Here is a 56012-nt window from a genome sequence, read left to right as displayed (position 1 = left end):
CAGGTTGAAGAAGGTGGTCTTGCCCGCGCCATTGGGCCCGATCAGCGCGTGGATGTCTCCGCGGCGGACCTTCAGGTCCACGTTGTTGACGGCGACGAAGCCCTTGAACTCCTTCGTCAGGCCCCGCGTTTCGAGGATGGTCTCGGCGGACAAAAGCACTCCTTGTTCTTTGTTCGTGGCACGGCACGGCGCGGGGTCTTCTCAGCCCCGTCGAGGTCGCCCATGGTGGTGGGCATGCTGCAGCGCAGTAAGGGGGGAAGCCCCTAGGTAGTTTTGCGGAGCGCGGCTTCCGGCGCTGCCGGCTTGCAGAAGGCTGACTCGCGGCGCGGGCGCGCCACAATGCGGTGCACGCGACAGGAGCACGCAATGGACGAACAACGGGTCACGGTCGAAGTGGGAGCCGACGGGGTGGGCGAGGTCACGATGGTTCGCGCCGACAAGATGAATGCGCTGGACCCTGCGATGTTCCGGGCGCTCATCGATGCGATTGCCCGGCTGCGCGGCGAACCCCGCCTGCGGGCCGTGGTGGTGCATGGCGATGGAAAGGCGTTCTGCGCCGGGCTGGACAAGAGCAGCCTGCAGGGTCTGGGCGAGGGCGGCGATGGCGTCGGCGACATCGTGCCGCGCACCCATGGGCTGGCCAATGCGTGGCAGCAGGTGGCCTGGGGCTGGCGCGAGTTGCCGGTGCCCGTGATCGCGGCCGTGCACGGCGTGGCCTTCGGCGGTGGCCTGCAGATCGCGCTGGGCGCGGACGTGCGCTGCGTGCATCCGGACGCGAAGTTGTCGGTGATGGAGGTGAAGTGGGGACTGGTGCCCGACATGGCGGGTTGCGTGCTGCTGACGGAACTCGTCCGTGGGGACGTTGCGCGTGAACTCACCTTCACCGGCCGTGTCGTGTCCGGCACCGAGGCGGTTGCGATCGGCCTGGCCACGCGGGCCAGCGACGACCCCTTGGCAGACGCGCGCCGCATGGCGCGGCAGATCGCCGGCAGCAGCCCGGATGCGATCCGCGCGGCCAAGCGCCTGTTCAACGGGGCGAGTCCGGTGGACGCCGGCCGGGTGTTGCTGGCGGAGGCGTTCGAGCAGCAACGCCTGATCGGCGCCGCGAATCAGCGGGAGGCGGTGATGGCAGCGCTGGAAAACCGGGCGGCGGTGTTTTCGCAGGTCGGTTCGGGTTCGCAGGTCGGTTCGGGTTCGTAGGTCGGGTTGCGCGCGAAGCCGCACCCCGACAACGCGCGCTACGCCGGGGTTCGCTGCGCGAAACCCGGCCTACCCATCGCGGTGATCAACCGACCGACAACGGCTTGCCGCCGGCCGCGCGGGCTTCGCCGATCACCGCGGCCTGACCGAATCCATGCCGGCGAAACACCGCCATCACTTCCTCCACGCTGCCCGGCGTGCACGACACCAGCAAGCCACCGCTGGTCTGCGGATCGGTCAGCAGGGCGCGATCGATGGCGTCGACGCCTGAGCCGACCTCGACGTCGTGCCCATAGCCGCCCCAGTTGCGCTCCGAAGCGCCGGTCACGAAGCCGGCCTGTGCCAGCGCGCGCACGCCTTCCAGCAGCGGCACCTTCTTCCAGTCGATGTGCACCGACAGCCTGGCGCCGCGCGCAAGCTCCAGCGCGTGGCCGGCCAGGCCGAAGCCGGTGACGTCGGTGAGCGCATGCACGCCTTCAAGCGCCGCCAGCTCGGGGCCGGGCGTGTTCAGCTTGGTCGTCGTCGCGATCATGCGTTCGTAGCCGGCCGCGTCGAGCTTTTCCTTCTTCAGCGCCGCCGACAGCACGCCGACGCCCAGCGGCTTGCCCAGCACCAGCACGTCGCCGGCGCGCGCATCGGCATTGCGCTTCACGCGCCTGGGATGCACGAGGCCCAGTGCGACCAGCCCGTAGATCGGCTCGACCGAATCGATGGTGTGGCCGCCGGCGATCGGGATGCCGGCCGCCTTGCACACCGCCTGGCCGCCTTCGAGGATGCGCCCGATCGTGGCCGTGCTCAGCACGCTGATCGGCATGCCCACCAGCGCCAGCGCCATGATCGGCTTGCCGCCCATGGCGTACACGTCGGAGATGGCGTTGGTGGCGGCGATGCGGCCGAAGTCGTAGGGGTCGTCGACGATCGGCATGAAGAAATCGGTGGTCGCGATCAGCGCCTGCTCGTCGTTCAACTGGTAGACGGCGGCGTCGTCGGCGGTCTCGATGCCCACCAGCAATTCGGGCGGCACCGGCAGGCCGCCGGTGGTCTTGAGGATTTCGGACAGCACGCCGGGCGCGATCTTGCAGCCGCAACCGCCGCCGTGCGACAGCGAGGTGAGGCGAGGCTCGGCAGTGTGGGCCGGAAGGGCGGCGTTCATCGGTCGGATTCCAGTTCTTGCAGCAGGGAGAGGAGGGCGGCGCGCTCGTGCTCCGGGTCGAACAGCAGCGCGCGCACGGCGCATTGTGCGCGCAGGCGTGCCAGCAGGCCGCCCGCGGGGTCTTCCTGCTGGCGCTGCCGGCAGGCCATCAATTGCCGAGCCAGCGCCGCGCCGTCACCGGCCGGAAAGTAGCCTTCGTAGGACGCGCCGAGCATGCCGACATTGCCCGGCACGCGGCTGGCCAGCACGGGTGTGCCGCAACGCACGGCTTCCATGATGACGTGGGCGCCGCCTTCGAGGGTGCTGGTGTGCACCAGCACATGCGCCGCGCGGATCGCTTGCAGGGTTTCCTGGTGGGGCAGGGCGCCCAGCCAGCGGTAGCCCGGACAGTCGTGCTGGGTGGCCAGCGCTTGCGCCGCGAGACCGGGCTCTGCCGTGCCGTCGCCGACGTGCGTGATGCGGATGCCGGCGCTGCCTGGCACGCGGCGTGCCGCATCGAACAGGGTGTGCGGCGCCTTCACCGCGCGCAGGTGGCCCACCATCACCGCGTCCAGCGTCCCGGGGGACTTCGGCAGCGCGGGCCATGCCGCCGTGGACGGGTAGATGACGCGCGTCTTGTCGCGATGCGCGCGTGGCAGCGCTTCGGCGCCGCATTCCTGCAGCACCACGAGCCGTTGCGCCAGCACCAGCGAGCGCTGCGCCGCGGCATCGTCGGCGATGTCCTGGTAAAGGTCCGTTCCGGTCAGCACCACGGCGAGTCCCCGGCCCGGATGCGCCGCCGCCCACGCCGCGATGGCGGCGGCCGAACGGCGCGCATGCAGCGCCAGCATCAAGGTGTCGGACGCCGGCGCGGCGGCCGGCCACTCGCGCGCAATCCGGGTGGCGTAGCGCGGCGCGAGCAACTCCGCCCAGCGTTGCGCCGTGCGCCAGTTGCCGTTGTTGGCGTCGGCCAGCGCCGGGCTTACGATGACCACCAATGGACGGGACATCACGCGGTTATAGCGCGCCGGCGACGGCCCAGGCGCTGGCCTTGCGCCAAGGCGCGCCTGCGGACGTTCGGGCAGCGCTGCTGGCGGCTCGAGCGCGGACGCTCAGGCTGGCCGAAGACTTTCGTGCCGCGCTCGGGGCATCGCCGCAACTGCCGTATGCCCAGGAGATCAATCCGCCGCTCTGGGAGCTCGGACACGTCGGCTGGTTCCAGGAATGGTGGACGGCGCGCAATCCCGAGCGGCACCTTGGCGTGCGCGCGAACCCGGAGGCGACCCGGCGACCCTCCCTGCTGCCGCAGGCGGACGCCTGGTACGACTCCAGCCACGTCGAGCATCGCCTGCGCTGGCAGCTGCCGCTGCCGGACCGCGATGCCACGCTGCGCTATCTCGCGAACTCCTTCGCACAGACGCTGCAGTTGCTGGACGAACTGCCGGCCGATGCCGGCGACGATGCGCTGTACTTCTTCCGCCTGGTGGCGCTGCACGAGGAGATGCATTCGGAGGCTGCCGTCTACATGGGACATGGCCTGGGCATTCCGCTGTCGGAGAACGACGCGCCACCGTCAGCGGGCAGCACGGCCGAAATCCCGATCGGGGCAGCCTCCTTCGAGATGGGCTGCAACACCCGCGGCTTCGCGTTCGACAACGAGCTCGGCGCGCACACCGTGGCGCTGGCGCCTGGCGCGATCGATGCGGAGCCGGTCACGTGGGGCGCCTACCTGCCGTTTGTGCAATCCGGCGGATACGAGGACCCGCGCTGGTGGTCACCGCAAGGCCGCGCCTGGCTGAACGGCGTGGGCCAGCGCGGGCCCGCCGGCCTGAAGCGCGACGGCGCCCGCTGGCAGCAGGCCCGCGCCGGGCAGTGGCACGCGGTGCAGGACGACGAAGTCGCCGTGCACCTCAGCGCCCACGAAGCCGACGCCTGGTGCCGGTGGGCCGGGCGGCGGCTGCCGACCGAGGCCGAATGGGAGTGGGCGGCAACCACGCAACCCGGTTTTCGCTGGGGCCAGGTGTGGGAATGGACGGCCAGCCGGTTCGAGCCGTTCCCCGGCTTCGCGCCGCATCCGTACCGGGACTATTCCGTCCCCTGGTTCGGCACCCGGCGCGTGCTGCGCGGCGCTTCCCGCGCCACGTCGCCGGCGCTGGCCCATGCCCGCTATCGCAATTTCTACGAGCCCCACCGCCGGGACATCTTCGCCGGCTTCCGCAGTGCCCGGGCGCCGGACGCTCCCTTGCGTTCTGGGGTGTAATCGCGCCTCCTCCCCCGACCCATCGAACCGCCATGCACACTCTCGCCCGACGCCTGTTCCTCACCGTTGCACTGCTTGCGGCCGCCGCCGGCGTGCACGCGCAGCAGCAGGTGTTCCGCATCACCGCCATCCCCGACGAATCTCCGACCGAGCTGGCGCGCAAGGCCGCGCCGCTGGTGAAATACCTGGAGCGCAAGCTCGGCGCCAAGGTCGAGTTCACCCCGGTGACCGACTACGCCGCCGCCGTCGAGGCGCTGGTGAACAAGCAAGTGGACCTGGCCTGGTTCGGCGGCTTCACTTTCGTGCAGGCCAACCAGCGCTCCGGCGGCAAGATCATCCCGCTGGTGCAGCGCGAAGAGGACGAGAAGTTCCGCTCCGTCTTCATCACGACGAATCCCGCCATCAAGTCGCTGGCCGACCTGAAGGGCCACGACTTCAGCTTCGGGTCGCAGTCCAGCACTTCGGGCCACCTCATGCCGCGCAGCTACCTGCTGGCCGGCGGTATCGACCCCGACAAGAACCTCAAGCGCGTGGCGTACTCCGGCGCGCACGACGCCACCGTGGCGGCCGTCGCTTCCGGCAAGGTCGCGGCCGGCGTGCTGAACATCTCGGTGTGGGACAAGCTGGTCGCCGACAAGAAAGTGGACCCGGCCACGGTGCGCGTGTTCTACACGACGCCTGCCTATTACGACTACAACTGGAGCGTGCATGCCGACATGCCCGCCGCCCGGCGCGAGGCCCTGGCCCGCGCGTTCACCGAGCTGACGCCGGCCAGCGCCGAAGGCAAGGAGATCCTGGAGCTGCAACGCGCCACCCGCTTCCTGCCCACCTCGGTCGACAACTACAAGGGCATCGAAAGCGCGGCGCGCAACGCGGGACTGTTGAAGTGACGCTGGCCGAGTGTTGTCGGGGCGCGCTGCGCGCACCCCGGCCTGCGAAGGTCGAGTGTCGGAAGGCATGAAAGTCGCATTGCATGCGGTGTCGGGCCGGCATCCGGCCGCGGCGGCGTCTGCCGCGCCGGCGCTGGACGGCGTCGACCTGGAGATCGGGTCGGGCGAGCAGCTGGCGGTGATCGGCCCCTCGGGCGCCGGCAAGACCACGCTGCTCCACCTGGTCGCCTGCGCATTGCGGCCCTCGTCCGGAACGGTGTTGCTGGAGGATCGGGATCCCTGGACGCTCGGCGGTGGGGCCTTGCGGCGCGTGCGCGGCAGCCTGTTCCTGGCGCCGCAGGTGCCGCCGCTGCCGCCGCGCCAGCGCGTCGTGACGGCGGTGCTGGCGGGGCGCCTGCCCCAGGTGTCGCTGTGGCACAGCCTGCGCAGCCTGGTGTATCCGACCGGCATCGCGCAAGCCGACGCCGCGCTGTCGCGCTTCGACCTCTCCGACAAGTTGTTCGCGCGGGTGGACCGGCTCTCGGGCGGTGAACGCCAGCGCGTCGGGCTCGCGCGTGCACTGCTGTCGCAGGCCCGCCTGCTGCTGGTGGACGAGCCGCTGTCGGCGCTGGACCCGGCGCGCGGTGCGCAAGCGGTGGCGACGTTGACGCAGGCCGCGCGCGAGTCGGGCGCCACGCTGGTGGCCACGTTGCACGACGTGCCGATGGCGCTGCAGAGTTTTCCGCGCATCGTCGGCATGCGCGCCGGCCGGGTGGTGTTCGACCTGCCGGCCGCCGACGTGACGGCGCAGTTGCTGCAGGACCTGTATGCGCAGGAGGCACAGTCCGAGCCCGTGCTGCCCGTCGACGCGCTGGACGCTGCGCGGCTGCCCGTGGCGATGACCTGCCGCTGAAGCGATGGCCGCCGTCCTGCCGCCGCGCCCCGCCACGCGCGACCCCGCCTGGATCGGTCGCGTGGGGTGGGTCCTGGCGGCGTGCGTGCTGCTGTGGCCCCTGCTGGAGTGGACCGAGTTCAAGCCCTGGACGCTGCTGGCGCCGGAGAGCCTGAAGCCGACGCTGGGCTTCCTGGCAGGCTTCGTGCCGCCGCGCATGGATGCCGCTTTCCTGTGGCTCGTGGCGCGCGAGACCTGGCGGACCATCGCCATCGCCACCGCCGGCCTGGCCCTCGCGCTGGTGCTGGCCTTGCCGTTGACGCTGCTGTCGGTGCGGGCGCTGTCACTGTCGGGGCTGGCCGGACGCATGGGACTGCTGCCGGCGGCGCTGCGCTTCGCGGTGCGCGCGCTGATGGTGGTGCTGCGCAGCGTGCCGGAACTGGTGTGGGCGCTGGTGTTCGTGCGCGTCGTCGGCCTCGGTCCCACCGCTGGCGTGCTGGCCATCGCACTGACCTATGGCGGCATGCTGGGCAAGGTGTACGGCGAAATCCTGGAAAGCGGTGATGCGCACGCGGCCAGCTCGCTGCTGCGCAACGGCGCGGGGCGGCTGCAGGCTTTCTTCTACGGGCTGCTGCCGCAGAACGCGGCGGAGCTCACCAGCTATACGGTGTACCGCTGGGAATGCGCGATCCGCTCGTCCGCCGTGCTCGGGTTCGTCGGCGCCGGCGGACTGGGGCAGCAGATGGATTCGTCGATGAAGATGTTCAACGGCGGCGAGGTCAGCACCATGCTGCTGGTGTTCGTGCTGCTGGTCGCGGGCACCGACCGCCTGAGCGCCTGGCTGCGGCGCGTGCTGGCCTGAGGACGAGCGCATGGCCCGCACCCCGCTCCCCACAGCCGCCAACGAGGTGTACCGCCTGCCGCCGCCGCTGTTCAGCGCGCGTTGCCGGGCCTGCTGGTTCCTGGCCGCCGTCATCGCCCTCGTGGCCGCGAGCTTCTGGTCGCTGGACCTGCAGTGGGCGCGCTTCCTGTCCGCCGACGCATTGCGTCGCATGGGGCGCTTCGCCGCCGAACTGCTGTCGCCCAATGTCGAAGCCGGCTTCCTGCGCAAGCTGCTGCCGGCCGCGCTGGAGACGCTGGCGATGTCGCTGCTCGGCACTTTGCTTGCGGTGGTGGGCGGCCTGTTGCTCGCGCTGCCTGCCAGCAAGCTGCATGCCGAAGACCCGGCCCGCTGGCGGGCCGTGGCGCGCCTGTTGCTGAACGTGCTGCGCAGCGTGCCGGAACTGATGTGGGCCGCGCTGCTGCTGATCGCCGCCGGCCTGGGCCCGCTGGCGGGCACGCTGGCCCTGGCGCTGCACACCACCGGCGTGCTGGGCCGCCTGTTCGCCGAGAGCATGGAAAACGCGCCGGCCGGACCCGGCTTTGCCTTGCGCGTGCGCGGCGTGCCCGAAGGCCGGGTGGTGCTGTATGCGACGCTGCCGCAGATCCTGCCGCAGCTGATCAGCTATTCGCTGTACCGGTGGGAGAACAACATCCGCGCCGCCGCGATCCTGGGCGTGGTGGGCGCGGGCGGCCTGGGGCAGATGCTGGCCTTCCATCTCGGCCTGTTCCAGATGGCCGAGACCGGCTCGGTGCTGGCGGCCATGTTCCTGCTGGTGGCGCTGGTCGATGTGGCCAGCTATGCGGCGCGGCGTGCGCTTTCCCGTTGATCTGCGACGTCCTTTTGCAAAGGGGTCGCGCTCGCGAGCGCGACCCTCCCCCTCGGTTAAGCTCCTAGGCCTCAGCGTCCCCCGGCGGTCCCCATGCTCGAGCTCAGCGAAAAGCGCATCACCGGTCCCATCATCCGCCTGCACCCCAACGACAACGTCGTGGTGGCGCGCATCGAAGTGGGCATCGGCACGGCGGTGCCGAGCGAAGGGTTCACCAGCCGCAGCCAGGTGCCCGCGGGCCACAAGATCGCCGCGCGCGCCATCCGCGCGGGCGAACCCATCCTCAAATACAACGTGTGCATCGGCTTCGCGGCCGCCGACATCGCACCCGGCACCTACGTCCATTCGCACAACGTGAGCTTTCGCGAATACAGCCGCGACTACGCCTGGGGCGAGGACTATGTCGAGACGCCGGTGCTGCCGGAGGCGCAGCAGGCGCGCTTCATGGGTTACGTGCGCCCGGACGGTGAGGTGGGCACGCGCAACTTCATCGGCATCCTGTCCACGGTCAATTGCTCGGCCACCGTCGTGCACAAGGTCGCCGAGTGGTTCACGGCCGAGCGGCTCGCCGACTTCCCCCACATCGACGGCGTCGTCGGCCTGTCGCATGGCCTGGGCTGCGGCATGGAAATGAGCGGCGAGCCGATGGACCTGCTGCGGCGCACCCTCGGCGGTTTCGCCAGGCACCCGAACTTCGCCGGGGTCCTGATCATCGGCCTGGGCTGCGAGCGCAACCAGCTCTCGGGGCTGCTGGCCAAGGAAGGGCTGCAAGCCAATCCACGCCTGCAGACCTTCGTGATGCAGGAGACCGGCGGCACCCGCAAGACCATCGAGGCAGCGGTCGCCGCCGTGCAGCAGATGCTGCCCGCGGCCAACGCCGTGCACCGCGTGCCGGTGTCGGCGCGGCACCTCAAGATCGGCCTGCAGTGCGGCGGCTCCGACGGCTTCTCGTCCATCACCGCCAATCCGGCGCTCGGCGCGGCGATGGACATCCTGGTGCGGCATGGCGGCACGGCCATCCTGTCCGAGACGCCGGAAATCTACGGCGTGGAACACACGCTGACCCGGCGCGCGGTCAGCCGCGCCGTCGGCGAGAAGCTGATCGAGCGCATCCGGTGGTGGAAGGACGAATACTCACCGGGCCGCGATGTGCAGATCAACGGCGCGGTGAGCCCGGGCAACAACACCGGCGGCCTCGCCAACATCTTCGAAAAGTCGCTGGGCTCCTCCATGAAGGGCGGCACCACCGGGCTGATGGAGGTGTATCGCTACGCGGAGCCGGTGCGGCAACACGGCTTCGTCTTCATGGACACGCCGGGCTTCGACCCGTGCTCGGCCACCGGGCAGATCGCCGGAGGCGCCAACATGATCCTGTTCACCACCGGCCGCGGCTCCATGTTCGGCGCCAAGCCGGTGCCCTCCATCAAGCTCGCCACCAACACGCCGATGTTCCGCAAGCTGGAGGAGGACATGGACTTCAATTGCGGCGAAATCCTCGACGGCACCAAGACCATGCCCGAGACCGCCGAGGGCATCTTCCAGATGGTGCTGAAGGTGGCCTCGGGCGAGCGCTCCAAGAGCGAGTTGCTCGACCTGGGCGACCACGAGTTCGTGCCGTGGAACATCGGGGTTGTGAGCTGACGACATCTCCCTGCGCCCTGTATAAGAGTTTCCAACGACAGCAACCCAGAGACAGCCCACATGAAATCCATCGCTCGCCGCGCCGTTTGCGCCGGCTTCATCGCCGCAGCCCTGCTGCCCGCCGCGGCCCTGGCCGCCTGGCCGGAGCACCCGATCAAGCTGGTGGTGCCTTATCCGCCCGGCGGCGCCACTGACGTGATCGGCCGCATCGTCGCGCAGCGCCTGGGCGCGGCCCTCGGCCAGAACGTGCTGATCGACAACCGCGGCGGCGCCGGCGGCAACATCGGCGCGGACCTGGTCGCCAAGGCGAAGCCCGATGGCTACACGCTGCTGATGGGAGCGATCACCTCCCATTCGACGATGGCGCGCCTGGAGCGCGGCAAGCTGGCCTATGACCTGCAGAAAGACCTGGTCCCGGTGCAGGTGGTGGGCTTCGTGCCGCTGGTGTTCGTCGTGCACCCGTCGGTTCCGGCCACCACCTTCCAGCAGCTGGTGAGCTTTGCGAAGTCCAATCCCAAGAAGCTGACTTACGCATCTTCCGGCGCCGGCGCGCCCCAGCGCATGGCGGTGGAGATGTTCCGCGTGCAAAGCGGCGCCGACATGATCCACGTGCCGTACAAGGGCAGCGGCCCGGCGATGACGGACCTGGTGGGCGGGCAGGTGCTGATGGCGGCCGAAACGGTGCCGGCGGCGCTGCAGCAGGTCAAGGCCGGCAAGCTGCGCGCGCTGGCGGTCACCACGCCGCAGCGCATCTCGATGCTGCCGGACGTGCCGACGGTCAACGAGTCGGGCTGGAAAGACTTCGACGTGGTGTCGACCTTCGGCGTGCTGGCACCCGCGGGAACGCCGGCCGACGTGATGGCGCGCCTGAACGCCGAGATCGGCAAGATCATGCTCGACCCGGCGGCCAAGGAGCAGTTCCTGCAGCAAGGCGTGTACGTGTTGCCGCCGCAGTCGCCGGCGCAAGCCAGCGGCCGCCTGCAGGCGGAGATGGCCAAGTGGTCCAAGGTGATCGACGAAACCGGCGTGAAGGCCGACGAGTGATGCGCCGCACGACGAACGAAGAAGTGACGACATGACGAAAGACGCAGACGACCCGTCCGGCATGCGCAAGGGCCTGGTGAACTACGGGGACGCGGGGTTCTCGCTGTTCCTGCGCAAGGCCTTCATCAAGGGCTCGGGCCTGACGGACCATGCCCTGGACCGGCCGGTGATCGGCATCACCGACACCGGCAGCGGCTACAACCCCTGCCACGGCAACATGCCGCAGCTGCTGGAGGCGGTGCAGCGCGGCATCATGCTGGCCGGGGGCCTCCCGGTGAAGTTCCCGACCATCTCGATCGGCGAGAGTTTCGCGGCGCCGACCAGCATGTACCTGCGCAACCTGATGTCGATGGACACCGAGGAGATGTTGCGCGCGCAGCCGATGGACGCGGTGGTGCTGATCGGCGGCTGCGACAAGACGGTGCCGGCCCAGTTGATGGGCGCGGCGTCCGCGGGCTTGCCCGCGATCCAGCTGATCACCGGCTCCATGCTGACGGGTTCTCACCGCGGTGAAGTGGTGGGCGCCTGCACGGATTGCCGCCGCTACTGGGCGCGGTTTCGTGCCGAGGACATCGACGCGCAGGAGATCGCCGACGTCAACGACCAGCTCGTGCCCAGCGTCGGGACGTGTTCGGTCATGGGCACGGCAAGCACCATGGCCTGCGTCGCCGAAGCACTGGGCATGACGGTGCCTGGCGGCGCCACGCCGCCCGCCGTGACGGCGGACCGCATGCGCGTGGCGGAGCTCACGGGTTCCACCGTCGTGCAGATGGCGAAGAGCCGGCTGGGCATCGAACGCATCCTGACCGAAAAGGCATTCGAGAACGCGATGCGCGTGCTGCTCGCCATCGGCGGCTCCACCAACGCCATCGTGCACCTGACCGCCATTGCGGGACGCATGGGATTCGAGGTGGACCTGAAGGCGCTGGACCGCATGGGCCGCGAGACGCCGGTGCTGGTGGACCTGAAGCCCTCGGGCGCGCACTACATGGAGCACTTCCACGCGGCAGGCGGCATGACGACGCTGCTGCGCGAGCTGCAACCGCTGCTGCACCTGGACGCGCTCACCGTGACCGGCCGCACGCTGGGCGAGGAGCTGGAGCGGGCGCGCCCTTCGTTCCCGCAGGACGTCGTGCGGCCCCGCGACAACCCGATCTACCCGCAGGGCGGCATCGCCGTGCTGCAAGGCAACCTGGCGCCCGGCGGCGCGATCATCAAGCAGTCGGCCGCCGACCCGAAACTCATGGAGCACGAAGGCCGCGCCGTCGTGTTCGAGGGGCTCGAAGATCTCGCCAACCGCATCGACAGCGACGACCTCGACGTGAATGCCGACGACGTTCTGGTGCTGAAGAACATCGGCCCCAAGGGCGCGCCAGGGATGCCCGAGGCGGGCTACATCCCGCTGCCGCGCAAGCTGGCGCGGCAGGGCGTGAAGGACATGGTGCGCATTTCCGACGGCCGCATGAGCGGCACGGCCTTCGGCACCATCGTCCTGCACGTCACGCCCGAGTCCGCCGTCGGCGGGCCGCTGGCGCTGGTGCGCAACGGGGACCGCATTCGCCTGTCCGTCACCGCGCGCGAGATCGCGCTGCTGGTGAGCGAAGAGGAACTGGCGCGCCGCGCGCAGCAGCAGCCCGTGCAGGTGCCGCGCGCCGACCGCGGCTACCACAAGCTGTTCCTGGAGACGGTGATGCAGGCCGACAAGGGCGCCGACTTCGACTTTCTTGCTGCGCCGCAGGTGCGGGGCCGCGTGCCACGCGGTTGAGGAGTGTGACCGGTATTGCGTGAAGAGGAGAGCTGACCCATGTCCAAGCGTGTCTTTCTTGCCATCGCGATGGCTGCCGCTGCGCTCAGCGCGTTGCCGCTGCCCGCCCTGGCCCAGTCCGACTATCCGAACAAGCCGCTGAAGCTGATCTCGCCCTTCCCGGCGGGCGGCACCAGCGACGTGATGGCGCGCATGCTCGCCGAGGAACTGGGCAAGCAACTCAAGCAGCCGGTGCTGGTGGAAAACGTCGGCGGCGCCGGCGGCGTGATCGGCACCGATCGCGCCCTCAAGGCGCCGGCGGACGGCTATACGTTGATCCAGACCGGGGTGGGCCAGAACGCTGTCGCGCATGGCATCAACACCAAGGTGCCTTACGACTCGAACCGGGACTTCATCCACCTGACGCAGGTGCACTCCGGTCCCAATGTGCTGGTGGCCCATCCCTCCGCGCCCTTCAACACCTTCCAGGAGTTCCTCGCCTACGGGCGCGCGAACCCGGGGAAGCTGAACTACGGGTACACGCCGGCGGCGTCGGGCCACATGGCGATGGAGTTGCTCAAGCAGACGGCCAGCACCTGTGCGGGAGTGAAACGGGAGAACTGCAAACCGCTCTTCATGGTGGGCATCCCGTACCGCGGCGGCGGCCCGATGATGACGGACCTCCTGGGCGGCCAGATCCCGGTGATGTTCATCAACCAGGACGTCGCGCTGCAGCACGTCAAGGCCGGCAAGCTCAAGGCGCTGGCCGTGAGCAGCCTGCAGCGCAACCCGCTGTACCCGGACGTGCCCACCATCCACGAGGCGGGCTTCCCCGGCTTCAGCGCGCTTTCCTGGTCGGGCGTTTCGGTGGCCAGGGGCACGCCCAAGCCCATCGCCGACCGCCTCGAGGCGGCGCTGGTCGCGGCGATGAACACGCCCGCCATTCGCCAGCGCATGGAGTCGCAGGGCTTCGTCGTGCCCGCACCGGGCGCGGCGGCCTATACCGATTTCGTCGCCAAGGAACACGAGCGCTGGGTGCGCGTGATCAAGGTCGCCGGCATCAAGGAAGAGTGACCCCCACCGATGACCCGCAAGACCTACGAAGAACTGCGCAGCGCACGCTGGTTCGCTCCCGACGACCTGCGCTCCTTCGGCCACCGCTCGCGCGCGATGCAGATCGGCTACGACCATGCCGACTGGCAGGGCAAGCCCGTCATCGCCATCCTCAACACCTGGAGCGACATCAGCACCTGCCACTCGCACTTCAAGCAGCGCGTGGAGGAGGTCAAGCGCGGCGTGCTGCAGGCCGGCGGTTTCCCGCTGGAGCTGCCGGCGATCTCGCTGTCGGAGAGCTTCGTCAAGCCCACGACGATGCTCTATCGCAACCTGCTGGCCATCGAGGCGGAGGAGCTGCTGCGCAGCCACCCCATCGACGGCGCCGTGCTGATGGGAGGCTGCGACAAGACCACGCCGGGACTGCTGATGGGCGCATTCAGCATGGGGCTGCCCTGCATCTACATGCCGGCCGGGCCGATGCTGCGCGGCAACTGGAAGGGCCACACCCTCGGGTCCGGTTCGGACAGCTGGAAGTACTGGGACGAGCGCCGTGCCGGCAAGATCACCGAGACCCAGTGGATGGAGATCGAAGGCAGCATCGCCCGCAGCGCCGGCACCTGCATGACCATGGGCACGGCGGCGACCATGATGGGCATCACGGAGGCGCTGGGCCTCACGCTGCCGGGCGCATCGAGCATCCCCGCGGTGGACGCCAATCACCAGCGCATGGCCACCAACTGCGGCCGCCGCGTCGTGGAGATGGTGTGGGAGGACCTGACGCCCGCGAGGACGCTCACGCGCAAGAACTTCGAGAACGCGATCACCGTGGCCATGGCCGAGGGCTGCTCGACCAACGCGATCATCCACCTGGTCGCCATGTCGCGCCGCGCGGGCGGCGAGTGCGCCGTGACGCTGGACGACTTCGACGCGTTCTCGCGCAAGGTGCCCGTCATCGCCAACATCCGGCCGAGTGGTGACAAGTACTTGATGGAGGACTTCTACTACGCCGGCGGGATGCGCGGGCTGATGAAGACGCTGGCCGACGGCGGCCTGCTGCATCTCGATGCGATGACGGTCACCGGCCAGACGCTCGGCGCCGGGCTCGAAGGCGCGGAGGTCTACAACGCCGACGTGATCCGGCCCTTGTCGAACGCGATCTACAACGAAGGCGCGCTCGCCGTCCTGCGCGGCAACCTCGCGCCCGAAGGCTGTGTCATCAAGCCCAGCGCCGTGGCGCCGCACCTGCTCAAGCACACCGGTCCCGCGCTGGTGTTCGACGATTACCCTTCGATGAAGAAGGCGGTGGACGATCCGGATCTCGACGTCACGGCCGACCACGTGATGGTGCTGCGCAACGCCGGCCCGCAAGGCGGCCCCGGCATGCCGGAGTGGGGCATGCTGCCGATCCCGACCAAGCTGGTGAAGCAGGGCGTGCGCGACATGCTGCGCATCAGCGATGCGCGCATGAGCGGCACCAGCTACGGCGCGTGCGTGCTGCACGTGTCGCCGGAGTCGTTCGTCGGCGGCAACCTGGCCCTGGTGAAAACCGGCGACCTCATCACGGTCGATGTCGAGCAGCGCACGATCCACATGGAAGTCAGCGACGAGGAGCTCGCGCGGCGCCGCGCGGCGTGGAAGGCGCCGGAGCGCCGCTACCAGCGCGGCTACGGCTACATGTTCAGCCAGCACATCCTGCAGGCGCACGAGGGCTGCGACTTCGACTATCTCGAAAGCGCGTTTGGCGCGCCCGTGGACGAACCCGCCATCTTCTGAGAGGACACCGCGATGACCCATCCCTTCTCCCGTCGCGCCACCGTGTGTGCGCTAGCTGCGGCGGCGCTGTTCGCAGGCCATGGCGCGCTGGCCCAGTCCGCGTGGCCCGCGCGGCCGGTGACCATCGTGGTCCCGTTCGTGGCCGGCGGCGGCACCGACATCGGCACGCGCATCGTGGCGCAGAAGCTGTCGGTGTTGTGGGGGCAGTCCGTCGTCGTGGACAACCGGGGTGGCGCCGGCGGCAATGTCGGCCTGGACCTGGTGTCGCGCGCCAGGCCGGACGGCTACACGCTGCTCACCGGCAACGTCGGCACGCAGTCGATCAATCCGACCCTCTACAAGAAACTCAGCTACAACGCCGACACGGCCTTCGTGCCGATCGGCCTGTTCGCCGAACTGCCGTTCGTGCTGGCCGTGACGAATTCGCTGCCCGCCAACAACGTGCGCGAGCTGGTCGCGCTGGCGAAGGCGGCGCCGGACAAGTACGCGTATGCCAGCTCGGGCAACGGTGGCTCGCCCCACCTTTCCGGCGAGACCTTCAAGCTCGCCACCGGCACGAAGCTCCTGCACGTGCCGTACAAGGGCGGCGGCGCGGCCATCACGGACCTGATCTCCGGCAACGTGCACATGCTGTTCGCCTCCGTCCTCGAGCTGTCCGCCCACATCAAGGCGGGCAAGCTGAAGGCGTTGGCCATCACGAGCAAGCAGCGCGTGCCGGCGTTGCCCGACGTGCCGACGCTGCAGGAGGCGGGTGTGACGGGCGCCGAGTCCGGCTCCTGGCTCGGCCTGCTGGCGCCCGCCGGTACGCCGCAGGCGATTGTCGACAAGGTGTCGCAGGACCTGCAGAAAGTACTGGCCATGCCGGATGTGCAGCAGCAGTTGCTGGCCCAGGGCGCCGTGGCGCGCGGCGGCTCCCCCGCCGACTTCGCTGCCCTGATCGCCACCGACCGGCAGAAGTACGCGCGCATCATCACCGAGAACAACCTTTCCGCGGACTGACCATGGCCCTGAATCCGGAAACGAAATCCAGGTTGATGGGGGTCAGCACCGCAACGCTGTGCACGGCCCTGTTCAAGCGCGGGCTGCGCAACCAGTTCATCCAGGACGTGCATCCCCTCAATGCGGGGCTGCCGAACATGGTGGGCGAAGCCTTCACGCTGCGCTACATCCCCGCGCGCGAGGACCTGAACCCGATCAGCGTGTTCCAGGACCGCAACCATCCGCAGCGGCAGGCGGTGGAACGCTGCCCGCCCGGCGCCGTGATGGTGATCGACAGCCGCAAGAACGCGCGCGCGGCATCCGCCGGCGGCATCCTGGTCAGCCGCCTGATGGTGCGCGGCTGCGCGGGGGTGGTCACCGACGGCGGCTTTCGCGATTCGCCCGAGATCGCCGCGATGCCCTTCGCGGCCTACCACCACCGTCCGAGCGCGCCGACCAACCTGACGCTGCACCAGGCGCTGGACATCGACGTGCCGATCGGCTGCGGCGATGCGCCGGTGTTCCCAGGCGACATCATGGTGGGCGACCGCGAAGGCGTGGTGGTCCTCCCCGCGCACCTGGCCGACGAGATCGCGCAGGAGGCGTTCGAGATGACCGTCTTCGAGGACTTCGTGGCCGGCGAGGTGATGAAGGGCCGCAGCATCCTGGGCCTCTATCCGCCGACCGATCAACAGGCCAGGGACGATTTTGCCGCCTGGCGCAAGGCAAAAGGGCGCTAGGCGAGCGCGGCCCACTCCGGCCCGCATTCCGCGGTGATGACCAGCGGCCCTTGCGCCGTCTGCAACTCCAGCCGCTGCGCATGCAGCCACAGGCGCGCGACACCCAACCGCTGCGCGACTGCGCGGTTGTGCGCACCCTTGCCATGCGTCGCGTCGCCCACCAGCGGATGCGCGATGTGCTTGAAGTGGCGGCGGATCTGGTGGCGCCGGCCCGTCAGCGGCTCCGCGGCGACCAGCGCATAGCGGCTGGTCGCGTGGCGCAGGTCGACGCTGAAAGGCCACTCGAAGCAGGCGAGTCGCTCGAAATGCGTCACCGCTTCCAGCCGCGGCTGTCCCGTCGACGGCAGTTCCGGGTCGCGTGCCAGCGGCTGGTCGATCACGCCGCGTTCCCCGGGCCAGCCACGCACCAGCGCCAGGTAGCGTTTGCGCACGCGGCCCTGCGCGAACGCGAGCCCCCACTCGCGTGCCGAGTCCGCATGGCGGGCGAAAAGCAGCACGCCGCTCGTGCCCTTGTCCAGGCGATGCACCGGAGCGACCGGCTCGCCCAGTTGCGCCCGCAACAATTCCACGGCATTGATGCTTTCATGCGCATCGAGCGCACTGGCATGCACGAGGAGGCCGGACGGCTTGTCGATCGCGACCAGACTGTTGTCACAGTACAGCACGCGCAGCGAAATACGTGATTTTTCCGTAGGCATCGGTAGGATGATTCCCACAGGAACGGTGGAGAAGTCTGTGGAAAAGCTGGTGGGCATCTACGCAAGGCCGCGCCAATGCTTGCTTCCGTTACGGTGACCATTCTGCAGGCAGAGCCCACCCGAACCGCGCGATTTTTCCTCGGCGAGAGCGATCAAGGACCCATGAGCAGCGACAGCCGCCCTTCGAATGCACGTTTCGCCCGGGGGCTGGCCCGGGCCTTCGCCGGCGCCATCCTGTTCGTGCTGCCCCTGCTCATGACGATGGAGATGTGGTGGCTGGGGTTCGGCATGCCGGGCTGGAAGCTGGTGCTGTTGCTGGTCCTGTTCTTCCCTTTCCTGGTCGTCCTGTCCTGGCATTCCGGGTTCGAGCCGACGTTCAGCTGGCGCGACGACGTGGTCGACGCGCTGGTTGCGTACGCCGTCGGCTTCTTCGCATCGGCGCTGGTGTTGGGTCTCCTCGGCGAACTGCAGTCCGGCATGTCGATGCGCGAGATGGTGGGCAAGGTGTCGCTGCAGGCCGTGCCGGCCAGCATCGGCGCATTGCTGTCGCAAAGCCAGCTCGGCGAGCGCGACGACGCGCAGGCCACGCGAGGCGGCGTGGCGACTTACTGGAGCGAATTGTTCATCATGCTGGTCGGGGCCCTGTTCCTGGCGTTCAACCTGGCGCCGACGGAGGAGATGGTGCAGATCGCGGTGAAGCTGTCGGACCTGGCCACCTGCGGCCTGATCCTGGCTTCACTAATCCTCATGCACGTTTTCGTCTACGGCGCGGCTTTCCGCGGCCGGCCGGACGACCACCGCAATGCCTCGCGCCTGAGCGTGTTGCTTCGGTTCGGCGTCGTGGGCTACTCCCTGGCCTTCCTGGTCAGCGCATACATGCTGTGGACCTTCGGGCGTCTTGACGGCCTCGCGCTCGCGCCGGCGCTGCAAGTCATCGCCGTGCTCGCTTTCCCTGCGGCCATCGGTGCGGCCGCTGCGCGCCTCATACTGTGACCATGACGCCTGCGGGAAAAGACGACCGACGCCGGGGAGACGGCGAAGCAGCAGGGGAGCCGCCGCCGCCGCTGGCCGAATGGTTCGTGGCAGCCATCGGGCTGGTCGTCCTGCTGACCAGCGTCGGTTACCTGCTGTATGACGGCAACGGGCAATCGCAGCCGCCCGCACCCGCCATCCGCATGCTGGACATCCAACCGCAGCAGGGGCGCTTCCTGGTGCGGGTCCAGGCGGTGAACGAGAGCCGCACCACGGCCGCTGCGGTGCGGGTGGAAGGAACGCTCAAGCGCGGCAATGAACTGGTGGAACGCAGCGAGCTGGAGTTCGACTTCCTGCCCGGCCGGTCCACCCGCGAAGGCGGCATGTTCTTCACGGCGGACCCGCGCGGACTGCAACTGGAACTGGCGGCGCGAAGTTACCGGGCGCCCTAGGAAGCCCTAGCGCGCTGCCTGTGCGATCCGCACCAGTTCGGCCAGGTTGCGCGCGCCCAGCTTGGTCATGACGCGCGACTTGTGGACTTCCACGGTGCGCGGGCTGATCCCCAGTCGTTCGCCGATCGACCCGTTGTCGAGTCCATCGACCACCAGCGCCATCACCTGCCGTTCGCGCGGTGACAGCGTGGTCGCCACCGGCCGCGTGCCGATCGCGGAACGGGTCTCCGGCAGTCCGCTCATGGCGGCATCGACCGACGCGAGCAGCTGGTCGTGGTCGAAGGGCTTCTCCAGGAAGTCGACGGCCTGGAACTTGAATGCCTGCCGCGCCGTGGCGATGTCCGCATGCGCCGTGATCATGATCATCGGCAGCCGCGCGGGGTGGCTCGCCAGGGCCTCCTGCATCTCGAGCCCGGACAGCCCCGGCATGCGGATGTCGGCCAGCACCACCCCGCGCCATCCCGGCTGGATGGCGCGCAGGAAATCTTCGGCGCAGGCAAAGACCGCCGTCGCATGGCCATGAAGGCTGAACAGCAGGCTGATCGAATCGCGGACAGCCGGGTCGTCATCGACGATGAAGACGGTTTTCCGGTGTACTTCACTCGTCATGGGCTTCTCCGGTGCCGCTGGGGAGGGTGAAGCGGAAGGTCCCCCCGGCGCCGGCCTCGCCCCACAGGCGGCCGCCATGCGCCTCCACGATGGCCCGGCTGATCGACAGGCCGACCCCCATTCCGCCGGGCTTGGAGGAGGCGGGCGCATCGAACACCGAGCGGGCCCGATCGGCGCTCAGTCCGCTGCCGCTGTCCACCACCGACACGAGCACCGCGTCGTCCTGCAGCGCGGCGCTCACGACGACGGAGGGCGTGACGTCGTCGGCACCCGAGCGCTCCGCGGCGGCCTCGATGGCGTTGGCGACCAGGTTGCGCAACACCACGGCAATCTGCACGCGATCGATCCACACGGGCGGCAGCTCCGGCATGTCGCCCAGGTCCAGGCGAACCCGCAATTCCTCGGCGCGCCGCGCCTGGGACGTGACCGCTTCCTCCAGCGCTCCCCGCAGGTCGCTGGCCTGCAGCTCGGTCGAGCGTTCGCGAAAGAAGCGGCGCAACCGGTTGACGATTTCTCCGGCCCTGGCCGCCTCGCCGGCCAGCTTGTCGGTCACGTCCAGGATCGCGCGCGCCGCGGGATCGGTCTCGGGCAGCCGCCGCGCCAGCATCTGCGAAGCGCGCGCGTAGGTCGACAGGGCAGTCAGCGGCTGGTTGAGCTCGTGCGCCAGGGCCGCGGCCATGTCGCCGGCCGCGGCGAGTCGCAGCGACGACCGCAGCGCCGCTTCCGACGCCTGCCTCTCGTCGACGATGGCGCCGAGCAGGATGCCGGTGCAGGTGAGTGCCGCCATGAGGGCCTGGAGTTCGAACACGGTGGGCGGCTGGTACTGCCCGGTTTGCACCTCGACGATCAGCAAGGCCTGCACCAGCGCCGCCGACCACACCGCGCCGACCGCGCCCAGCCGCGTGGAGGCCCAGGCGACCGGCAGGAACAACACGTAGAACCACTTGAACTGGTCCTGGGGCACTTGCTCGAAGACGCCGACCACGGCGGCCGCGGTGACGATCGCGATCAGCCACCATTCGGGCAGACGCAGCATCGCGCCGGTTGCGGCGCGGTGCCTGGCGCTGGAGAGCACCACCAGGACGGGCAGGGTGACGACCAGCCCCACGCCATCCCCGATGGCGCCGCGATGAATCACCGCGGCCACCTGCGACAGGGGCACGATGTCCATCACCCAGAGCGCGGCAGCGCGCAGCGACGCCGACGTGAGCGACCCCAGCGCAGCGATGGCCAGGAAGAGGACGGCCGCGCGGCGCCCGATCGCGGCCTGTCCGCCCGGCCACCGCCGCAGCGCGGCTGCGGTGATGGCATAGCCGATGCTCAATGCGGCGGTGGACACCAGCAGCGTCGCATGCGGCATCCGTTGCGCGCCGATGAACGCCTCCTCGATGACCACGGCTGCCCAGACGACCGGCCAGCTGCGCGGGTGGACCACCAGCAGGCCGACGGCCAGCGCCGAATGCGGGTTCCATGGCGTGATGTTCAGGTTGACCATGGGGTAGTCACGGCTGACCCACGCCAGGGCCAGGTAACCCAGCAGGAACAGCGCGCTACGCGACAACGCATCCGTCGGCGCATGGGCCGTACGCGGAGTCGCGGGATGGGGCGGCACGGCGGACATTGCCGCCATTTTGGGTCAGCGGGCGGCCGGCCGGGCGCGCGCGCCCGGTCGCGTTGCGTGCGCTCGACGCGGCGGCGCGGCGGCGGGCGGGGGGCCGGCCAGGCGCTGGAACAGCGGCAGGACGGCGTCCGCCATGTCGAACTCCTCCTCGATGCGATGGCGCGCGGCGGCTGCCAGCTGCGCGCGCAGCGCCGGGTCGTTGCCCAGCGCGCACATGCGCTCGGCAAGCTGGGCCCAGTCGCCTGCGGTGAACAGCAGTCCGCTTTCGCCGGGCCGGACCAGTTCCGGGATGCCCGCCACGTCCGGCGCCACGACGGGAACGCCCAGCGCCATGGCCTCCATCAGGACCACGGGAAGGCCTTCCATGAACGACGCGAGCACGAGCACATCGGAGCGGCCGATTTCCTCGAGTGCGCGGCCTTCGGGCTGCCGGCCGAGCAGCTTGACGTGCGGCCCCATGCCGACGGCGACCACGCGCGCCATCACCGCGGCGCGGTCCGGGCCGTCGCCGAGCAGCACCAGTTCCGCGTCGAGGCCGCGGCTGCGCGCCATGGCGAACGCATCGATCAGCCCCAATTGGCCCTTCTCCGGCGCCAGGCGGCCGACGCAGATGATCCGGATCGGTCCGCCTCCAGACGCATCACGCGGCTGGCGTGGTGGCAGCTTGTCCAGCTCGACGCCGCACCGCACGACCAAAAGCTTGTTCCATTGCGCGGGGTGTGACAGCCGCATCGCCTGCGCGACACCGTACTGGGTGGCGCACGCCACGAACGTGCTCTCGCGGATCTTGTCGCCCAGCAGCGGACCGGCCGGAAACTCGAAGTCGCACAGGCCATGCAGCGTGAGACTCAGCCGGATGCCCAGATAGCGGGTGGCCACCAGCGCGGCATGCGCGGCGGCATTGGCGAAGTGGTTGTGAAGGTGACCCACGCCGCGCCGGTGCAGATGCTCGGCCAGCAGCATGCCTTCCAGGAAGTAGAACAGGGCATAGAGCAGGGCGCGCACGCCGCGGTTGCGATGCCGCAGCGAGAAGGTGAGCGCCGCGCTGTACGCGAGCGGCGCGCGCAGGAACATGCGCAGGTTGTTGCCCAGCACGGTGAAGGCGCCGGCCGGCAGCAGGTACGTCGTCTCGGCGCAGTCGGCGCGGTCGACGTCGCTCATGACTTCCTCGGGACGGGGCGGCCGCACGCTGAAGACATCGATCTGCATGCCGCGCTTGCGCAGCGCCGCGATCTCGCGCCGCACGAAGGTGTGCGAAGGCGCGGGGTACTGGCTGACGAGGTAGGCGATCTTCACGAAACTCATGGCCTCGGTTGCAGGGGGCTCAACCGGAAGGCGAGCCGGGATTCGGACAGCACGCCCTTGCGCGTGCGCGTGGTGGCGCCCTGCATGTCGCAGCGCGAGAGCTGGTAGCGGTTGGCGCCGGGCTCGTTCGGCCCCCAGCGCGTGCCAAGCGCCCGGGCGTACCCGGCATCCTGGACGGCCTGCACGACGCGTGCGTCGGCGTCGCCGTTGGGATAGCAGAACGTCTCGACCCTGGAGCCGAGCTTCGCTTCCAGCACGCGGCGCGACTCCGCGACTTCGTAGGCGAGGCCAGCGTCGTCCAGCTGGGGCAGCAGCTGGTGGGTCATGGAGTGGCTGCCGACCTCATGGCCCCGCGCGGCCATGGCGCGCAGCTGCTCCCAGGTCATCATGCCGTCCCACGCCGGCCGCGCGTTGCCGCCGGCGGCACGTTCCGTCGCGTCGACGAAAGCGTCCCGCTCGGCCGGGGTGAGGCCCTTGGCGCGCTCGACGAGGCCTTGCACCGTGGCCGCGACATCGGCCAAGTCCGGCGCGCCAAGCCGCGCGAGTGCGCGCGCAGCCGCGGCCCGGTCGGTGCGCAGCAGCCGCGCAGCGGCGTAGCCCAGCCGGTCGTGCCACAGGGTCTCGTTGTCCTCCACGGCCTGCACCGGCACGAAGAAGGATGCGCGCACGCCGAAGCGTTCGAGCACCGGCACCGCGTGCAGCGCGTTGTCGCGCTGCCCGTCGTCGAAGGTGATGGCGAGGAAGGGCCGCGCCGGGCGCTCGCCGGCGTCCCAGCGGCGTGCCGCGCCGGCGAACGTGTCCACCGTGTAGTGTTCGGCGAAATAGCCCACGAACCAGGTGAAGTCCGCCACGCTGACCGCGATGGCGGCGAGCGGGTACTCGCGCAGTTGCGCCGGCGGCAGCACCCGGTGGAAGGTGACGACGTTGAGGCGGTGCGCGCCCCGGTCGGCCCGGGTCAGCCCGATCGTGTAGAGCAGGTCTCCGGCGAGGTCGCGTACCGTGGGGCGAAGCAGCTTGAGCATGACGAAGCGCATCTTCGCGCGCGCGCGAGCTTGTCGCAGGCCAGCGCGGGAAGGCCCGTACGGGCCGACCCGCGTCAGCCGCAGTCCGACAGGCCTGGCCGGTAAGGTGGTTGCCATGTCAAAGCAGGTGCCCCGCATCCTCCTGACCGGCGGAGCCGGGTATATCGGCAGCCACACGTTCGTGAAGCTGAGGCAAGCCGGCATCGAGCCGGTCATCCTCGACAACTTCGCCAACAGCCATCCTGCCGTGATCGAGCGCCTCGCGCGCATCACCGGTGCGCCGGTCTGCCTGGAACGCGGCGATGTCCTCGACCGGGCGTTCGTCGAGGACGTCCTTCGCCGGCATGCGCCTGCCGGCGTCATCCACCTGGCCGGCGACAAGGCCGTGGGTGAGAGCGTCGCCCACCCGCTGAAGTACTTTCGCGGCAACATCGCCGGCGCCATCAGCTTGCTCGAAGCGATGGAAGCGGTGTATCTCCCCGTGGGGCCGCTGGGGCCGCCCACGCTCGTGTTCTCGAGTACCGCCACCGTCTACGGCGACGCCGGCACGGGTCCGATCGCCGAGGATTTCCCGCGCAGACACAGCAACCCGTACGGCCACACGAAGCTCGTGATCGAGGACATGCTCGAGGCCGTGCAGGCGGCGCGGCCCGAATGGCGCATCGGCGTCCTGCGGTACTTCAACCCGGTGGGCGCGCATCCGAGCGCGCTGATCGGCGAAGACCCCACGGGCACGCCCAACAACCTGATGCCGTACCTCACGCAGGTGGCGATCGGGCGCCGATCGCACCTGCGGATCTTCGGCGGCGACTACCCGACGCCCGACGGAACGGGAGTGCGGGACTACATCCACATCGAGGACCTCGCCGACGGCCACGTGGCTGCGTTGCGCACGCTGCAACGAACCGGGGAGAGCTTCACCGTCAACCTGGGCACCGGCCGCGGCTACAGCGTGCTGGAGGTCGTGAACGCCTTCGTCGATGCGACCGGCTGTCCCGTTCCCTACCGGATCGTCGAGCGCCGGCCGGGCGACGTGGCGCAGTGCTATGCCGACCCGTCACGCGCCATGCAGCTCCTCGGCTGGGAAGCGAAGCGCACCCTGGAGCAGATGTGCGCGGATGCGTGGCGCTGGCAGTCGCGGAACCCGCAGGGCTATGCCTCCGGCATGGCCTCGGCGGCGTCGTCCCAGGCGACCGAGAAGGAAAACGGGCTGCTGGTGATTGGCTAGCAGCCCGTGGGTGTCGTGGTGCCGGAGAGAGGAATCGAACCCCCGACCTTCGCATTACGAATGCGCTGCTCTACCAACTGAGCTACTCCGGCGAGCTGACGATTATAGCGAAGGCGCGATCCGTCCCCGCGCACGGGGACCCACGCGCGTGGCTACGGGTGATACCCCGTCACCCGCTCCACCTCGTTCTTCGAGCCGAGGATGACCGAGACGCGTTGGTGCAGTTTCTTCGGCTGGATGTCCAGGATGCGCTGCTTGCCGTCGGTGGCCGTGCCGCCCGCCTGTTCCACCAGCCATCCCATCGGGTTGGCTTCGTACATCAGGCGCAGCTTGCCCGGCTTGTCCGGCTCGCGCTTGTCCCAGGGATACAGGAAGACGCCGCCACGGGTGAGGATGCGGTGCACGTCGGCCACCATCGAGGCCACCCACCGCATGTTGAAGTCCTTGCCGCGCGGGCCCTGCTTGCCCGCCAGGCATTCGTCGATGTAGCGCTTGACCGGCGCGTCCCAGTGCCGCATGTTGGACATGTTGATGGCGAATTCCTTCGTGTCCTCGGGGATGCGCACGTCCTCCTGGGTCAGGATGAACGAGCCCTGTTCGCGGTCCAGCGTGAACATCGCCACGCCGTCACCCACCGTCAGCACCAGCGTGGTCTGCGGTCCGTAGATGCAATAGCCCGCGGCCACCTGCTGGTGCCCGCATTGCAGGAAGTCCTGCTCGCTGACGCCCGCGCCTTCCGGCTTCTTGAGCACGCTGAAGATGGTGCCGATGCTGACGTTGACGTCGATGTTGGACGATCCGTCCAGCGGGTCGAACATCAGCAGGTATTCGCCCTGTGGGTAGCGGTTGGGCACCACGTAGATGCCTTCCATTTCCTCGCTGGCCATCGCCGCGAGGTGGCCGCCCCATTCGTTGGCGTCGATCAGAACTTCGTTGGCGATGATGTCCAGCTTCTTCTGGATCTCGCCCTGCACGTTGTCGGTGCCGGCGGAGCCGAGCACGTCGCCGAGCGCGCCCTTGGTCACGGCGTGGCTGATGCTCTTGCAGGCCCGCGCGACCACTTCGAGCAGCAGGCGCAGGTCGGACGGGATGCGGTCGTGGACGCGTTGCTTCTCGACGAGGTAGCGGGTCAGGGAGATTCTGGCGCTCATGGGCGGTGCTCGAAAGGAAAAGAGGTTTGCACGGTCAGCGAAGTTCGAACGCGGGCAGCCGGCAGTTCACGGCCACGTTCTTCAGCGTGGCATAGACGGGCATGCCGTTCCTGAATTCCGGGGCGTCCTCGCCCTGGATCAGGGGGCGCAGGTAGCGCTTGCATGCGTCCGTGATGCCGAAGCCGTCCTCGGTGATGAACTCGCGCGGCATGAACTTCTCGACGTTCGCAACGGCGGACAAGGGGGCCATGCCGATGCGATAGCTGTAGGGCGAGTCGCTGACGCGCTCGATGGTCGGCATGACGGCGTTGTGGCCGTCCATCGCCAGCTTCACTGCCGCCGCCCCCACCTCGTACGCCTGCTGCACGTCGGTCTGCGACGCGATGTGGCGTGCAGCGCGCTGCAGGTAGTCCGCCACGGCCCAATGGAACTTGTGGCCCAGCGCGCGCTTCAGGATGCCGGCCACCACCGGCGCCGCGCCGCCGAGTTGCGCGTGGCCGAAAGCGTCCTTGCTGCCTTGTTCGGCGAGGAAGGTGCCATCCGGATGGTGGCACCCCTCGGAGACGATCACCGTGCAGTAGCCGTGCTGCTGCACCAGCGCCTGCACGCGCGCGGTGAACTTCGGCTCGTCGAAAGGGATTTCCGGGAACAGCACGACCACCGGGATGCCTTCGTCCTCGATCAGGCCGCCGGCCGCCGCTATCCAGCCTGCGTGCCGGCCCATCACCTCCAGCACGAAGATCTTGGTGGAGGTGCGCGCCATGGAGCGCACGTCGAACGCGGCCTCCAGCGCGGACACGGCCACGTACTTGGCAACGGAGCCGAAGCCGGGGCAGCAATCGGTGATCGGCAGGTCGTTGTCGACCGTCTTCGGGACGTGGATGGCCTGGATCGGGTAGCCCATGCTCTCCGACAGCTGGCTCACCTTGAAGCAGGTGTCGGCGGAGTCGCCGCCGCCGTTGTAGAAGAAGTAGCCGATGTCGTGCGCCTGGAACACCGCGATCAGGCGTTCGTATTCACGGCGGTTGGCCTCCACCGACTTGAGCTTGTAGCGGCAGGACCCGAACGCGCCGGAAGGCGTGGAGCGCAGCAGCGCGATCGACGCGGCGCTTTCCTGGCTGGTGTCGATCAGCTCCTCGGTGAGCGCACCGATGATTCCGTTTCGCGCGGCGAAGACCGTGCCGATCCTGCCGGGGTTCGCGCGCGCCGTCTCGATCACGCCGCAGGCGCTGGCATTGATCACGGCGGTGACACCGCCCGACTGGGCGTACAAGGCGTTCTTCGGGATGGCCATGGCTGCCTCACTCCGCCAATGCGCGCGAAACCACTTCGCGCACGTCGTTGCTCAGGTCCGGCTTCGCGGCCACGCGGGCGATGGCTTCGCGCGCCGCGCTGCGCAGGGGCTCCGCCAGTTTCTTCCAGCGGTCCAGGGCGCGTGCCAGGCGCGCCGCCACCTGCGGGTTGATGGCGTCGAGTTCGACGACGCGCTCGCTCCAGAACACATAGCCGGCGGCATCGCTGCGGTGGAAGCCGCCCGGGTTGGCGGAGCAGTAGCTGAAGATCACGCTGCGGGCGCGGTTCGGGTTGCGGATGTTGAAGTCCCGATGGTTCATCAGCTGCTTCACGGCAGGCAGCACGTTGCCACCGCGGTCGGGCGCGCCGGACTGCAGGGCAAACCACTTGTCCAGCACCAGCGCCTCATCCTTGAACAGGGCATGGAAGCGCTGCAGGGCCGGCGCGGCGAGTTCGTGGCCCGAACTCACCAGGGCGGCCAGGGCGTTGAAGCGGTCCGTCATGTTGGACGCATCCTTGAAGCGCTGGTAGGCCTTGCCGGGCCACACCGCATCGCCGGTGGCGCGCGCGGCCAGGCACAGGTGCGTGAGCGCCATGCCCGCCAGCGCGCGGCGGCCGCTGGACACCGGGTCCGGCGAATAGGCGCCACTCTCGGCATTGGTGGTGTACGCCCACTCCCAATCGGCGAACAGCGCATGCGCGAGCTGCTCGCGCATGGCTTCACGCACCGCGTGGATGCGCTGCGGATCCACCTCGTCCAGCTGCTCGGCGATGTAGGTCTCGGACGGCAGCGTCAGCACCAGGTCCTTGAAGGCGGAATCCAGTTGCGGGTTGCGCAGCACCGTGCGCATCGCCTCCACGAATGGCGCATCCAGCTGCACCGCGGTGCCGCTGCGGATGAAGGTCAGCGCGCGGCCGGTGGCCAGCCGCTGCCCGGCCTCCCAGCGATTGAACGGATCGGAGTCGTGCGCCAGCAGCGCCAGCAGCTGCTGGTCGCTGTACTCGTATTCCAGGATCACCGGCGCGCTGAAGCCGCGCAGCAGCGAGGGCACGGGCTCCGCGGTGTAGCCGGGGAAAGTGAGTGTCTCGCTTTGCTGCGCCAGCACGTGCATCCCGCTGGTGAGTTCGCGCCCTTGCGCGTCCAGCAGCCCCAGGGCCACCGGGATCACGAAGGGCTGCTTGTCGTGCTGGCCCGGCGTCGGCGCGCAGCTTTGCGTGAGCGTCAGCGAGTAGATGCCCGAAGCGCCGTCGTAATGGCTGGTGACCTTCAGGCGGGGCGTGCCCGCCTGGCTGTACCAGCGCTTGAACAGGTCCAGGCGTTGCGCCAGCTGCGACTCCGGGTTGGCATCGGCGATGGCGTGCGCGAAGTCCTCGCAGGTGACAGCGTGGCCGTCATGCCGCTCGAAGTACAGCGACAGGCCCTTGGCAAAGCCTTCGCGCCCGACCAGCGTCTGCATCATCCGGACGACCTCGGCGCCTTTTTCGTACACCGTGACGGTGTAGAAATTGTTGATCTCCAGGTACTGGTCGGGCCGCACCGGGTGCGCCATCGGGCCGGCGTCCTCGGGGAACTGCGCCGTGCGCAGCACCCGGACGTCCTCGATGCGCTTGACGGCGCGCGCGGACGCATCGCCGGCGAGGTCCTGGCTGAATTCCTGGTCGCGAAAGACGGTCAGGCCTTCCTTGAGCGAGAGCTGGAACCAGTCGCGGCAGGTGACGCGATTGCCCGTCCAGTTGTGGAAATACTCGTGGCCGACCACCGACTCGATGTTGGCGTAGTCGGTGTCCGTGGCGGTGCCCTGGCTGGCGAGAACGTACTTCGTGTTGAAGATGTTCAGGCCCTTGTTCTCCATCGCGCCCATGTTGAAGTCGCTGGTGGCGACGATCATGAAACGCTCCAGGTCGAGGGGCAGGCCGAAGCGCGCCTCGTCCCAGGCCACCGAAGCCATCAGCGAGTTCATCGCATGCTCGGTCTTGTCCAGGTCGCCGGGCCGCACGTAGACCTCCAGCAGGTGCTCGCGGCCGTTGCGCGCGGTGATGCGCTGCTGCCGGCACACCAGCCGGCCCGCCACCAGGGCGAACAGGTACGAAGGCTTGCGGAACGGATCCACCCACTTGGCGAAGTGGCGGCCGTCCTCCAGCGCGCCCTGGTCCACCAGGTTGCCGTTGGACAGCAGCACCGGGTATTTCTTGCGGTCGGCGCGCAGCGTGACGGTGTAGCTGGCCATCACGTCCGGCCGGTCCAGGAAGTAGGTGATGCGGCGGAATCCCTCGGCCTCGCACTGCGTGAAGAACGAATCGTTGCTGACGTACAGGCCCATCAGCTTGGTGTTCCTGGCAGGCGCGCAGGTGGTGAAGATCTCCAGCTCGAACGGCTCGTTGCCCTGCGGCAGGTTCTCCAGCACCAGCTGGCCGTCTTCCATCTTGAACGACGTGCCCTGGCCACCCACCAGCACGCGCGACAGGTTCAGATCCTCCCCGTCCAGGCGCAGCGGCTGCGGCGTCACGTCCGGGTTGCGGCGCAAGCGCATCTTGTTCAGCACCCGGGTCTTGCCCGGATCCAGGTCGAAACACAGTTCGACGGTGTCGATCCAGAAGGCGGGCGGCTGGTAGTCCGCGCGGTGGATCACCTTGGATTGTCCTTCACGCATGGAGGCTCTCCAGAAAATTCGATGTCATGAGTTCCTCGTAATCGCGGACCTGGGCGACCACGTGGGGCCCCGCCAGTTCGTCCGCCTCGTGGGTGCTGCAGATGGCGACGGCGCGCATGCCCGCGCGCCTGGCCGCCTCGATGCCGAACGGCGCGTCCTCGAACACGATGCATTGCGCCGGCGCGATGCCTACGCGCCGGGCCGCTTCCAGGAACAGGTCGGGCTGCGGCTTGCCGGCGATGCCTTCGTCGCCGCCGACGATGGCATCGGGGGCGCGCGCCAGCAACAGGCGCTGCAGGACGAAGGCGATGTTGTGCTTGTCGCCTGCCGTGGCGACCGCCAGCTTGAGGCCGCGCGCCTGCGCCAGACCGGCGAACTTGCGAAAGCCGGCGACCTCGCGGAAGTCCCGCCCGAAGAAGTCGCGGTACACGGCTTCCTTCTCGTTGATCAGTTCCACCGCGCGCTCGTCGGGAATGTCCTCGCCCATCAGGATGCGGATGCATTCCACGCCGGTGCGCCCGGTGGTCTTCTTCAGCACTTCGTCGATGCCCATGGCGATGTGGTGGTGCCGCGTAAAGACCTCCCAGCTGCGCGCGTGCGCGGGCATCGAGTCCACCATGGTGCCGTCCATGTCCAGGATCAGGGCGCGGGTGGCCATCAGACGCCCTGCTTCAGGGAGGCTTCGATGAAAGCGTCGAGGTCGCCGTCCAGCACCTTCTGCGTGGCCGAGATCTCGACGCCGGTGCGCAAGTCCTTGATGCGGCTGTTGTCCAGCACGTAGCTGCGGATCTGGTGGCCCCAGCCGACGTCGGTCTTGTTGTCTTCCAGCTTCTGCTGCGCTTCCTGGCGCTTGCGCATCTCGTGGTCGTACAGGCGCGAACGCAAGCGCTTCCAGGCCACGTCACGGTTGCTGTGCTGGCTGCGGCTGTCCTGGCACTGCACCACGATGTTGGTCGGGATGTGCGTCAGGCGCACCGCCGAATCGGTCTTGTTGATGTGCTGCCCGCCGGCGCCGGACGCGCGGTAGGTGTCCACGCGCACGTCGGCCGGGTTGATGTCGATCTCGATCGAGTCGTCGATCTCCGGATAGACGAACACGCTGGCAAAGCTGGTGTGGCGGCCGCCCGAGGAGTCGAAAGGCGACTTGCGCACCAGCCGGTGCACGCCGGTTTCGGTGCGCAGCAGGCCGAAGGCGTAGTCGCCCTCGATCTTGATCGTGGCGCCCTTGATGCCGGCGGTGTCGCCGGGCGTCTCGTCTTCCACGGTGGTCTTGAAGCCCTTGCGCTCGGCGTACTTCAGGTACTGCCGCATCAGCATGCTGGCCCAGTCGCACGCTTCCGTGCCCCCGGCGCCGGCCTGCAGGTCCAGGAAGCAGTTGTTCGGGTCCGCCGGCTGGTTGAACATGCGGCGGAACTCGAGCTTCTCGACGATCGCGGCCAGCTTGGCCGCATCGGCCTCGATGCTGGCAAGGCCGGCCTCGTCGCCTTCTTCCTTGCTCATCTCGAACAGTTCGAGGTTGTCGGCCAGGTCGCTCTGCAGGCTGGACAGCGTGACGACGATGTCGTCGAGCTGCTTCTTTTCCCGGCCCAGCTCCTGCGCCTTCTTGGGATCGTTCCAGACCGTGGGGTCTTCCAGCGAGGCGACGACGGTCCTCAGGCGCTCCGACTTGGCATCGAAGTCAAAGATACCCCCGGAGATCCTGCGTGCGCGCCCGCAGGTCCGTAAGGGTGGTGCCGATCAGGTTGATGCGTTCCGCGTCCATGTTCTTGTCCTTCAGTTCATCGGGCCCCGGAACAGCCGGGGCCGAACCGGCCATTTTGTCACGCCCACTAGGTGGGCAGTGGCAGGGACAGGATGAACTCCGCGCCATCGCCCGGCGCGCTGCGAACTTCCAGCCGGCCCTGGTGGGCCTGTGCGATCTGCCGCGCGATGTACAGGCCCAGGCCCAGGCCGGCGATCTGCGAGACGCCGTCGGTGCGTTCGAACTGTTCGAAGATGCGCTCCTGGTCGGCCTGGGCGATGCCCATGCCCTGGTCCCGCACCGAAACGAAGGCCTCGGACTCGTGCTCGCGCGTGCCGACGGTGACCGCGACCGGCTTGCCCTGTCCATAGCGCAGGGCATTGGTCAGCAGGTTGGTGATCACCTGCTCCACGCGGAATTCGTCGCCCACCATCGGCAGCGCCTGCGGCGCCGCCAGGGTCAGCGACACGCCCGAGCCCTCCGCCTGCGCCTGGATCGCTTCCACCACCGCCCGTGCCGAAGCGGCAAGGTCGAAGGAGCCGGGCACGATCGCGAGATGGCCGGTGCGGGCGCGCGAGACGTCCAGCATGTCGTCGAGCAGCCGCACCATGCTGCGGATCTGGCGCTCGTCGCGCTCCACCATCTTGAGCATCGCCTGCGGATCGGGCGGCCGCGCGCCCGCCAGCATCTTGCGGCGCAACTGCGCCTGCAGGTACACCGAGTTCAGCGGGTTGCGCAGTTCGTGCGCGATCAGCGACATGAAGTCGTCCCGCATGTTCACCGCGCGCTGCAGTTCCGCCTGGGCCGCCTGCAGCTCCTGCCGCTGCCGGAACAGGTCCACGAAGACGTTCACCTTGCTGCGCACCGCGTGCGGGTCCAGCGGCTTGTAGAGGAAGTCCACCGCCCCCGATTCGTAGCCCTGGAAGGCGTAGTTCATGTCGCGCCCGGCGGCGCTGACGAACACGATGGGGATGGTGCGCGTGCGCTCGGTGCCGCGCATCAGCTCGGCCAGCTCGAAGCCGTTCATGGACGGCATCTGGACGTCCAGGATGGCCAGGCCAAAGGCATGCTCCAGCATCAGCGACAGGGCCTCGTCGCCGGACCGGGCGGTGAAAATGCGGCGGCCCGGCTGGCGGATCAGCGCCTCCAGCGCGAGCAGGTTTTCCTGCAGGTCGTCGACCAGCAGGACGTTGACGGCCAGGGGTTGGGAACTCATCGTTGGACCACAGTGTGCAGCAGGCCGCGCAATCCCGACAGGGGCAGCACGAATTCGGGCGCGGCCAGCCGGATGGCAGCGTCCGGCATGGCGGCATGTGCGGCCTCCGCCGGGTCCTGCACGGCGGTCAGGCCGCCGCAGGCCTTGATGGCCGCCAGGCCGCGCCCGCCGTCCTCGTTGGCGCCGGTGAGCACCATGCCGAGCAGGCGGTCGCCGTAGGCTTCGGCGCAGGACTCGAACAGCACGTCGATCGAGGGGCGGGAGAACAGCACCGGGGGGTCGCAGCTCAGGGAGAAGGTGCGGTCCGCCTCCACCAGCAGGTGGTAGCCCGGGGGCGCGAGATAGACGGTGCCGGGCTGCACCGGCGCATGGGGCTGTGCCTCCTGCACCGGCAGCCCGGTGCGGTTGCCGAACACCTGCGCCAGCCGGCTTTCGTGCTGCTCCGGCAGGTGCAGTACCAGCACGATGGCGGCCGACGCGGGTGGCGCCAGGCCCTGCAGCAGGGCGAACAGGGCATCGATGCCGCCCGCCGATGCACCGATCGCCACGGCGTCCGCGTCGAAGGCGAAGCCATCCGGAAGCTGCCTGTTCATCCGGCCTCCGGCAGGCGGCGGTACAGGCGGTCGGGGCGGCTGACCGGCTCGAAGCGGTCGGCATAGGCGGAGAAGTCGAGCGTCTCCCTGGACCCCAGGCCGAGGAAGCCGCGGTGCATGAGCGACTCGTGGAACAGGCCGAGCGCGCGGTCCTGCAGGTTGCGGTTGAAGTAGATCAGCACGTTGCGGCACGAAACCAGTTGCGTTTCCGAAAAGACGGCGTCGGTCGCCAGGCTGTGGTCGGCGAAGGTGACGGCGTCGCGCAGGCGCTTGTCGAGCACCGCGCCGCCGTACGCAGCCGTGTAGTAGTCGCTGAAACTGCGCTGGCCGCCCGATGCCTGGTAGTTGCGCGTGAAGCCCTGTATCGCATCGAGCGCGAAGATGCCCTGCCGGGCCTTTTCGAGCGACGCGTGGTTGATGTCGGTGGCGTAGAGGATGGTGCGATCCAGCAGTCCTTCCTCGTGCAGCAGGATCGCCAGCGAGTAGGGCTCCTCGCCGGTGCTGCAGCCGGCCACCCAGATCTTCAGCGAGGCGTAGGTGCGCAGCACCGGGATCACGTGGCGCCGCAGCGCCAGAAAGTAGCCCGGGTCGCGGAACATCTCGCTGACCGGCACCGTGAGGTACTGCAGCAGCTGGGCGAACTCCTGCGGGTCGTGCAGCACGCGCTCCTGCAGCGCGGAGATGGACGCCACGCCCATGCGCTGCTGCGCCTGGGACATGCGCCGCTTCAGCGAGGCCTGCGCGTAGTCGCGGAAGTCGTGGCCGTAGCGCAGGTACACCGCCTGCACCAGCAGCCGGATTTCGATATCGGTCACCGACAGCGCCACGTCGCCCTCACGCAATGCGTTCGACCTTCGGCATCCACACGCGCAGCAGCGAGAACAGGCGCTCCAGCTCGATCGGCTTGGCCAGGTAGTCGTTGGCGCCGGCGGCCAGGCACTTCTCCTGGTCCTCCTTCATCGCCTTGGCCGTGATCGCGATGACCGGCAGCTTCTCCCAGCGCGCGTTCTTGCGGATCTCGCGGGTGGCGGTGAAGCCATCCATCTCCGGCATCATGATGTCCATCAGCACCAGGTCGATGCCGTCGGGGTTCTCCTCGAGCTTGCGCAGCGCCTCCACGCCATTGCGCGCGACTTCGACCGCCGCTCCCTTGTGCTCCAGCGCGCTGGTCAGCGCGAAGATGTTGCGCATGTCGTCGTCCACCACCAGGATGGTGCGCCCCTCGAAGGCCTTGTCGCGGCTGCGCGCGGTGCGCAGCATCTTCTGCCGCTCGGTGGAAAGCTGGGTTTCCACCTTGTGCAGGAACAGCGTCACCTCGTCGAGAAGCCGCTCGGGCGAGCGGGCGCCCTTGATGATGATCGAGCGCGAATAGCGCATCAGCTCCGCTTCCTCGTCGCGGGTGAGGTTGCGGCCGGTGTAGACGATCACCGGCGGGAACGACTTGCTCTCGCCGGCGGCCATGCGCTCCAGCAACTGCTGGCCCGTCATGTCCGGCAGCTTCAGGTCGATGACCATGCAGTCGAAGACGGACTCGTTCAGCGCGCGCAGCGCCTCGTCGCCCTGCGCGACCGCCACGATCTCGACGTCGCCGTCGCCGATGAGCGCCTTGACGCTTTCCTGCTGGCGCGGGTCGTCCTCCACCAGCAGCACGCGCTTGACCTTCTGGCTCAGCTTCTTCTCCAGGCGGGAGAACACCTCCTGCAACTGCTCGCGGGTGGCGGGCTTGCGCGCATAGCCGATGGCGCCCAGCTGCAGCGCCGGCTCCACCCGGTCTTCCCCGGACAGGATGTGCACCGGGACATGCCGGGTCCGCGGGTCGGCCTTGAGCTTCTCCAGCACCGCCAGGCCGGTTTCGTCGGGCAGCAGGATGTCGAGCAGCACCGCATCCGGCAGTTGCTGCATCACCAGCTCCGAGGCTTCGCGCGCCTCGTGCGCCACCAGGCAGCGGTAGCCCAGCTCGTGGGCCAGGTCGAACAGGATGGAGGCGAAGCGCGCGTCGTCTTCGACCACCAGGACCGTGCGGCGCGTGGCGTCCGGCACGTCGCGGTCGTCGGCAAACGCCGCGGCCCTGGCCCGGGCCGCAGGCGGCGGCGCGGGTGCGGCCGGTGGCGGGCTGCTGCGAGGCGGCGGCGTAGATGCCGTCTCGGGCGGCGCCATCGCCAGGGGGTCCTGCGCCAGCGCCGCGCGGTATTCCAGCGGCAGCGTCACGGTGAACGTGCTGCCCTGGCCCGGAGAACTTTCCACCGAGATATCGCCGCCCAGCAGGCGGGCCAGGTCGCGCGAGATCGACAGGCCCAGCCCGGTTCCGCCGTACTTGCGGCTGCTGGTGCCGTCGGCCTGGCGGAACGCCTCGAAGATCAGTTCATGCTGCGATGCGGGGATGCCGATGCCGCTGTCGCGCACTTCGAAGCAGACACGGTCGTCGCCCTGCCGCGCGACACGCAGCACCACGCTGCCGCGGTCGGTGAACTTGACCGCGTTGGCCAGCAGGTTGCGCAGCACCTGTTCCAGCCGCTGCCGGTCGGTGAACACCGAAGGCGGCAGGTCGCTCGCGATGTCCACTTGCAGCTGCAGCCCCTTGCGCTGCGCCAGCGGCTCGAACATCGACTTCAGGCCCTGGGTGACGGAGGCGAGCGGTGTCGTCTGGGGCCGCACCTCCAGCTTGCCGGCCTCCACCTTGGCGATGTCGAGGATGTCGTTGATCAGGTCGAGCAGGTCGTTGCCCGCGGTGTGGATGCTCTCCGCGAACTTGACCTGCTCCTCGTCGAGGTTGCCTTGCGTGTTGTCCGCCAGCAGCCTGGCCAGGATCAGCGAGCTGTTCAGCGGCGTGCGCAGCTCGTGCGACATGTTCGCCAGGAATTCGGATTTGTAGCGGCTGGCGCGCTGCAGTTCCTGTGCGCGCTCCTGCAGCGCGGCCTGCGCCTCGCGCAGCTGGTCGCGCTGCGCCTCCAGCCGGTCGGCCTGTTCGCCGAGCTGCACGTTGGTCTGTTCCAGCTCGGCCTGCTGGCTCTCCAGGTGCGCCTGCGATTCCTTCAGGGCGCGCGACTGTTCCTCGAGCTCCTCGTTGGCCGTGCGCAGTTCTTCCTGCTGCACCTGCAGCTCCTCGTTCAGCTGCTGGGTCTCCTCCAGCACGTCCTGCAGGCGCTTGCGATAACGAGCCGCTTCGATCGAAGCGCCCAGGATCGCGCCGAGATAGGTCACCAGCTCGCGGTCCCGGGCCTGCAGAGGCCGCAACAGGCCGATCTCCAGCACGCCGGCGAGCCGCCGCTCGTGTTCGATCGGCGCGATCAGCACGGCCGGCGCCGTCGTCTCGCCCAGCGCGGAGCTCACTTTCAGGTAGCCCGCCGGCACCGGGTCCAGCGCGATCTGCTTGCGCTGCGCCGCGCATTCGGCGATGAGCGTGCGGTCTTGCGCCACCTGCTCTCCCGCGCCCGCTGCGCCCGATGGCCATCCCCACGTCGCTGCGCGCACGAAGCCGGGCGGTTGCGCGACGTAGATCGCACCCACCGCCATGCCCAGGTATTGCGACAGGAATTCGAGGGCGGCATGGCCGGCGCCGGCCAGCTCCTGCTCCTTGCCGAGGCGCTCGGACAGCAGCGACTGGCCTTCGCGCAGCCAGGCTTGCGCCTGCAGCACTTCGCCTTGCCGCACCTGCTCGGCCAACGCCGTGCCGAACGACTCGGACAGCCGCGTGAGGTCCTGGCGTCCGCGCCATGCCAGCAGCCCGCCCGTTCCCAGCATGAACAAGACGAATGCGGCGGCGGTGATCACCGTGTTGCGGTTGACGGCCTCCAGGCGGTCCGCGCGGGCGCGTCGTTCCACCATGAAGAACTCGTCGAACAAGACGCGCACCCGGTCCTTGAGCTCGCGGCCCTGCGATGCACTGACCGGCACCTGGGGGTCCTTGCGCTTGGTGGTGATGCGGTCGCGTGCGTATTCGTCCCATGTCGTCTGCAGCCCCTGGATGCGCTCGAGCCGTTCAAGCTGCTCCGGCCGCTGCGCCATGTCGGTCTTCAGGCGCTGCATCTCCACGTCGCGCCGCTGCCTGGCTGCGTCGTGCTGCTGCAGGAAGCGCTCGTCCGCCCCCAGCAGGAAGCCGCGCACGCCGGACTCCATGTCCAGGTCCGCGCGCTGCGCGAGCGAAGCGCGCGAAAGCACTTCGTCGGACCGCTGGACCTGCCCCACCGCGTTGGCCAGGTAGGCCAGCAGGCCGATGAAGAAAGTGGCGCTGACCAGCCCCAGCACGAGGGGCAGGGTGAGATTGCGCGAAAGGATGCGGCGGAAGGTGCCGGAGGGATCGTTGTCGGTCTGGGAAGAGGGCATGGGCCGGCGCCGGAATGAGACGGGCAGCCGGCAGTGTGCCGGGAAACGGCTGGACCGTGGGCCGCAAGCCACGAAATGCAAGCGGGGCCGTCGCCCCGCGTCAACGCGACAGTAGCCTTAGCGAGCGGTGGCGGCGCCCAGGCGGGCGGCGGCGGTGCGGCTGCCCAGGTTGGCGGCGCGCTGCAGCCAGCGCACGGCCTGCGATGGATCCTGGGGAACCGTCGCGCCTTCCAGGTAGGCAATGCCCAGGAAGTAGCTCATCTCCATGCGGCCGAAGCGGATGCCTTCCTCGGTGGACTTGCCGGAGCGCTTGACGATCATCGGCACGTCGCCCTTGCCGTCGGCGAAGGCCTGCATCTGCTCGATGGTCCGGCTGAAGAAGCGGTCGCGGCCGGCGGCCGCCTTGTCGCGGTCGGGCATGCTGCCCACCAGCTCGTCGGCCAGCACCGGCAGCACTTCGAAGGGGGTCATGCCGCCGCGCATCCTGGGCGAATACCAGGCGCGCAACATCGCCTTGTCGAGCGGAAACAGCCCGTCGACCTTGGTGGGGAAATAGGAGAGCACCGTCTTGCCGGCGGGATGGCCGCGCACGCCCATCACGTGCATGGCCTCGTGGTAGGCGCAACGGAAGGCGTCCTTGTTGCGCATCTGCATCGCTGCGGAGTCGATGCGCGTCTCGGTCTGGAAATTCAGGTAGGTCACGCAGGGCTGGTTTTCTTCCAGCATGGCATCGGGGGTGATCTCGATGCTGACGTTGGCGACCTGGGCGGCGTCCGGCCGGTCGCTGACGTCGATGACCTTGACGCCGGCTTCGTTGGCGACGTCACGGATGGCCTGCAGGGTGTGTTGCTTGTGGGTGGCGAGGTTGATGCCGAAGACGCGGACCTTGATGTCCTGCTCCCAGCGGACCAGGCGAGTGGGCGTGCCGCTCTGGTGCCAGAGCACTTCCCACATCGTGCCCATGCCCTGCTCGAACTCATCCGCCTGGGCAAAGGCTGGACCGATCGCCGCAGCCGCCAGAAAGGCGGCCAGACCCGACTTCCACATGAGTGACCCCTCATCGAATTCGTCCGACTATGGGGTAGGCGCAGTCCTACGGCAAGGGCTGTTACCTACAAGTGGTTGCAAAAGTGCCTCAGCCCTAAAAATTCACGATCTGGGCCGCCTTGATGCGCGTTGGCAGCAGGTTGCCCTTTACAAGGCGATGAAGTCCTCGATGAGCTTCGCCACCGCCTCGGGCTGGTCGTGATGCAGCATGTGCCCGGCGTCCTCGACGCGGCCCAGCCGCATGTCGGACACGGACTTCAAACGTTCGTGGTACTCCGCCAGCGTGTAGCGGCCTTGCCACCACGTTGCGAGGCTGTCGTCGCTGGCCTCGACGGCCAGCACGGGCGCGCGGATGGCCTTGTAGATCTCCAGCACTTCATCGACGCGGAAGAGGTTGGCGTTGGTGATCTTGTGTGCCGCGTCGCCCAGGATGTGCCAGCGCCCGTCCGCCTGCTGGCTCGACCAGTACCGCGCCAGCCAGTCCGCCTTGTCCTGGGTCAGGCGGCGGTTGGTCTTCATGAGCCTGCGGGCCACGCCTTCGACGTCGTTGTACGACTTCAGCGCCGTCTCGCCGCGGTGTAAGGCCTTGAGCTCGCCGATCCACTTGGCGTAGCGGCCAGGCGCCTGCGACGGCTGGGTGGCCGCCATGCCGAAGCCTTCCAGGTTCACCAGCTTGCGGATGCGCGCGGGCCGCGCGCCGGCGTACAGCATCGCGATGTTGCCGCCCATGCTGTGGCCCACCAGGTCCACCGGCGTGTCCTGCACGTAGTGATCCAGCAGGAAGTCCAGGTCGGCCAGGTAATCGGGGAACCAGTAGTTGTCCGTCGGTTGCGACTCCGTCAGCCCGTAGCCGCGCCAGTCCGGGGCGATCACGTACCGGTCGCGCGCGAAGGCGTCGACGACGAACTGGTAGGACGCCGCCACGTCCATCCAGCCGTGCACCATCACCAGCGGCGCCTGTCCCGCGGTCGGTTCGCCCCAGACGCGCACGTGGTAGCGCAGGTTCCGGATCGGGACAAACTCGCTGCGGGAGACTCTTCGCGGTTGGTACATTCGGCCGATCATAGGAGAGGCGACCATGGCCGGCAGTCAAGGCAGGGACAACTGGGAAGCCATGCACAGGGGGTTCGGCTGGCGGGTTCCGGAGGACTTCAACATCGCGCGGGCGTGCTGTGCGCGCTGGGCCGCCGAACCGGGCGCCGAGGAGCGCATCGCGATCCGTACGCACGCGGCCGGCGGGGCGACCCTGAGCTTCGCGCAGCTGCAGCGCGAAGCCAACGCCATGAGCAACCTGCTGGCGGCGCTGGGTGTCCGGCGTGGCGATCGCGTGGCGATCGTGATGCCGCAGCGCTTCGAAACCGCCATCGCGTACATGGCGGTGTTCCAGCTCGGCGCCGTGGCCATGCCGCTGTCGATGCTGTTCGGCCCGGAGGCGCTGGAATACCGCTTGCAGGACAGCGAAGCGGGGGTGGCCATCTGCGACGAAAGCTCCATCGCCAACCTGGCGCAGGTGCGGGCGCAGTGCCCTGCGTTGCGCACGGTGGTCGGCGTCGGCGCCGCGGCGTCGCAGGCCGACCTGGGCTGGGAAGCGGAACGCGCCACGCTCGCCGCCTCGTTCGCACCCGTCGCCACGCACGCCGACGAGGGCGCGGTGCTGATCTACACCAGCGGCACGACGGGCCCGCCGAAGGGCGCGTTGATCCCGCATCGGGCGCTGGTCGGAAACCTGCCGGGCTTCGTGTGCAGCCAGAACTGGTTCGGGTTCCGCCCCCACCCCGGCCCTCCCCCAGAGGGGGAGGGAGGAAGCCGCGAAAGCAACGCGATCTTCTGGAGCCCGGCGGACTGGGCCTGGACCGGCGGCCTCATGGATGCCTTGCTCCCCAGCCTCTACTTCGGCCGCCCCATCGTCGCCTTCAACGGCCGCTTCGGACCGGACCTCGCCTTCGCCTTGATGCAGGAACACGGCGTGACGCACACCTTCCTGTTCCCCACCGCGCTGAAGGCGATGATGAAGGCGTACCCGCGCCCGCGCGAGCACTTCCGGCTCGAGCTGCAGGCGATCATGAGCGCCGGCGAGGCGGTGGGCGACGCGGTCTTCACGTACTGCCGCGACCACCTCGGCGTGGTGGTCAACGAGATGTTCGGCCAGACCGAGATCAACTACGTGGTGGGCAACTGCGCCATGAACGGCCGCACCGACCACGGCGTGGGCTGGCCGGCGCGCGCCGGCAGCATGGGCCGGCCGTACCCGGGCCATCGGGTGGCCGTGATCGACGACGAAGGCCGCGAATGTCCGCCCGGCGTGCCCGGGGACGTGGCCGTGAACCGTTTCGACGTGCATGGCGACCCGGACCCGATCTTCTTTCTGGGCTACTGGAAGAACCCGGGGGCGACGCAGCGCAAGTTCAGCGGGGACTGGTGCCGCACCGGTGACCTGGCCACGCGCGATGCCGACGGCTTTCTCTGGTACCAGGGACGCGCCGACGACGTCTTCAAGGCAGCGGGCTACCGCATCGGGCCGAGCGAGATCGAGAACTGCCTGGTCAAGCACCCGGCCGTGATCAACGCCGCGGTGGTGCCCAAGCCCGATGCGGAGCGCGGCGCGCTGGTGAAGGCGTACGTGGTGCTGTCGCCGCAGATGGTGGAAGCGCGCGCTGTCACCGGCCGCGACCGGACGAGCTTCGACGCGGACCTGGTGGCGCAGCTGCAGTTGCACGTGCGGGGCAAGCTCGCGCCCTACGAATACCCCAAGGAAATCGAGTTCATCGAGGCGCTGCCGATGACGACGACCGGCAAGGTGCAGCGGCGGGTGCTGCGCCTGCAGGAGGAAGAGAGGGCGCGCGCACGGCCGGGCGCGTAGGAGGCCGCTGTCCCCGCGTGCCCCTGCTGTCCCGCTCGCCGCCTGCCGTGCGCCAGCTACCGTTGCGGCATGGCAATGAACTGGAAGACAGGGACACTGTTCGCGGCCGGACTTGCAGTCGGCATTGCAGCCGGCGTGGCCGGGGTGATGAGCTTCAAGGACGATCATGCCCCGCCAGCCAGTGCGTCAGCCACCAGCGTGATGGGCGCCCAGCCCGCAGCCAAGGGCGCGCCTGCGCTGCCTGCGCTGGCGGTCGGGACCGGGCCGGGGCCGCGCTGCACGGACTACGCGCCGCTGCTCGCCAAGGGCCCGGAAGACGACGGCAAGGAATCGCTGCAGCCGGCGCCGGCCAGCGTAGGCGCGAGCCCGAGCGAAATGTCCGCGTTGCTGCTCAAGGGCAAGGAGGCCGCCGCGGGCGAGCGCCCGCGCGACGCCGAGATCCTGTTCCTCAACGCTTGCCGCAAGGCGCAGGCCACGCAGGGTGCCGACCTGCCGTCGGCCGACGCGCAGTACCAGCTGGCGCGTCACTACAGCAACGCGGCAGCGTTCGGCGCCGCCCGGCCCAAGGAGCTGTACGAACGCGCCAACCGCCTGTACACGGCCAGCCTGGAGATCTACCAGGCGCGCCACGGCGCATCGCACGAAAAGACGAAATACGCGCGTGAAGGCCTGATCACGGTGCAGCAGGTCACGGGCGTGCTGCCGCCGCTGCCAACGCCGGCCGTTGCACAGGCCAAGCCGGCTGCGCCCGCGCCGGCACCGGCACCTGCACCCGCGGTGGTTGCGGCCGTCCCGGTCCCGGCTCCGGCGCCTGCGACTCCCGCGATCGACTTGCAGCGAGCGAGAGCGGAAAAGGCCCAGGCCGAGAAGGCACAGGCGGAGCGGGCGGCGCAGGAACGGGCGGCACAGGCCGAGCGCGTCGCACAGGCTGAACGAGCGGCACAAGCTGAGCGCGCGGCCCAGGCCGAGGCGGCGCGAGCGGCAAAGGCCGAGCAAGCGGCCCAGGCCGAGCGCGTGGCGCAGGCGCAGCGCGCGGCGCAAGCCGAGCGAGCGGCACAGGCCGAACGGGCGCAAGCCGAAAGGGCGCTGGCCGCCAGAGCACAGGCCGAGCGACTGCAAGCCGAGAGAGCGCAGGCCAAAGCGCAAGCCGAGAAGGCGCAAGCCGAGAGAGCGCTGGCCGCAAGGGCCCAGGCCGAACAGGCGCAAGCGTCGCGGGCGCTGCAAAAAGAAAGGGAGCAGGTCGCTGCCGCATCCGCGCCCCCATCGCGGCGCACGACGTCGCCTTCGTTCGACTGCGCCCAGGCACGTTCGACCACCGAGAAGCTGATCTGCGCGGACGAGGAACTGGCCCAGATGGACCGGGATCTCGGCCGCCTGCACCAGCGTGCCAAGGACGCGGCCCCGGACCGACGCGCCTTCCAGCGGGCCAGCGATGCGGAGTGGAAGCGCCGCGAGGACACCTGTCGGGACCGGGAGTGCCTGCGCAGCTGGTATGCGCAGCGGCGGGAGCAGTTGAGCGCTGCCGCCGAAACACCGCGGCCGGCGATCCGTTCCGTGCCTGTCGTTCGCGCGCCGGCCATGCTGCCACCGGGCACCGCTTCCGGCGACGCCGGCACTGCGAACGGGGTCGCCAGCGGCAGCCCGACGTCCCGGATGGGCTCCAACTAGTACTGCACCTGGCAGTTGCCGCAGAAGAAGCTGCGGCGATGGGTGCGCCCGAGATGGGCCTTCTGCAGCGGAATGTCGCAGCGCGGGCAGGTCCGCTTGGTATGGGCCAGCCAGTGCTTCTTCAGCACGTACTGCTTCTTCCACTCGTAGAACTGGAAGCTGTAGTGGCGCGCCTCCTCCACCAGTTCGCGCAGCTTCTTCGCCGGCATCCCGCCCACCTTGGACAGCGGGTGGACGCGGATGCGGAACAACACCTCGTTCTTGATGATGTTGCCCACGCCCGCGAAGAGGTCCTGGTCCAGCAGCGCGTCGCAAACCAGCGTGTCGGGCTGCGCCCGCAACCGCTTGCGCGCCAGCTTCGGGTCCCAGTGCTCGGACATGACGTCGGCCCACCAGTCGTACACCAGGTCCAGCGGCTCCTCGATGAAGCGGACCGAACAGGCATAGAGATTGAGCATGCCGTCATCGAAGCCGAGCGACAGGCGCGGCACCGCCCAGCTTTTCTCCTCGTTGATGCGGTAGCTGCCGAACAGCATGAAGTGCACGCGCAGGCTGAAGTCGGGAAGTTCCACCAGGAACTGCTTGCCGAAGCTGCGCAGCGCCTCGATGCGCTGGTCCTGCAGGCGCTCTTTCTCGATGGTGGTGTTGCCGCCGACGCGGCGGATCGTCTGGCCGAGGAAACGGGACGCTTCTTCCTTCAGGATGACGATCGATGGACCCTCGGGCATGCTTCGTACTATGCTCGGCCGCTTCTCCAACAAGTCACCGCTGTAACGCCATGCAAACCATCCAGCTCGGCCAGAGCGACCTGCGCGTCACCCCCATCTGCCTGGGCACCATGACCTTCGGCGAGCAGGTCGCGGAGGCTGACGCCTTCGCGATCATGGACGACGCCGTCGCCCGCGGCATCAACTTCTTCGACACGGCCGAGATGTATTCGGTGCCCACCCGCAAGGAAACCTACGGATCCACCGAAGCCATCATCGGGCGCTGGCTCGCCGCCCGGCCGGGCGCCCGCGGCAAGATCGTGCTGGCCACCAAGGTGGCCGGCCCTTCGCGCGGCATGCCCTGGGTGCGAGAGGGTTCGGGCATGACGGGTAACGACATCCTGGCGTCGTGCGAAGGCTCGCTGCGCCGCCTGAAGACCGAGGTGATCGACCTGTACCAGATCCATTGGCCCGAGCGCAATGTGCCCGCTTTCGGCGCGATCTATTTCGACCCCACCAAGGAGCGCACCCAGACCTCCATCCACGACCAGCTCGTGGCCCTGAACAAGCTGGTCAAGCAGGGCAAGGTGCGCTACATCGGCGTCTCCAACGAATCGCCCTATGGCGTGCACGAGTTCGTGCGCCTCGCCGAGCAATACGACCTGCCGCGCATCGCCACCGTGCAGAACCCGTACTGCCTGGTGAGCCGCGGGGTGGACAACGGCCTGGACGAGACCATGCACCGCCTGGGCGTGTCGCTGCTGGCGTATTCGCCGCTCGGCTTCGGCCTGCTCACGGGCAAGTACGACGCAAGCGGATTCGAAGGCGCGCAGGCGCCGCGCGAGGGGCGCATCACGAAGTTCGAGACGGTGCGCGCCGGCCGCTGGGGCCGCCCCGAGGCGCTCGCCGCGGCCCGCCGCTACAACGCGCTGGCGCGCGAACATGGCATGACGCCGACGCGCCTGGCGCTGGCCTGGTGCTACACCAACTGGCGCGTGGCCAGCACCATCATCGGCGTGACCTCGCTGGCGCAGCTGAAGGAGGACGTGGAGGCGCTCGGCACCACGCTGCCGCCGGAACTGCTCGCGGCGATCGACGCGATCCGGTGGGAGGCACGCGACCCGGCAGCGTGATGGCGAGGAAGGATCACGTCAGCGAGACGCCGGCCACGGCCTTGCTCAAGGCGAGCGGCGTCGCCTTCACCGAGCATCCGTACGAATACCTGGAGCACGGCGGCGCGCAGCACAGCGCGGAGGTGCTCGGGCTGGACCCGTTCACGGTCGTCAAGACGCTGGTGATGGAGGACGAAAAGTCGCGGCCGCTGCTCGTGCTGATGCACGGCAACCGCACGGTGTCCACCAAGAACCTCGCGCGGCAGATCGGCGCCAAGGCGGTCCAGCCTTGCAAGCCCGAGGTGGCCAACCGGCACAGCGGCTACCTGGTGGGCGGCACCTCGCCTTTCGCGACGCGCAAGCCGATGCCGGTGTACGTGGAGGAGAGCATCCTGGCGCTGCCGCGCATCGTGCTCAATGGCGGCCGGCGCGGCTACCTGGTGGGCATCGATCCGCAGGTGGTGGTGCAGCTGCTCGGCGCGAAACCGGTCAATTGCGCACTGGCAGAATAGCCGCCATAACGACGACAGGAGGAGACCCCCGCATGGACGCCATCTATCCCGCAGCCGCCGTGCTCGCCGCGTACCTGCTGGGGTCGCTGGCCTTCGCCGTGATCGTGAGCAAGGTGATGGGCCTGTCGGACCCGCGCACCTTCGGCAGCAAGAACCCCGGCGCCACCAACGTGCTGCGCTCGGGCAACAAGGCCGCCGCCGTGGTCACCCTGTTGCTCGACGGGCTGAAGGGCTTCGTGCCGGTGGTGCTGGCGCGCGTGTACGGCCCGCGCTACGGCCTGGGCGACGGCACCACCGCGATGGTCGGACTCGCGGCTTTCCTGGGGCACCTCTATCCGGTGTTCTTCCGCTTCCAGGGCGGCAAGGGCGTGGCCACCTTCATCGGCGTCGTGTTCGGCATCCACTGGGTACTGGGCATCGCCACCGCGCTGACCTGGATCATCATCGCCTTTTTCTTCCGCTACTCGTCGCTGGCGTCGCTCGTCGCGGCCCTCTTCGCGCCGGTGTATTACCTGCTCGGCAACCGGTTCCAGTGGTACGCGGAGAAGCCGATCGCGTTTGCGCTGTTCGTGATGGCGGCGCTGCTGGCGTGGCGCCACCGCGAGAACATCGGTCGACTCGTCGCGGGCAAGGAATCGCGCCTGGGCGCGAAGAAGGGCTGACGTTGCAAACCATCCGCCTGGAGCGCTGGTCCGAATTCGTGGCGCATGCCGATGCGATGGAGGGCTGGGCCTTCCGCGGCCACGTGTCGGCGCAGTGGCCGCTGGTGCCGTCGCTCACCCGGCGGCTGCTGCAGTTCAGTCCCGAGCCCAGGCTGTGGCCGCTGCGCGAGGCGCGCGCGATGCGGGTGTTCCGCCGCAAGGCGCACATCTACCTGCAGGACCGCACCGCGCTGGAGGACGACCTGCGCTGCCTGGCGCTGATGCAGCACCATGGCGCGGCCACGCGGCTGCTCGATTTCACCAAGTCGCCGTTCGTGGCCGCGTTCTTCGCGCTGGAAAGCGCCACCCGCGACGTGGCGGTGTTCGCACTGAACACGCCGGCGCTGTGGAACCGGCCGCCGGATTTCGACCCGACGCTCACGCGCTCGCAGATCGACCCGCGCGTGCCGGGGAATTTCGAACGCTACTTCGCGGGCAACAAGCTGCCCTTGATCTGGTACGGCGAGCCGTCGGAGATGGACAGCCGCCTGGTGGCGCAGTCCGGCCTGTTCGTGGTGCCCGGGGTGCTGGACCAGTCGCTGGACGTGATCCTGGACGGCTATGGCGGCTCCGAGGGCCTGCTGACCCGGTTCGTGCTGCCGTTGTCGATGCGCGAGGAGGCGATGCGGGCGCTGTACCGCATGAACGTGACCTACGCGACGCTGTTCCCCGACCTCGACGGCCTGGCGCGATCGGTCAGCTACGAGCTGGAGGCGATCTGGGAGCGGCTGGTGGAGGATTACCAGCGGTCGCATCCGGACTCCTAGATCCGAGCCGATGCGGGGGGGGGGGCAGGGGCGCTCGACTGCCAAACCAAACAACCGGACGCAGAGGACGCAGAGGACGCAGAAGTTACGCAGAAGACGCAGAAGGACATCCAAAACCTTTTTCCGGTTTTTTCCTTTTGCGTCTTCTGCGTAACTTCTGCGCCTTCTGCGTCCTGCAGTTGGATTCAGAGTTCGCCGCCCGTCACTCTTGCTCGAGCAGATACCGCGTCACCACCGGCGGCTCCTCGCCGACATGGAACGCCAGGCGCCGATCGCGCAGGGCCACGTCCGCACCCGTGATGCGGTCGAAGCGCCGCAGGTGCTCCGTCCACGACGGGTCGATGATCTGCTCGACATACCGCTCGGGGTGGTACAGGTCGTGCAGCAACTGCCAGTCCAGCGCGCCCTGTCGCAGGCGGCTGCGCCGGCTCTCCTGCATCAGTGCGTGGAATTCGGTCGCTCGCGCGGGATCGATGATGTATTCCACGCGCACCTGGATGCGGCCGGGACGCGGCGGCTCTTCCATCTCAGGCACCTTGATCACGCGCGACGGCGTCAGGTCCTCCTCGGTGCCGCGGTCCAGCAACTTGCGCTGCGCGATCCACATGGCCAGCACGCTGGTGAAGGCGGAGACCGCCAGCGCGGTGGAGACCGACGACCACGTGGCGACCTGGCCCCACAGCGCGGCGCCTAGCGCCGTCGATCCCATCAGCGCCATCTGGTAGATCGACATGCCGCGCGCCCGCACCCAGTCGGGCAGCGCCATCTGCGCCGCCACCGTGAGCGAGTTCGCCACCGTGATCCAGGCGACGCCTACGAGGACCATCGCCGGCACGGCCGTGTAGATGCTGGGCGAATACGCCACCACCAGGGCGCCCACCGACTGCACCGCGGTGCCGAGCAGCACGCGTGGCTGCAGCGGCAGCCAGGTGCGGATGCGCGGCATCAACAGGGCGGCGATGATCGCGCCAACGCCCATGGAGGCGAGCAGCACGGTGAAGGTGCCGGCCTGCCCGCCCGGCATGGCGCGCGCCACCAGCGGCAGCAGTGCGAGGAGAGCCGTGGAGTGCAGGAAGAACAGCGCGATGCGCAGCAGCACCGAGCGCAGGCGGCTGGACTGCCAGACGTACTGCACGCCCACGCGCATGGCGATGCCCAGCGGCTCGCGGCCCAGCGGGCTTTCCTGGTGCACGCGGCGCCACCGCATGATGGTCAGCCCGGCGACGATGGACAGCACCGCGTTGAGCACGAACACGTACGCGCTGCCCACGCTGGCGATCAAGGCACCCGCCGCCAGCGGCCCGATGATGCGCGACGCATTCATCGCGATGCCGTTCAGGGCCAGCGCCTGCGGCAGCAACGGGCGGCTCACCACCTCGGGGATGATGGCGGCGAACACCGGCCAGCGCATCGCCAGGCCGACGCCGTTGGCGAAGGTCAGCGCCAGCAGCAGCGGCGCGGTCATGGCGCCCAGCAGGATGACGGCGCACAGGATGGTGGCAACGCCCGCCACCCAGAACTGCGTGGCCATGAAGTAGCGGCGCCGGTCCACCGTGTCGGCCAGCGCACCGCTGGGCAGCCCGAGCAGGAACACCGGCAGGGTCGATGCAGTCTGCACCAGCGCCACCCACAGCGGCGACGGGGCCAGCGACGTCATCAGCCACGCCGACGCCACATCGCTCATCCACATGGAGGTGTTCGCCGCCAGCCAGGTGAACCAGAGCATGCGGAACACCGGCGCACGCAGCGGCGCGAACGCGCTTTCGCGGGCGCGCGGCGACGGCGTTCCGGGCAGGGTGGAATCCGGCAAGGGTGGGGAGGTCAGTAACGCCGCTCCAGCACCAGCAGGTCGTTCTCGCGCTTCATCTGGAAGCGGCTGAGGAAGCTGTTGCCCAGCAGGACGTAGGGCATGGAGGCGCCCAGCACCACGGCGTCGACTTCGTACACCTCGACGTCGCCCACCCGCACGGACGCCAGCTTCACGCGCCACATCGGAACGGTGCCGTTGGCCGTGCTGCCCATGCCCGGAACGCCCTTGCGGTAGTCGATGCCCAGCCGCTCGGCGTCGCGCAGGCCGATGGCCACGGAGGTGGCGCCGGTGTCCACCATGAACTGCACGGCGCGCCCGTTGATCGCGCCCTGCGTGAGGAAGTGACCGCCCGAGCCGGCGGTGATGGCGATGCGGGAGCCGTTGGCGCCGGCGGCGCCCCCGCCCACGCTGGCCGGCGCGTCGCCGACCCGCAGCGTCTGCCGCTTGCCTTCGACCTCGACGACCGCCTGGTCGCCAAGGATGGAAAGCAGCTTCACGCCCTTGAAAGTTTCACCCGCGGCCAAGCTTTTCGGCGCCGAGCCATCGACGATGACCAGCGCCTTGCTTCCCAGCATGCCCTGCAGCGTGACGGTCTGCGCGCCCGCGGCGCCTGCCGCCAGGGCCAGCAGGAACGCGATGCGGCGCGGCAGGGCGCTGGGCACGTCAGTCGCGGAAGTTCGTGAAGGACAGCGGCAGGTCCGCCATGTCCTTGCGGACGGCGGCCATCGCGGCCTGCAGGTCGTCCCGCTTGGTGCCGGTGACCCGGACCACGTCACCCTGGATGGCCGCCTGCACCTTGAGCTTGCTTTCCTTGATCAGCTTCTGGATCTTCTTGGCGTGTTCGCTCTCGATGCCGCTGCGCACCTTGATCACCTGCTTGACCTTGTCGCCGCCCATCTTCTGCACGTCGCCCTTGTCCAGGAAGCGCACGTCCACGCTGCGCTTGGCCAGCTTGGCCACCAGGATGTCCATCACCTGCTGCAACTGGAAGTCGGCGTCGCCGGTGAGCGTGATCTCCTTGTCCTTGATCTCGATGGCCGCGGCCGTGCCCTTGAAATCGAAGCGCGTGCCGATCTCCTTGGCCGTGTTTTCCACGGCGTTCTTCACCTCCACCATGTTCGGGTCGCACACGGTATCGAATGACGGCATCTTGGGATTCCTCCTGCAACTGCTGAGTCTCTGCTTGAGACACAATTCTCCCATGTTCGTCGAGTCCAACGTACCGCTGCAGCCGCACAACACCTTTGGCATCGTCGCCAGGGCCCGGACGCTCGTGCGCGTGCGCGGCCCGGAGGAGGTCCACGCCCTGCTGGCGCACCCGGAGCTGGGGGACGAGCCCAAGTTCGTGCTGGGCGGGGGCAGCAACATCGTGCTGACCGGGGACGTCAAGCCGGTCGTCCTGAAGGTGGAGGTGCCGGGCCGCCGGGTCCTGGAGGACGGCCCCAAGGCCACGATCGTGGAGTTCGGCGCCGGGGAAAACTGGCACGAGGCGGTCACCTGGACCATCGAGCAGGGGCTGGGCGGGCTGGAGAACCTGGCCCTGATCCCCGGCACGGTGGGGGCGAGCCCGGTGCAGAACATCGGGGCCTACGGCATCGAACTGCAGGACCGCTTCGAGTCGCTGGACGCCATCGACCTGATGACGGGCCGCGAGTTCACGCTGGATGCCGGCCAGTGCGCCTTCGGCTACCGCGACTCGGTGTTCAAGCATTCGCCGGCCCGCGACAGCGATTTCGGGCTGGCCGGCCGGGCCTTGATCCTGCGGGTGCGGATGCGCCTGCCCAAGCCCTGGAAGCCGGTGCTCGGCTACCTGGACCTGCAGCGCAAGATGACCGAAACCGGCATCGCCAGCCCGGATGCGCGCCAGGTCTATGACTGGGTCTGCGCCATCCGCAGCGCCAAGCTGCCCGACCCGCGGGTGATCGGCAATGCAGGCAGCTTCTTCAAGAATCCGACCGTGACGCCCGAGCAGTGCAAGGACATCATCGCGCGCGAGCCGAACATCGTGCATTACCCGATGCCCGACGGCACCATGAAGCTGGCCGCGGGCTGGCTGATCGATGCCTGTGGCTGGAAGGGCAAGTCGGTGGGCCAGGCCGGCGTCTACGAAAAGCAGGCCCTGGTGCTGGTCAATCGCGGCGGGGCCACCGGCGGCGAGGTGGTGACCCTGGCCCGGGCGATCCAGACCAGCGTGTACGAGCGCTTCGGCATCCGGCTGGAGCCGGAGCCGGTGGTGGTGTGATCGCCGGGGTGGCGCAGGCCGGGTTGCGGCAAGCCGCACCCCGGCGTCGAGCTAACGGATCGGCTCTTCCCAGTTCGCCGCGAACTCGTCGTCGGTCGCCAGCACCCACAGCGCCAGCACCGTCACCACCCCGCCGGTGATCAATGCGTTCTGCAGCGCCGGCGCCACCCCGCCGAAGCCGAACAGCACCGGCGCGAGCATCAGGCCGACACCGAGCATGACGTCCAGCCACTCTTCCCAGGCCTGCGGCACCTGCATCGCTTCGACGCTGGAGGCGACGAGCAGGGCGCCGATGGCGGTGGTCACCGCAGCGGCGACCAGCACGGACTGGAAGCCCAGCACCCAGGGCGAGGCGACCAGCCACGCACCGAGCAGGGCATTCACCGCGTCCTGCCAGTGTTTGACATGCTTCATGCCGTACTCCTTTGCCGCGTGCGCGGCTTGCCGGATGATCGTAGTCCGTCCGTGCCGGTTGCGCCACTCCCGGCGCCACCTACGCCAGCCGAAGCCGGCGCCTGACACACCCGCTGCCCGGGGGCGGCAAGATGGCGCCACGATGCTGGAAAAACTGCCCGACATGCTGGGACACGCGCTGCGCGACGTGCGGGCCGGCCTGGACAAGCTCGTCTTCAACCGCTGCGGCATGCGCACCGGCCATGGCACGCTCGCCGTGGGAAGCCTGGCCTTTGGCGACCACGCCCCGATCCCCGAGCGCTATACCGCCGATGGCGAAGGCCTGTCGCCGCCCCTGCACTGGAGCGGCGTGCCGGCCGGGGCGGCCAGCCTGGTGCTGCTGGTGGAGGACGCCGATGCGCCGACGCCGGAGCCGCTGGTGCATGCGATCGTGGTGGACTTGCCGGCGGCCGATGCGGCCTTCGGCGAAGGCGAGATGGACAGCCCGCGGCAGGACGGCGGGGAAGCGCACGAAGGGCGCAACTCGTACCTGCAAAAAGGCTGGCTGCCGCCCGATCCGCCGCCGGGCCACGGCTCGCACCGTTATGCGTTCCAGCTGTTCGCGCTGGGACCGGGGGACGCATTCGGCGGCACCCCCGGCCGCTCGGACGTGTTGAAGGCCGTGCAGGAGCGCGGCATGGCCAGCGGCCTGCTGATCGGCACTTACGAGCGCCCGGACGGCAGCATCAAGCTGCCGGACCCGAGGGTGCGGCTGGCCGCCGACCCGGAATAGCGTGACGTATCCGCCCTACGGCGGGCATTCGTCGTCCCCGCGAAGACGGGGACCCAGGGCGCCCATCCCTTACCGCTTCGGCACCTGGTACCGCAACTCGGCAAACCCCGTGCCCACCTGCCGCACCGACAGCAGCTTCAGCGGCGGCGAGGTGATCGTCCTGGGCAGCAAGGGCTTGCCCGCACCCAGCGTCACCGACCCCACCTGCACGATGATTTCATCCAGCAGCCCCGCGTCGTGGAACTGGCCGACGAGCCCGCCGCCCCCGACGAGCCACACGTTCTTTCCGTTCGCGGCCGCCCGCATCTGTTCGTGCACCGGCCGCACGTCACCTTTCGTGAAGCGGATGTCGGCACCCGGCACCGCAGGCAGCGCACGTGAAGAAAACACCCACGCCGGCAGCTCGTACGGCCACTTGCCGCCATGCGCGGAGCCCGGCTTGACGACGTGCTGCAGCATCCATTCGTAGGTGGCCGATCCCATCGCCAGCGCGCCGACCTGCGCGATGAACTGCGGATAGCTGGTGTCGGCGATGTCCCCGAGCGGGAACAGCCACTCCAGGGAGTCATCGGGCGTGGCGATGAAGCCGTCGAGGCTGGAGGCGGTGTAGTACTGGGTGGTCACGACGCCATCCGCCAGGCCCAGGCCGCGAGGAGAGTGACTGCGCTGGCAGCCAACCAGCTGCCGACCCGCTTGACCAGTGCCGTGTCCACCTTGCGCGGATCCACGGGCTGGCTGCGCGTGAATCCGACGACGAATGCGTGCGCGGGCAGGGCCACCAGCACCAGCGTGCCGATGATCAGCTCGATGCCGCCCGCCGCCGCCGTCGCGCCGTACTTCGACCACAGCATGGGCCAGGCGAGGGCCGAGAAGACGCCGGCGATGGCGGCGGTGACGGGGGTAGGTTGGATCATTGCAGGTCGAGAATGTGCTGCGATGATGCCACCGGGTCGCTTTCCTCGTGCCGGCGTAGCAACGAACGGATCGCACGTGCTTCTGCCTCGAGCTGCAGTTGGAATTTGCCGTAATTGGAGAAATGAAGGTGCAAGTACACGGCTCTCGCCGGATCTTCATACAGCACAGGCAATGACGACGATATCGCCGCTCTCTCCCGCAGCCAAGGAAATGCTCCGCTCATACGCATCAGACGGACGACGCCAGCAGACACGAAGATGTACTTTGCGTTTCCTTCGCGCATTGCGAAGCTCAGATTCCGGAGGTGCGTCGGATCGAAGTCGCCCACTTCCAATTTGCTCCGACCCACAGTGGGTTTGTGCATCAGCTCGACGAAGGAGACCAGTCCAGCGTGCCGAGGTTCAAAGCCGATCCGCGCGAACGTGCTGTGGTAGCGACGTCCGTCGCCTCGATACTCCGGGAGCAGGAAGGGGTGATGGACCCCGTACCGGCGCCAGAACGCGGCGCCATCGGCGTGGTACTCGAGGATGCTCGCGAACGTAGGACTCCGTTCAACGTTTGCGTCGTAATTCGCGTCCAGCCCAACGAAGAGAAGAGTAGCTTCGCGAGGATCGACGCCTTGATAGGGTCGACGTGCAAAGCACTCGGTCAGTTCCACGCTCGGATGCGGCTGGTACATCCGAAGATACTAATGCAGGAGGGGAGGGAGCCCTGGGTCCCCGCCTTCGCGGGGATGACGGGAGGTTGGCATTCTCGTAGGGCGGGTTGCGCGAAGCGCACCCCGCCGCAACTCAGTCCTTCCCCAGCGACGGCAGCGGCGCGTCGCCGCCGGTCACCAGCAGGCCCGCCTTCGCATAGATCCCCAGCTTGGCGCGCGTGTCGGTGATGTCCAGGTTGCGCATGGTCAGCTGGCCGATGCGGTCCTTGGGCGAGAAGGGCGCGTTCTCGACCTTCTCCATCGACAGGCGCTCGGGCGCATACGTCAGGTTGGGCGACTCGGTGTTCAGCAGCGAATAGTCATTGCCGCGGCGCAGTTCCAGCGTCACCTCGCCGGTGACGGCGCGCGCCACCCAGCGCTGCGCGGTCTCGCGCAGCATGATCGCCTGCGGGTCGAACCAGCGGCCCTGGTACAGCAGCCGGCCCAGGCGGCGGCCATTGTCGCGGTACTGCTCGATGGTGTCCTCGTTGTGGATGCCGGTGACCAGCCGCTCGTACGCGATGAACAGCAGCGCCAGGCCCGGGGCTTCGTAGATGCCGCGGCTCTTGGCCTCGATGATGCGGTTCTCGATCTGGTCGCTCATGCCCAGGCCGTGCCGGCCGCCGATGCGGTTGGCCTCCAGGATCAGTTCCACCGGGTCGTCGAAGGTCTTGCCGTTCAGGGCGACCGGCTGGCCTTCCTCGAAGCGCACGCGCACTTCTTCGGCCTTGACCTTGACGTCGTCCTTCCAGAAGGCCACGCCCATGATCGGATTGACGATCTTGATGCCGGTGTTCAGGTTTTCCAGGTCCTTGGCTTCGTGCGTCGCACCGAGCATGTTGCTGTCGGTGGAGTAAGCCTTCTCGGCCGACATCTTGTAGCCGAAGCCGGCGGCCGTCATGAACGCGGACATCTCGGCGCGGCCGCCCAGTTCGTCGATGAAGGCCTGGTCCAGCCACGGCTTGTAGATGCGCAGGCCGGGATTGGTCAGCAGGCCGTAGCGGTAGAAGCGCTCGATGTCATTGCCCTTGAAGGTGCTGCCATCGCCCCAGATGTGGACGTCGTCCTCCTTCATCGCGGCCACCAGCATCGTGCCGGTCACGGCGCGGCCCAGCGGCGTGGTGTTGAAGTAGGTCGAACCCGCCGTGGAGATGTGGAAGGCGCCGCACTGCATGGCGGCGATGCCCTCGTGCGCCAGCTGCTTGCGGCAGTCGACCAGGCGCGCCTTTTCGGCGCCGTATTCCATGGCCTTGCGCGGGATCGCGTCGTAGTCGGGTTCGTCCGGCTGGCCCAGGTTGGCGGTGTACGCGTAGGGAATGGCCCCTTTCTTGCGCATCCAGTGCAGGGCGGCGCTGGTGTCCAGTCCGCCCGAGAAGGCAATGCCCACCTTCTGGTTCAGCGGCAGGTTTTCGAGGATGGTGCTCATGGCAGTCCGTTCAGCCGAAGTGGCAGACGTAGTGGTACGCCTCGGCCACGCGGATCTCGAAGCTGGAGTCCGCCGGCACCGAGAACTTCTCGCCGGGGCCCGATTTCTTCCAGGCTTCGCTGCCCGCCAGCTTGTATTCGCAGGCGCCGGCCACGCATTCCATGACTTCGGCGGCGCCGGTCTTGAAAGTGAGGGTGGCCGGAAGGATCACGCCCACCGATTTCTTCGTGCCGTCGGCCAGGGTGATGCCATGGCTGACGCACTTGCCGTCGAAGTAGACATTGGCCTTCGTCGCGACCGAGGCGACGTCGAGTTTTTCGGTGGTCATGAGGCAGAGTCCGGGGGAAACCCGCGATTTTAGGCGCTCGCGCGACACTGCCTCCGGCGTGAATCCGAAAGGGGCCTTGCCGCGTATCCAGAGGGCAGAATACTTTCTCATGACCACGACG

At 68.7% G+C, this 56012-nt stretch carries 54 protein-coding genes and 1 tRNA gene (2 of these 55 only partly in view); 25 read left to right on the top strand and 30 right to left on the bottom strand.

Features of this window, described 5'->3' with window-relative positions:
• Window positions 1-153: the start of an ABC transporter ATP-binding protein gene (locus WG902_RS11115; protein WP_340060118.1), read on the bottom strand. Its footprint begins 621 nt before the window's first position; only the first 153 of its 774 coding nucleotides appear in the window; it begins with the start codon at window positions 151-153; the stop codon falls past the left edge of the window.
• Window positions 154-366: 213 nt separating this feature from the next.
• On the opposite strand from WG902_RS11115, the gene WG902_RS11110 reads away from it, so the two are divergent.
• Window positions 367-1200, top strand: a complete 834-nt coding sequence (locus tag WG902_RS11110; RefSeq protein ID WP_340060117.1) for a crotonase/enoyl-CoA hydratase family protein — start codon at window positions 367-369, stop codon at window positions 1198-1200.
• An 85-nt stretch (window positions 1201-1285) separates the two neighbouring features.
• Here the strand turns inward: WG902_RS11110 and selD are convergent, their stop codons facing one another.
• Both selD and senB read right to left on the bottom strand, forming a co-directional pair.
• Window positions 1286-2353, bottom strand: a complete 1068-nt coding sequence (gene selD / locus WG902_RS11105; RefSeq protein WP_340060116.1) for a selenide, water dikinase SelD — start codon at window positions 2351-2353, stop codon at window positions 1286-1288.
• Window positions 2350-3342, bottom strand: coding sequence for a selenoneine biosynthesis selenosugar synthase SenB (gene senB, locus WG902_RS11100; protein WP_340060115.1), 993 nt, complete (start codon window positions 3340-3342; stop codon window positions 2350-2352). The genes selD and senB overlap by 4 nt, the downstream gene beginning before the upstream one ends.
• Here senB and senA point away from each other — a divergent pair.
• The 12 genes from senA to WG902_RS11040 all read left to right on the top strand — a co-directional run bounded on the left by senA (window position 3330) and on the right by WG902_RS11040 (window position 17038).
• Window positions 3330-4592 carry a selenoneine synthase SenA gene (senA, locus tag WG902_RS11095; RefSeq protein WP_340060114.1) on the top strand — a complete coding sequence of 421 codons (1263 nt, stop codon included), beginning with the start codon at window positions 3330-3332 and terminating at the stop codon, window positions 4590-4592. The two genes, senB and senA, sit on opposite strands and share 13 nt — an antisense overlap.
• A 32-nt stretch (window positions 4593-4624) precedes the next feature.
• Window positions 4625-5482, top strand: coding sequence for a putative selenate ABC transporter substrate-binding protein (locus WG902_RS11090; protein WP_340060113.1), 858 nt, complete (start codon window positions 4625-4627; stop codon window positions 5480-5482).
• Window positions 5483-5549: 67 nt separating this feature from the next.
• Complete coding sequence (locus WG902_RS11085) at window positions 5550-6374, top strand: phosphonate ABC transporter ATP-binding protein (protein WP_340060112.1); 825 nt, start codon at window positions 5550-5552, stop codon at window positions 6372-6374.
• A 4-nt stretch (window positions 6375-6378) separates the two neighbouring features.
• On the top strand, window positions 6379-7215 hold the full coding sequence (locus tag WG902_RS11080; protein ID WP_340060111.1) for a PhnE/PtxC family ABC transporter permease: 837 nt from the start codon (window positions 6379-6381) through the stop codon (window positions 7213-7215).
• A gap of 10 nt (window positions 7216-7225) precedes the next feature.
• Entirely contained in the window at window positions 7226-8062 is an 837-nt protein-coding gene (gene phnE / locus WG902_RS11075; RefSeq protein ID WP_340060110.1) for a phosphonate ABC transporter, permease protein PhnE, read from the top strand.
• A 93-nt stretch (window positions 8063-8155) separates the two neighbouring features.
• The gene (locus WG902_RS11070) at window positions 8156-9703 is read left to right on the top strand and encodes a UxaA family hydrolase (protein WP_340060109.1); all 1548 of its coding nucleotides are present in this window, start codon (window positions 8156-8158) and stop codon (window positions 9701-9703) included.
• Window positions 9704-9763: 60 nt separating this feature from the next.
• Entirely contained in the window at window positions 9764-10747 is a 984-nt protein-coding gene (locus WG902_RS11065) for a tripartite tricarboxylate transporter substrate binding protein (protein ID WP_340060108.1), read from the top strand.
• A 31-nt stretch (window positions 10748-10778) separates the two neighbouring features.
• On the top strand, window positions 10779-12512 hold the full coding sequence (locus tag WG902_RS11060) for an IlvD/Edd family dehydratase (RefSeq protein WP_340060107.1): 1734 nt from the start codon (window positions 10779-10781) through the stop codon (window positions 12510-12512).
• 39 nt (window positions 12513-12551) lie between these two features.
• Complete coding sequence (locus WG902_RS11055; RefSeq protein ID WP_340060106.1) at window positions 12552-13565, top strand: Bug family tripartite tricarboxylate transporter substrate binding protein; 1014 nt, start codon at window positions 12552-12554, stop codon at window positions 13563-13565.
• A gap of 9 nt (window positions 13566-13574) precedes the next feature.
• On the top strand, window positions 13575-15320 hold the full coding sequence (araD, locus tag WG902_RS11050; protein ID WP_340060105.1) for an L-arabinonate dehydratase: 1746 nt from the start codon (window positions 13575-13577) through the stop codon (window positions 15318-15320).
• A gap of 12 nt (window positions 15321-15332) precedes the next feature.
• On the top strand, window positions 15333-16319 hold the full coding sequence (locus tag WG902_RS11045) for a Bug family tripartite tricarboxylate transporter substrate binding protein (RefSeq protein ID WP_340060104.1): 987 nt from the start codon (window positions 15333-15335) through the stop codon (window positions 16317-16319).
• Window positions 16320-16327: 8 nt separating this feature from the next.
• Window positions 16328-17038 carry a ribonuclease activity regulator RraA gene (locus WG902_RS11040; protein WP_340060190.1) on the top strand — a complete coding sequence of 237 codons (711 nt, stop codon included), beginning with the start codon at window positions 16328-16330 and terminating at the stop codon, window positions 17036-17038.
• On the opposite strand, the gene WG902_RS11035 is transcribed toward WG902_RS11040, so the two are convergent.
• On the bottom strand, window positions 17035-17736 hold the full coding sequence (locus WG902_RS11035; protein WP_340060103.1) for a pseudouridine synthase: 702 nt from the start codon (window positions 17734-17736) through the stop codon (window positions 17035-17037). The genes WG902_RS11040 and WG902_RS11035 overlap by 4 nt on opposite strands.
• Before the next feature lie 162 nt (window positions 17737-17898).
• Between WG902_RS11035 and WG902_RS11030 the strand changes: the two genes are divergently transcribed.
• Window positions 17899-18729 (top strand): TIGR02587 family membrane protein, encoded by an 831-nt coding sequence (locus WG902_RS11030; RefSeq protein WP_340060102.1) that lies wholly within the window; start codon window positions 17899-17901, stop codon window positions 18727-18729.
• A gap of 2 nt (window positions 18730-18731) precedes the next feature.
• Window positions 18732-19160 (top strand): hypothetical protein, encoded by a 429-nt coding sequence (locus tag WG902_RS11025; protein ID WP_340060101.1) that lies wholly within the window; start codon window positions 18732-18734, stop codon window positions 19158-19160.
• 6 nt (window positions 19161-19166) lie between these two features.
• Here the strand turns inward: WG902_RS11025 and WG902_RS11020 are convergent, their stop codons facing one another.
• From WG902_RS11020 to WG902_RS11005, 4 genes are read right to left on the bottom strand one after another with little or no spacing between them, the layout of a single operon-like run.
• On the bottom strand, window positions 19167-19769 hold the full coding sequence (locus WG902_RS11020; protein ID WP_340060100.1) for a response regulator transcription factor: 603 nt from the start codon (window positions 19767-19769) through the stop codon (window positions 19167-19169).
• Window positions 19759-21390 carry an ATP-binding protein gene (locus tag WG902_RS11015; protein WP_340060099.1) on the bottom strand — a complete coding sequence of 544 codons (1632 nt, stop codon included), beginning with the start codon at window positions 21388-21390 and terminating at the stop codon, window positions 19759-19761. The genes WG902_RS11020 and WG902_RS11015 overlap by 11 nt, the downstream gene beginning before the upstream one ends.
• A gap of 15 nt (window positions 21391-21405) precedes the next feature.
• Window positions 21406-22695, bottom strand: coding sequence for a glycosyltransferase family 4 protein (locus WG902_RS11010; RefSeq protein WP_340060098.1), 1290 nt, complete (start codon window positions 22693-22695; stop codon window positions 21406-21408).
• Window positions 22692-23717, bottom strand: a complete 1026-nt coding sequence (locus WG902_RS11005; RefSeq protein WP_340060097.1) for a polysaccharide deacetylase family protein — start codon at window positions 23715-23717, stop codon at window positions 22692-22694. The genes WG902_RS11010 and WG902_RS11005 overlap by 4 nt, the downstream gene beginning before the upstream one ends.
• A gap of 115 nt (window positions 23718-23832) precedes the next feature.
• On the opposite strand from WG902_RS11005, the gene galE reads away from it, so the two are divergent.
• On the top strand, window positions 23833-24945 hold the full coding sequence (gene galE / locus WG902_RS11000; RefSeq protein WP_340060096.1) for a UDP-glucose 4-epimerase GalE: 1113 nt from the start codon (window positions 23833-23835) through the stop codon (window positions 24943-24945).
• 16 nt (window positions 24946-24961) lie between these two features.
• On the opposite strand, the gene WG902_RS10995 is transcribed toward galE, so the two are convergent.
• From WG902_RS10995 to WG902_RS10940, 12 genes are all read right to left on the bottom strand, one after another.
• Window positions 24962-25037 (bottom strand) — tRNA-Thr (locus WG902_RS10995).
• 60 nt (window positions 25038-25097) lie between these two features.
• The gene (locus tag WG902_RS10990) at window positions 25098-26096 is read right to left on the bottom strand and encodes a class 1 fructose-bisphosphatase (RefSeq protein WP_340060095.1); all 999 of its coding nucleotides are present in this window, start codon (window positions 26094-26096) and stop codon (window positions 25098-25100) included.
• 34 nt (window positions 26097-26130) lie between these two features.
• Window positions 26131-27390, bottom strand: a complete 1260-nt coding sequence (locus WG902_RS10985; RefSeq protein WP_340060094.1) for a 6-phosphofructokinase — start codon at window positions 27388-27390, stop codon at window positions 26131-26133.
• Window positions 27391-27397: 7 nt separating this feature from the next.
• Complete coding sequence (gene pepN, locus WG902_RS10980) at window positions 27398-30040, bottom strand: aminopeptidase N (protein WP_340060093.1); 2643 nt, start codon at window positions 30038-30040, stop codon at window positions 27398-27400.
• Window positions 30033-30698: an HAD family hydrolase gene (locus tag WG902_RS10975; protein ID WP_340060092.1), complete on the bottom strand. Its 666-nt coding sequence runs from the start codon at window positions 30696-30698 to the stop codon at window positions 30033-30035. Before WG902_RS10975 ends, pepN begins: the two co-directional genes overlap by 8 nt.
• Window positions 30698-31802 (bottom strand): peptide chain release factor 2 gene (gene prfB, locus WG902_RS10970; protein WP_340060091.1). Its coding sequence is split into 2 segments (ribosomal slippage): window positions 30698-31720 and window positions 31722-31802, totalling 1104 coding nucleotides; the frame shifts between segments, so codons are not numbered across the junction. Before prfB ends, WG902_RS10975 begins: the two co-directional genes overlap by 1 nt.
• A 67-nt stretch (window positions 31803-31869) precedes the next feature.
• Window positions 31870-32997, bottom strand: coding sequence for a hybrid sensor histidine kinase/response regulator (locus WG902_RS10965; RefSeq protein ID WP_340060090.1), 1128 nt, complete (start codon window positions 32995-32997; stop codon window positions 31870-31872).
• Window positions 32994-33590, bottom strand: a complete 597-nt coding sequence (locus WG902_RS10960) for a chemotaxis protein CheB (RefSeq protein WP_340060089.1) — start codon at window positions 33588-33590, stop codon at window positions 32994-32996. Before WG902_RS10960 ends, WG902_RS10965 begins: the two co-directional genes overlap by 4 nt.
• A complete protein-coding gene (locus WG902_RS10955; protein ID WP_340060189.1) occupies window positions 33587-34417 on the bottom strand; it encodes a CheR family methyltransferase in 831 nt (276 codons plus the stop codon). Before WG902_RS10955 ends, WG902_RS10960 begins: the two co-directional genes overlap by 4 nt.
• Window positions 34418-34424: 7 nt before the next feature.
• Complete coding sequence (locus WG902_RS10950; protein WP_340060088.1) at window positions 34425-37913, bottom strand: response regulator; 3489 nt, start codon at window positions 37911-37913, stop codon at window positions 34425-34427.
• A 117-nt stretch (window positions 37914-38030) separates the two neighbouring features.
• A complete protein-coding gene (locus tag WG902_RS10945) occupies window positions 38031-38960 on the bottom strand; it encodes a hypothetical protein (RefSeq protein ID WP_340060087.1) in 930 nt (309 codons plus the stop codon).
• Window positions 38961-39107: 147 nt separating this feature from the next.
• Window positions 39108-40013 (bottom strand): alpha/beta fold hydrolase, encoded by a 906-nt coding sequence (locus WG902_RS10940; RefSeq protein WP_340060086.1) that lies wholly within the window; start codon window positions 40011-40013, stop codon window positions 39108-39110.
• 25 nt (window positions 40014-40038) lie between these two features.
• Between WG902_RS10940 and WG902_RS10935 the strand changes: the two genes are divergently transcribed.
• Both WG902_RS10935 and WG902_RS10930 read left to right on the top strand, forming a co-directional pair.
• On the top strand, window positions 40039-41820 hold the full coding sequence (locus WG902_RS10935) for an acyl-CoA synthetase (protein ID WP_340060085.1): 1782 nt from the start codon (window positions 40039-40041) through the stop codon (window positions 41818-41820).
• A 69-nt stretch (window positions 41821-41889) separates the two neighbouring features.
• A complete protein-coding gene (locus tag WG902_RS10930) occupies window positions 41890-43488 on the top strand; it encodes a lysozyme inhibitor LprI family protein (RefSeq protein WP_340060084.1) in 1599 nt (532 codons plus the stop codon).
• Here the strand turns inward: WG902_RS10930 and WG902_RS10925 are convergent.
• On the bottom strand, window positions 43485-44216 hold the full coding sequence (locus tag WG902_RS10925; RefSeq protein WP_340060083.1) for a DNA-formamidopyrimidine glycosylase family protein: 732 nt from the start codon (window positions 44214-44216) through the stop codon (window positions 43485-43487). The two genes, WG902_RS10930 and WG902_RS10925, sit on opposite strands and share 4 nt — an antisense overlap.
• Window positions 44217-44266: 50 nt before the next feature.
• Here WG902_RS10925 and WG902_RS10920 point away from each other — a divergent pair, with 50 nt between their 5' ends.
• The 4 genes from WG902_RS10920 to WG902_RS10905 are packed head-to-tail and all read left to right on the top strand — an operon-like array spanning window position 44267 to window position 47287.
• Window positions 44267-45328: an aldo/keto reductase gene (locus WG902_RS10920; protein ID WP_340060082.1), complete on the top strand. Its 1062-nt coding sequence runs from the start codon at window positions 44267-44269 to the stop codon at window positions 45326-45328.
• Window positions 45328-45819: an aminoacyl-tRNA deacylase gene (locus tag WG902_RS10915; RefSeq protein WP_340060081.1), complete on the top strand. Its 492-nt coding sequence runs from the start codon at window positions 45328-45330 to the stop codon at window positions 45817-45819. The genes WG902_RS10920 and WG902_RS10915 overlap by 1 nt, the downstream gene beginning before the upstream one ends.
• 32 nt (window positions 45820-45851) lie before the next feature.
• Window positions 45852-46481 carry a glycerol-3-phosphate 1-O-acyltransferase PlsY gene (gene plsY / locus WG902_RS10910; protein WP_340060080.1) on the top strand — a complete coding sequence of 210 codons (630 nt, stop codon included), beginning with the start codon at window positions 45852-45854 and terminating at the stop codon, window positions 46479-46481.
• Between the two features lie 2 nt (window positions 46482-46483).
• Window positions 46484-47287, top strand: a complete 804-nt coding sequence (locus WG902_RS10905; protein ID WP_340060079.1) for an FRG domain-containing protein — start codon at window positions 46484-46486, stop codon at window positions 47285-47287.
• Between the two features lie 202 nt (window positions 47288-47489).
• On the opposite strand, the gene WG902_RS10900 is transcribed toward WG902_RS10905, so the two are convergent.
• The 3 genes from WG902_RS10900 to WG902_RS10890 are packed head-to-tail and all read right to left on the bottom strand — an operon-like array spanning window position 47490 to window position 50246.
• Window positions 47490-49097 carry an MFS transporter gene (locus WG902_RS10900; RefSeq protein WP_340060078.1) on the bottom strand — a complete coding sequence of 536 codons (1608 nt, stop codon included), beginning with the start codon at window positions 49095-49097 and terminating at the stop codon, window positions 47490-47492.
• 11 nt (window positions 49098-49108) lie between these two features.
• On the bottom strand, window positions 49109-49759 hold the full coding sequence (locus WG902_RS10895) for a retropepsin-like aspartic protease family protein (protein WP_445263677.1): 651 nt from the start codon (window positions 49757-49759) through the stop codon (window positions 49109-49111).
• A 1-nt stretch (window position 49760) separates the two neighbouring features.
• Window positions 49761-50246 (bottom strand): YajQ family cyclic di-GMP-binding protein, encoded by a 486-nt coding sequence (locus WG902_RS10890; RefSeq protein WP_340060077.1) that lies wholly within the window; start codon window positions 50244-50246, stop codon window positions 49761-49763.
• 52 nt (window positions 50247-50298) lie between these two features.
• On the opposite strand from WG902_RS10890, the gene murB reads away from it, so the two are divergent.
• Entirely contained in the window at window positions 50299-51339 is a 1041-nt protein-coding gene (gene murB, locus WG902_RS10885; protein WP_340060076.1) for a UDP-N-acetylmuramate dehydrogenase, read from the top strand.
• A 51-nt stretch (window positions 51340-51390) separates the two neighbouring features.
• Here the strand turns inward: murB and WG902_RS10880 are convergent, their stop codons facing one another.
• Complete coding sequence (locus WG902_RS10880) at window positions 51391-51753, bottom strand: SPW repeat protein (RefSeq protein ID WP_340060075.1); 363 nt, start codon at window positions 51751-51753, stop codon at window positions 51391-51393.
• Window positions 51754-51895: 142 nt separating this feature from the next.
• Between WG902_RS10880 and WG902_RS10875 the strand changes: the two genes are divergently transcribed.
• Window positions 51896-52525, top strand: a complete 630-nt coding sequence (locus WG902_RS10875; protein WP_340060074.1) for a YbhB/YbcL family Raf kinase inhibitor-like protein — start codon at window positions 51896-51898, stop codon at window positions 52523-52525.
• Window positions 52526-52594: 69 nt separating this feature from the next.
• Here the strand turns inward: WG902_RS10875 and WG902_RS10870 are convergent, their stop codons facing one another.
• From WG902_RS10870 to ppnP, 5 genes are all read right to left on the bottom strand, one after another.
• Window positions 52595-53149: a dihydrofolate reductase family protein gene (locus tag WG902_RS10870; RefSeq protein WP_340060073.1), complete on the bottom strand. Its 555-nt coding sequence runs from the start codon at window positions 53147-53149 to the stop codon at window positions 52595-52597.
• Window positions 53146-53439 carry a hypothetical protein gene (locus tag WG902_RS10865; RefSeq protein ID WP_340060072.1) on the bottom strand — a complete coding sequence of 98 codons (294 nt, stop codon included), beginning with the start codon at window positions 53437-53439 and terminating at the stop codon, window positions 53146-53148. Before WG902_RS10865 ends, WG902_RS10870 begins: the two co-directional genes overlap by 4 nt.
• On the bottom strand, window positions 53436-54098 hold the full coding sequence (locus WG902_RS10860) for a hypothetical protein (protein WP_340060071.1): 663 nt from the start codon (window positions 54096-54098) through the stop codon (window positions 53436-53438). Before WG902_RS10860 ends, WG902_RS10865 begins: the two co-directional genes overlap by 4 nt.
• 133 nt (window positions 54099-54231) lie before the next feature.
• Window positions 54232-55563, bottom strand: coding sequence for an argininosuccinate synthase (gene argG, locus WG902_RS10855; RefSeq protein WP_340060070.1), 1332 nt, complete (start codon window positions 55561-55563; stop codon window positions 54232-54234).
• A gap of 10 nt (window positions 55564-55573) precedes the next feature.
• Entirely contained in the window at window positions 55574-55891 is a 318-nt protein-coding gene (gene ppnP, locus WG902_RS10850) for a pyrimidine/purine nucleoside phosphorylase (protein WP_340060069.1), read from the bottom strand.
• 109 nt (window positions 55892-56000) lie between these two features.
• Here ppnP and WG902_RS10845 point away from each other — a divergent pair, with 109 nt between their 5' ends.
• A protein-coding gene (locus WG902_RS10845) for an RNA polymerase sigma factor (protein WP_340060068.1) crosses the window boundary here: on the top strand, window positions 56001-56012 show its 5' end (the start). 591 nt of this gene lie beyond the right edge of the window; only the first 12 of its 603 coding nucleotides appear in the window; the start codon lies at window positions 56001-56003; its stop codon lies off the right edge, out of view.

This window comes from Ramlibacter sp. PS3R-8 (assembly GCF_037572435.1).
GTDB lineage: Bacteria > Pseudomonadota > Gammaproteobacteria > Burkholderiales > Burkholderiaceae_C > Ramlibacter.
Note: the sequence above shows the minus strand (reverse complement) of the source record. Positions and strands in the feature narration are given on the sequence as shown.

What these genes read in the sequence shown, in the direction of transcription:
- murB (WP_340060076.1), top strand. Translation starts at nt 50,299, where the DNA reads ATGTTCGTCGAGTCCAACGTACCGCTGCAGCCGCACAACACCTTTGGC.
- WG902_RS11080 (WP_340060111.1), top strand. Translation starts at nt 6,379, where the DNA reads ATGGCCGCCGTCCTGCCGCCGCGCCCCGCCACGCGCGACCCCGCCTGG.
- WG902_RS10920 (WP_340060082.1), top strand. Translation starts at nt 44,267, where the DNA reads ATGCAAACCATCCAGCTCGGCCAGAGCGACCTGCGCGTCACCCCCATC.
- WG902_RS10875 (WP_340060074.1), top strand. Translation starts at nt 51,896, where the DNA reads ATGCTGGAAAAACTGCCCGACATGCTGGGACACGCGCTGCGCGACGTG.
- ppnP (WP_340060069.1), bottom strand. Translation starts at nt 55,891, where the DNA reads ATGACCACCGAAAAACTCGACGTCGCCTCGGTCGCGACGAAGGCCAAT.
- WG902_RS10890 (WP_340060077.1), bottom strand. Translation starts at nt 50,246, where the DNA reads ATGCCGTCATTCGATACCGTGTGCGACCCGAACATGGTGGAGGTGAAG.
- WG902_RS11020 (WP_340060100.1), bottom strand. Translation starts at nt 19,769, where the DNA reads ATGACGAGTGAAGTACACCGGAAAACCGTCTTCATCGTCGATGACGAC.
- pepN (WP_340060093.1), bottom strand. Translation starts at nt 30,040, where the DNA reads ATGCGTGAAGGACAATCCAAGGTGATCCACCGCGCGGACTACCAGCCG.
- WG902_RS11055 (WP_340060106.1), top strand. Translation starts at nt 12,552, where the DNA reads ATGTCCAAGCGTGTCTTTCTTGCCATCGCGATGGCTGCCGCTGCGCTC.
- WG902_RS11025 (WP_340060101.1), top strand. Translation starts at nt 18,732, where the DNA reads ATGACGCCTGCGGGAAAAGACGACCGACGCCGGGGAGACGGCGAAGCA.
- WG902_RS10880 (WP_340060075.1), bottom strand. Translation starts at nt 51,753, where the DNA reads ATGAAGCATGTCAAACACTGGCAGGACGCGGTGAATGCCCTGCTCGGT.
- WG902_RS11110 (WP_340060117.1), top strand. Translation starts at nt 367, where the DNA reads ATGGACGAACAACGGGTCACGGTCGAAGTGGGAGCCGACGGGGTGGGC.
- WG902_RS11035 (WP_340060103.1), bottom strand. Translation starts at nt 17,736, where the DNA reads ATGCCTACGGAAAAATCACGTATTTCGCTGCGCGTGCTGTACTGTGAC.
- WG902_RS11060 (WP_340060107.1), top strand. Translation starts at nt 10,779, where the DNA reads ATGACGAAAGACGCAGACGACCCGTCCGGCATGCGCAAGGGCCTGGTG.
- selD (WP_340060116.1), bottom strand. Translation starts at nt 2,353, where the DNA reads ATGAACGCCGCCCTTCCGGCCCACACTGCCGAGCCTCGCCTCACCTCG.
- senB (WP_340060115.1), bottom strand. Translation starts at nt 3,342, where the DNA reads ATGTCCCGTCCATTGGTGGTCATCGTAAGCCCGGCGCTGGCCGACGCC.
- WG902_RS10950 (WP_340060088.1), bottom strand. Translation starts at nt 37,913, where the DNA reads ATGCCCTCTTCCCAGACCGACAACGATCCCTCCGGCACCTTCCGCCGC.
- WG902_RS11065 (WP_340060108.1), top strand. Translation starts at nt 9,764, where the DNA reads ATGAAATCCATCGCTCGCCGCGCCGTTTGCGCCGGCTTCATCGCCGCA.
- argG (WP_340060070.1), bottom strand. Translation starts at nt 55,563, where the DNA reads ATGAGCACCATCCTCGAAAACCTGCCGCTGAACCAGAAGGTGGGCATT.
- phnE (WP_340060110.1), top strand. Translation starts at nt 7,226, where the DNA reads ATGGCCCGCACCCCGCTCCCCACAGCCGCCAACGAGGTGTACCGCCTG.
- WG902_RS10985 (WP_340060094.1), bottom strand. Translation starts at nt 27,390, where the DNA reads ATGGCCATCCCGAAGAACGCCTTGTACGCCCAGTCGGGCGGTGTCACC.
- WG902_RS11085 (WP_340060112.1), top strand. Translation starts at nt 5,550, where the DNA reads ATGAAAGTCGCATTGCATGCGGTGTCGGGCCGGCATCCGGCCGCGGCG.
- WG902_RS10945 (WP_340060087.1), bottom strand. Translation starts at nt 38,960, where the DNA reads ATGTGGAAGTCGGGTCTGGCCGCCTTTCTGGCGGCTGCGGCGATCGGT.
- senA (WP_340060114.1), top strand. Translation starts at nt 3,330, where the DNA reads ATGGACGGGACATCACGCGGTTATAGCGCGCCGGCGACGGCCCAGGCG.
- WG902_RS10930 (WP_340060084.1), top strand. Translation starts at nt 41,890, where the DNA reads ATGGCAATGAACTGGAAGACAGGGACACTGTTCGCGGCCGGACTTGCA.
- WG902_RS10960 (WP_340060089.1), bottom strand. Translation starts at nt 33,590, where the DNA reads ATGAACAGGCAGCTTCCGGATGGCTTCGCCTTCGACGCGGACGCCGTG.
- WG902_RS11090 (WP_340060113.1), top strand. Translation starts at nt 4,625, where the DNA reads ATGCACACTCTCGCCCGACGCCTGTTCCTCACCGTTGCACTGCTTGCG.
- WG902_RS10935 (WP_340060085.1), top strand. Translation starts at nt 40,039, where the DNA reads ATGGCCGGCAGTCAAGGCAGGGACAACTGGGAAGCCATGCACAGGGGG.
- WG902_RS11030 (WP_340060102.1), top strand. Translation starts at nt 17,899, where the DNA reads ATGAGCAGCGACAGCCGCCCTTCGAATGCACGTTTCGCCCGGGGGCTG.
- plsY (WP_340060080.1), top strand. Translation starts at nt 45,852, where the DNA reads ATGGACGCCATCTATCCCGCAGCCGCCGTGCTCGCCGCGTACCTGCTG.
- WG902_RS10990 (WP_340060095.1), bottom strand. Translation starts at nt 26,096, where the DNA reads ATGAGCGCCAGAATCTCCCTGACCCGCTACCTCGTCGAGAAGCAACGC.
- WG902_RS10925 (WP_340060083.1), bottom strand. Translation starts at nt 44,216, where the DNA reads ATGCCCGAGGGTCCATCGATCGTCATCCTGAAGGAAGAAGCGTCCCGT.
- araD (WP_340060105.1), top strand. Translation starts at nt 13,575, where the DNA reads ATGACCCGCAAGACCTACGAAGAACTGCGCAGCGCACGCTGGTTCGCT.
- WG902_RS11070 (WP_340060109.1), top strand. Translation starts at nt 8,156, where the DNA reads ATGCTCGAGCTCAGCGAAAAGCGCATCACCGGTCCCATCATCCGCCTG.
- WG902_RS10975 (WP_340060092.1), bottom strand. Translation starts at nt 30,698, where the DNA reads ATGGCCACCCGCGCCCTGATCCTGGACATGGACGGCACCATGGTGGAC.
- galE (WP_340060096.1), top strand. Translation starts at nt 23,833, where the DNA reads ATGTCAAAGCAGGTGCCCCGCATCCTCCTGACCGGCGGAGCCGGGTAT.
- WG902_RS10915 (WP_340060081.1), top strand. Translation starts at nt 45,328, where the DNA reads ATGGCGAGGAAGGATCACGTCAGCGAGACGCCGGCCACGGCCTTGCTC.
- WG902_RS11005 (WP_340060097.1), bottom strand. Translation starts at nt 23,717, where the DNA reads ATGCTCAAGCTGCTTCGCCCCACGGTACGCGACCTCGCCGGAGACCTG.
- WG902_RS10965 (WP_340060090.1), bottom strand. Translation starts at nt 32,997, where the DNA reads ATGAGTTCCCAACCCCTGGCCGTCAACGTCCTGCTGGTCGACGACCTG.
- WG902_RS10940 (WP_340060086.1), bottom strand. Translation starts at nt 40,013, where the DNA reads ATGTACCAACCGCGAAGAGTCTCCCGCAGCGAGTTTGTCCCGATCCGG.
- WG902_RS11015 (WP_340060099.1), bottom strand. Translation starts at nt 21,390, where the DNA reads ATGTCCGCCGTGCCGCCCCATCCCGCGACTCCGCGTACGGCCCATGCG.
- WG902_RS11010 (WP_340060098.1), bottom strand. Translation starts at nt 22,695, where the DNA reads ATGAGTTTCGTGAAGATCGCCTACCTCGTCAGCCAGTACCCCGCGCCT.
- WG902_RS10865 (WP_340060072.1), bottom strand. Translation starts at nt 53,439, where the DNA reads ATGATCCAACCTACCCCCGTCACCGCCGCCATCGCCGGCGTCTTCTCG.
- WG902_RS11045 (WP_340060104.1), top strand. Translation starts at nt 15,333, where the DNA reads ATGACCCATCCCTTCTCCCGTCGCGCCACCGTGTGTGCGCTAGCTGCG.